48 protein-coding genes and 1 riboswitch (2 of these 49 cut by a window edge) are annotated in these 57,671 nt (G+C 43.0%); of the genes, 26 read left to right on the top strand and 22 right to left on the bottom strand.

Features of this window, described 5'->3' with window-relative positions:
• The 3 genes from K2F45_RS21390 to K2F45_RS21400 all read left to right on the top strand — a co-directional run.
• Nucleotides 1-412 carry the 3' portion of a YggS family pyridoxal phosphate-dependent enzyme gene (locus K2F45_RS21390; RefSeq protein ID WP_248932404.1) on the top strand. It extends 320 nt beyond the left edge of the window, so only the last 412 of its 732 coding nucleotides appear in the window; its start codon lies off the left edge, out of view; the stop codon is at nt 410-412.
• 11 nt (nt 413-423) lie between these two features.
• Nucleotides 424-1,155: a type 1 glutamine amidotransferase gene (locus K2F45_RS21395; protein WP_248932405.1), complete on the top strand. Its 732-nt coding sequence runs from the start codon at nt 424-426 to the stop codon at nt 1,153-1,155.
• 96 nt (nt 1,156-1,251) lie between these two features.
• Entirely contained in the window at nt 1,252-1,575 is a 324-nt protein-coding gene (locus K2F45_RS21400; RefSeq protein WP_075993833.1) for a hypothetical protein, read from the top strand.
• Between the two features lie 144 nt (nt 1,576-1,719).
• On the opposite strand, the gene K2F45_RS21405 is transcribed toward K2F45_RS21400, so the two are convergent.
• Both K2F45_RS21405 and K2F45_RS21410 read right to left on the bottom strand, forming a co-directional pair.
• Nucleotides 1,720-2,010 (bottom strand): putative quinol monooxygenase, encoded by a 291-nt coding sequence (locus tag K2F45_RS21405; RefSeq protein ID WP_075993834.1) that lies wholly within the window; start codon nt 2,008-2,010, stop codon nt 1,720-1,722.
• Nucleotides 2,011-2,091: 81 nt separating this feature from the next.
• On the bottom strand, nt 2,092-2,703 hold the full coding sequence (locus K2F45_RS21410; RefSeq protein ID WP_248932406.1) for an NAD(P)H-dependent oxidoreductase: 612 nt from the start codon (nt 2,701-2,703) through the stop codon (nt 2,092-2,094).
• A 97-nt stretch (nt 2,704-2,800) separates the two neighbouring features.
• Here K2F45_RS21410 and K2F45_RS21415 point away from each other — a divergent pair, with 97 nt between their 5' ends.
• A complete protein-coding gene (locus K2F45_RS21415; RefSeq protein ID WP_120336304.1) occupies nt 2,801-3,697 on the top strand; it encodes a LysR family transcriptional regulator in 897 nt (298 codons plus the stop codon).
• A 37-nt stretch (nt 3,698-3,734) separates the two neighbouring features.
• Here the strand turns inward: K2F45_RS21415 and K2F45_RS21420 are convergent, their stop codons facing one another.
• On the bottom strand, nt 3,735-4,304 hold the full coding sequence (locus K2F45_RS21420) for a Crp/Fnr family transcriptional regulator (RefSeq protein WP_153845230.1): 570 nt from the start codon (nt 4,302-4,304) through the stop codon (nt 3,735-3,737).
• Between the two features lie 149 nt (nt 4,305-4,453).
• Nucleotides 4,454-5,857, bottom strand: coding sequence for a dihydrolipoyl dehydrogenase (gene lpdA, locus K2F45_RS21425; RefSeq protein ID WP_248932407.1), 1,404 nt, complete (start codon nt 5,855-5,857; stop codon nt 4,454-4,456).
• 379 nt (nt 5,858-6,236) lie between these two features.
• Here lpdA and K2F45_RS21430 point away from each other — a divergent pair, with 379 nt between their 5' ends.
• A complete protein-coding gene (locus K2F45_RS21430) occupies nt 6,237-6,713 on the top strand; it encodes an OsmC family protein (protein ID WP_075993839.1) in 477 nt (158 codons plus the stop codon).
• 99 nt (nt 6,714-6,812) lie between these two features.
• Here K2F45_RS21430 and K2F45_RS21435 read toward each other — a convergent pair whose 3' ends face one another.
• Nucleotides 6,813-7,508, bottom strand: coding sequence for a LytR/AlgR family response regulator transcription factor (locus tag K2F45_RS21435; RefSeq protein ID WP_075993840.1), 696 nt, complete (start codon nt 7,506-7,508; stop codon nt 6,813-6,815).
• 3 nt (nt 7,509-7,511) lie between these two features.
• Nucleotides 7,512-8,522, bottom strand: coding sequence for a sensor histidine kinase (locus tag K2F45_RS21440; RefSeq protein ID WP_075993841.1), 1,011 nt, complete (start codon nt 8,520-8,522; stop codon nt 7,512-7,514).
• Nucleotides 8,523-8,692: 170 nt separating this feature from the next.
• On the opposite strand from K2F45_RS21440, the gene K2F45_RS21445 reads away from it, so the two are divergent.
• From K2F45_RS21445 to K2F45_RS21455, 3 genes are read left to right on the top strand one after another with little or no spacing between them, the layout of a single operon-like run.
• A complete protein-coding gene (locus tag K2F45_RS21445; RefSeq protein ID WP_248932408.1) occupies nt 8,693-10,081 on the top strand; it encodes a TolC family protein in 1,389 nt (462 codons plus the stop codon).
• A 10-nt stretch (nt 10,082-10,091) separates the two neighbouring features.
• Nucleotides 10,092-13,382 (top strand): efflux RND transporter permease subunit, encoded by a 3,291-nt coding sequence (locus K2F45_RS21450; protein WP_248932409.1) that lies wholly within the window; start codon nt 10,092-10,094, stop codon nt 13,380-13,382.
• Nucleotides 13,383-13,403: 21 nt separating this feature from the next.
• Nucleotides 13,404-14,501, top strand: coding sequence for an efflux RND transporter periplasmic adaptor subunit (locus tag K2F45_RS21455; protein WP_075993843.1), 1,098 nt, complete (start codon nt 13,404-13,406; stop codon nt 14,499-14,501).
• Nucleotides 14,502-14,729: 228 nt separating this feature from the next.
• Here the strand turns inward: K2F45_RS21455 and K2F45_RS21460 are convergent, their stop codons facing one another.
• On the bottom strand, nt 14,730-15,563 hold the full coding sequence (locus tag K2F45_RS21460) for a YgdI/YgdR family lipoprotein (RefSeq protein ID WP_248932410.1): 834 nt from the start codon (nt 15,561-15,563) through the stop codon (nt 14,730-14,732).
• A gap of 510 nt (nt 15,564-16,073) precedes the next feature.
• Here K2F45_RS21460 and K2F45_RS21465 point away from each other — a divergent pair.
• The 5 genes from K2F45_RS21465 (at nt 16,074) to K2F45_RS21485 (ending at nt 19,675) form a co-directional block, all read left to right on the top strand.
• A complete protein-coding gene (locus K2F45_RS21465; RefSeq protein ID WP_248932411.1) occupies nt 16,074-16,859 on the top strand; it encodes a class I SAM-dependent methyltransferase in 786 nt (261 codons plus the stop codon).
• Nucleotides 16,840-17,661 (top strand): alpha/beta fold hydrolase, encoded by an 822-nt coding sequence (locus K2F45_RS21470; protein WP_248932412.1) that lies wholly within the window; start codon nt 16,840-16,842, stop codon nt 17,659-17,661. The genes K2F45_RS21465 and K2F45_RS21470 overlap by 20 nt, the downstream gene beginning before the upstream one ends.
• 73 nt (nt 17,662-17,734) lie before the next feature.
• Nucleotides 17,735-18,658, top strand: a complete 924-nt coding sequence (locus tag K2F45_RS21475) for a Dyp-type peroxidase (protein ID WP_248932413.1) — start codon at nt 17,735-17,737, stop codon at nt 18,656-18,658.
• A 111-nt stretch (nt 18,659-18,769) separates the two neighbouring features.
• Nucleotides 18,770-19,132, top strand: a complete 363-nt coding sequence (locus tag K2F45_RS21480; RefSeq protein ID WP_248932414.1) for a DUF4180 domain-containing protein — start codon at nt 18,770-18,772, stop codon at nt 19,130-19,132.
• 3 nt (nt 19,133-19,135) lie between these two features.
• Nucleotides 19,136-19,675: a GNAT family N-acetyltransferase gene (locus K2F45_RS21485; protein WP_075993849.1), complete on the top strand. Its 540-nt coding sequence runs from the start codon at nt 19,136-19,138 to the stop codon at nt 19,673-19,675.
• Between the two features lie 16 nt (nt 19,676-19,691).
• On the opposite strand, the gene K2F45_RS21490 is transcribed toward K2F45_RS21485, so the two are convergent.
• From K2F45_RS21490 to K2F45_RS21500, 3 genes are read right to left on the bottom strand one after another with little or no spacing between them, the layout of a single operon-like run.
• A complete protein-coding gene (locus K2F45_RS21490) occupies nt 19,692-20,144 on the bottom strand; it encodes a VOC family protein (RefSeq protein WP_248932415.1) in 453 nt (150 codons plus the stop codon).
• Nucleotides 20,145-20,163: 19 nt separating this feature from the next.
• Nucleotides 20,164-20,331 carry a GNAT family protein gene (locus K2F45_RS21495; protein ID WP_248932416.1) on the bottom strand — a complete coding sequence of 56 codons (168 nt, stop codon included), beginning with the start codon at nt 20,329-20,331 and terminating at the stop codon, nt 20,164-20,166.
• Entirely contained in the window at nt 20,315-20,614 is a 300-nt protein-coding gene (locus tag K2F45_RS21500) for a GNAT family N-acetyltransferase (protein ID WP_248932417.1), read from the bottom strand. The genes K2F45_RS21495 and K2F45_RS21500 overlap by 17 nt, the downstream gene beginning before the upstream one ends.
• 217 nt (nt 20,615-20,831) lie before the next feature.
• On the opposite strand from K2F45_RS21500, the gene K2F45_RS21505 reads away from it, so the two are divergent.
• The 4 genes from K2F45_RS21505 to K2F45_RS21520 all read left to right on the top strand — a co-directional run bounded on the left by K2F45_RS21505 (nt 20,832) and on the right by K2F45_RS21520 (nt 25,291).
• Nucleotides 20,832-21,332: a GNAT family N-acetyltransferase gene (locus K2F45_RS21505; protein WP_075993852.1), complete on the top strand. Its 501-nt coding sequence runs from the start codon at nt 20,832-20,834 to the stop codon at nt 21,330-21,332.
• A 64-nt stretch (nt 21,333-21,396) separates the two neighbouring features.
• Nucleotides 21,397-22,293, top strand: coding sequence for a helix-turn-helix domain-containing protein (locus tag K2F45_RS21510; protein ID WP_070567170.1), 897 nt, complete (start codon nt 21,397-21,399; stop codon nt 22,291-22,293).
• A 96-nt stretch (nt 22,294-22,389) separates the two neighbouring features.
• The gene (locus K2F45_RS21515; protein ID WP_070567013.1) at nt 22,390-24,330 is read left to right on the top strand and encodes an oleate hydratase; all 1,941 of its coding nucleotides are present in this window, start codon (nt 22,390-22,392) and stop codon (nt 24,328-24,330) included.
• A gap of 64 nt (nt 24,331-24,394) precedes the next feature.
• Nucleotides 24,395-25,291 carry a 3-hydroxyacyl-CoA dehydrogenase gene (locus tag K2F45_RS21520; RefSeq protein WP_075993853.1) on the top strand — a complete coding sequence of 299 codons (897 nt, stop codon included), beginning with the start codon at nt 24,395-24,397 and terminating at the stop codon, nt 25,289-25,291.
• A gap of 81 nt (nt 25,292-25,372) precedes the next feature.
• Here K2F45_RS21520 and K2F45_RS21525 read toward each other — a convergent pair whose 3' ends face one another.
• A complete protein-coding gene (locus K2F45_RS21525) occupies nt 25,373-26,497 on the bottom strand; it encodes a serine hydrolase domain-containing protein (RefSeq protein WP_248932418.1) in 1,125 nt (374 codons plus the stop codon).
• Between the two features lie 244 nt (nt 26,498-26,741).
• On the opposite strand from K2F45_RS21525, the gene K2F45_RS21530 reads away from it, so the two are divergent.
• Nucleotides 26,742-27,491: a hypothetical protein gene (locus K2F45_RS21530; RefSeq protein WP_201667439.1), complete on the top strand. Its 750-nt coding sequence runs from the start codon at nt 26,742-26,744 to the stop codon at nt 27,489-27,491.
• A gap of 124 nt (nt 27,492-27,615) precedes the next feature.
• On the opposite strand, the gene K2F45_RS21535 is transcribed toward K2F45_RS21530, so the two are convergent.
• A complete protein-coding gene (locus tag K2F45_RS21535; protein ID WP_075993857.1) occupies nt 27,616-28,140 on the bottom strand; it encodes a hypothetical protein in 525 nt (174 codons plus the stop codon).
• A 167-nt stretch (nt 28,141-28,307) separates the two neighbouring features.
• Here K2F45_RS21535 and K2F45_RS21540 point away from each other — a divergent pair, with 167 nt between their 5' ends.
• The 7 genes from K2F45_RS21540 to K2F45_RS21570 all read left to right on the top strand — a co-directional run bounded on the left by K2F45_RS21540 (nt 28,308) and on the right by K2F45_RS21570 (nt 38,500).
• On the top strand, nt 28,308-28,982 hold the full coding sequence (locus tag K2F45_RS21540) for a response regulator transcription factor (protein WP_075993858.1): 675 nt from the start codon (nt 28,308-28,310) through the stop codon (nt 28,980-28,982).
• 9 nt (nt 28,983-28,991) lie between these two features.
• Nucleotides 28,992-30,278 carry a sensor histidine kinase gene (locus tag K2F45_RS21545; RefSeq protein ID WP_248932419.1) on the top strand — a complete coding sequence of 429 codons (1,287 nt, stop codon included), beginning with the start codon at nt 28,992-28,994 and terminating at the stop codon, nt 30,276-30,278.
• Between the two features lie 204 nt (nt 30,279-30,482).
• Nucleotides 30,483-31,163 carry a response regulator transcription factor gene (locus K2F45_RS21550; protein WP_075993860.1) on the top strand — a complete coding sequence of 227 codons (681 nt, stop codon included), beginning with the start codon at nt 30,483-30,485 and terminating at the stop codon, nt 31,161-31,163.
• On the top strand, nt 31,163-32,539 hold the full coding sequence (locus tag K2F45_RS21555) for a HAMP domain-containing sensor histidine kinase (protein ID WP_075993861.1): 1,377 nt from the start codon (nt 31,163-31,165) through the stop codon (nt 32,537-32,539). Before K2F45_RS21550 ends, K2F45_RS21555 begins: the two co-directional genes overlap by 1 nt.
• A gap of 113 nt (nt 32,540-32,652) precedes the next feature.
• Entirely contained in the window at nt 32,653-33,753 is a 1,101-nt protein-coding gene (locus tag K2F45_RS21560; RefSeq protein ID WP_248932420.1) for an efflux RND transporter periplasmic adaptor subunit, read from the top strand.
• Nucleotides 33,754-33,788: 35 nt separating this feature from the next.
• Nucleotides 33,789-36,887, top strand: coding sequence for an efflux RND transporter permease subunit (locus K2F45_RS21565; RefSeq protein WP_248932421.1), 3,099 nt, complete (start codon nt 33,789-33,791; stop codon nt 36,885-36,887).
• A 296-nt stretch (nt 36,888-37,183) separates the two neighbouring features.
• Nucleotides 37,184-38,500 carry a TolC family protein gene (locus K2F45_RS21570; protein WP_248932422.1) on the top strand — a complete coding sequence of 439 codons (1,317 nt, stop codon included), beginning with the start codon at nt 37,184-37,186 and terminating at the stop codon, nt 38,498-38,500.
• Here the strand turns inward: K2F45_RS21570 and K2F45_RS21575 are convergent.
• The 4 genes from K2F45_RS21575 to K2F45_RS21590 all read right to left on the bottom strand — a co-directional run bounded on the left by K2F45_RS21575 (nt 38,497) and on the right by K2F45_RS21590 (nt 43,447).
• On the bottom strand, nt 38,497-40,074 hold the full coding sequence (locus tag K2F45_RS21575) for an efflux MFS transporter permease (protein ID WP_248932423.1): 1,578 nt from the start codon (nt 40,072-40,074) through the stop codon (nt 38,497-38,499). The genes K2F45_RS21570 and K2F45_RS21575 overlap by 4 nt on opposite strands.
• Complete coding sequence (locus K2F45_RS21580; protein ID WP_248932424.1) at nt 40,074-41,135, bottom strand: HlyD family secretion protein; 1,062 nt, start codon at nt 41,133-41,135, stop codon at nt 40,074-40,076. The genes K2F45_RS21575 and K2F45_RS21580 overlap by 1 nt, the downstream gene beginning before the upstream one ends.
• Nucleotides 41,135-42,412, bottom strand: a complete 1,278-nt coding sequence (locus tag K2F45_RS21585; protein WP_248932425.1) for a TolC family protein — start codon at nt 42,410-42,412, stop codon at nt 41,135-41,137. The genes K2F45_RS21580 and K2F45_RS21585 overlap by 1 nt, the downstream gene beginning before the upstream one ends.
• A gap of 264 nt (nt 42,413-42,676) precedes the next feature.
• Nucleotides 42,677-43,447, bottom strand: a complete 771-nt coding sequence (locus tag K2F45_RS21590) for a DUF3050 domain-containing protein (protein WP_248932426.1) — start codon at nt 43,445-43,447, stop codon at nt 42,677-42,679.
• A gap of 210 nt (nt 43,448-43,657) precedes the next feature.
• A riboswitch (SAM-I-IV-variant riboswitch) is annotated at nt 43,658-43,751 on the top strand.
• A gap of 66 nt (nt 43,752-43,817) precedes the next feature.
• Between K2F45_RS21590 and K2F45_RS21595 the strand changes: the two genes are divergently transcribed.
• Nucleotides 43,818-44,081: a 5-oxoprolinase gene (locus tag K2F45_RS21595; protein ID WP_070567048.1), complete on the top strand. Its 264-nt coding sequence runs from the start codon at nt 43,818-43,820 to the stop codon at nt 44,079-44,081.
• A 98-nt stretch (nt 44,082-44,179) separates the two neighbouring features.
• On the opposite strand, the gene K2F45_RS21600 is transcribed toward K2F45_RS21595, so the two are convergent.
• The 6 genes from K2F45_RS21600 to K2F45_RS21625 form a co-directional block, all read right to left on the bottom strand.
• On the bottom strand, nt 44,180-45,697 hold the full coding sequence (locus K2F45_RS21600; RefSeq protein WP_248932427.1) for a RagB/SusD family nutrient uptake outer membrane protein: 1,518 nt from the start codon (nt 45,695-45,697) through the stop codon (nt 44,180-44,182).
• 5 nt (nt 45,698-45,702) lie between these two features.
• Complete coding sequence (locus K2F45_RS21605) at nt 45,703-48,879, bottom strand: SusC/RagA family TonB-linked outer membrane protein (RefSeq protein ID WP_248932428.1); 3,177 nt, start codon at nt 48,877-48,879, stop codon at nt 45,703-45,705.
• 111 nt (nt 48,880-48,990) lie between these two features.
• Nucleotides 48,991-51,342 carry a glycoside hydrolase family 95 protein gene (locus K2F45_RS21610; RefSeq protein WP_248932429.1) on the bottom strand — a complete coding sequence of 784 codons (2,352 nt, stop codon included), beginning with the start codon at nt 51,340-51,342 and terminating at the stop codon, nt 48,991-48,993.
• A gap of 6 nt (nt 51,343-51,348) precedes the next feature.
• Complete coding sequence (locus K2F45_RS21615) at nt 51,349-53,334, bottom strand: sialate O-acetylesterase (RefSeq protein ID WP_248932430.1); 1,986 nt, start codon at nt 53,332-53,334, stop codon at nt 51,349-51,351.
• Nucleotides 53,335-53,430: 96 nt separating this feature from the next.
• Nucleotides 53,431-55,629, bottom strand: coding sequence for an alpha-galactosidase (locus K2F45_RS21620; protein ID WP_248932431.1), 2,199 nt, complete (start codon nt 55,627-55,629; stop codon nt 53,431-53,433).
• A 12-nt stretch (nt 55,630-55,641) separates the two neighbouring features.
• Nucleotides 55,642-57,671 carry the 3' portion of a glycoside hydrolase family 95 protein gene (locus tag K2F45_RS21625; protein ID WP_248932432.1) on the bottom strand. 211 nt of this gene lie beyond the right edge of the window, so only the last 2,030 of its 2,241 coding nucleotides appear in the window; its start codon lies beyond the right edge, outside the window — the gene reads right to left on this strand; the stop codon is at nt 55,642-55,644.

Genomic DNA, 57,671 nt, shown 5'->3' on the forward strand with positions numbered 1-57,671 from the left:
CGCCGAAAAATTGCATCAGCGACTTTTAAAAGAAGACAAAACCATGGAAGTGCTCATCCAGGTAAATACTTCCTTCGAAGAGAGCAAGTACGGCGCTGCGCCAGGGGAGGTGATCGGCCTGGTTCAGCAAATAGCAACATTAAGCACACTAAAGATTAAAGGACTGATGACTATCGGTATATTGAGTGCCGAAGCCGAACAGGTACGTGCCTGTTTTAAATTGCTCAAACAAATTCAACAACAGATTATAGCCCTAGCTATTCCCCGTGTATCGATGCAAGAATTGTCGATGGGCATGAGCGGAGATCTAGAGATAGCGATAGCAGAGGGCGCTACGATTGTCAGGGTAGGCACGGCAATTTTTGGACAACGTCCTACACCAGATAGTTATTACTGGAATGAGAACCTATAACATAAAAACCAATGCGGATACATTTTATACAACACGAAGTTTTTGAAGCACCCGGGGCCTATTTAACCTGGGCGGAAAAACAACAGCATGAGCTCACCTTTTCCCAGGTCTATCAACAGGACCGTCTGCCGGAAGAAATCGATTCCATCGATATATTGATCGTTATGGGCGGACCTCAAAGTCCAGATTCATCCCCGTCAGAATACCCTTATTTTGACGCTAAGGCCGAAATCGCTTTTATCCGCCGATGTATTGATGCTGGCAAGGCGGTTGTTGGTATATGTCTGGGCGCACAATTGATTGGCGAAGCGCTGTCGGCAACGTACAGACATAGTCCGCAAAAAGAAATTGGAGTTTTCCCCATCACGCTCACAGAAGAAGGAATAAACGACAGCAAAATAGCACATTTTGGCAGCCCATTACCGGTCGGACATTGGCACAACGATATGCCTGGACTTACCCCGGAAAGTAAAATCTTAGCAAGCAGCGTCGGCTGCCCTCGACAAATTGTTCGCTATACAAATCTCGTCTACGGATTCCAATGCCATATGGAACTCACTCCTGAAGTCGTCCGGCTCTTAATAGATGCAGAAGAAGATCTCTTTCTTCAAAGCCAATCGCTCCAATTTGTGCAATCACCTGAAGAAATTAAGACTTTTGATTACCGCGAAATGAACAGCAAACTTCATACATTTTTAGATTTACTTGAATGTGCATACACGAGAAGTCTAATAAGTAAATGAAGGGTTTCTGTCTAAACAGGAGCGTAAAAATTTACAGCAGTAATTCATTCGTTGGATAAAAAATAGTAGATTTGGTGTAACACAAAAAAACTATTGATGAACCTAAGACGCAGTCAACTTTTAAAAATGGGCTATCTAGCCCTTCTGGCAATTTTCCTACACGCCTGTGTTTCCCAAAAAGAAAACAAAAATCTGACTTGGTATCAACATCAGGTTATCGAGCAGCTTGTTCCGGAAACTGATTCCAGTTATAGAGTTCAAATTGGTATTATGGCTGCGACCTTCTGGCTAGACAATCAGGATGGTCAACTGGCCAAAAAATTGAACCTCCTACAACAGAGCTACACGCAACGAAATAAAGTCGATGTCGCTGTTCAGCAAGGTACCAACAAAATCATTCGCGTCACTAAATCAGAATAAACAAGCTTATTCAAGGCAACACAAATGATTTTGGTACCCACCAATACTTCAATTATAGTTAATATCTTCCGCCTGTACACATCATCCACTACATGATATTCTTTGCTATCTTTTCAATACGGTCCTTACAGGCCACATTGTAAATTAAGCGATTTTATTCATTAATATAATTTGAGGCGCTTCCTGCAATTTTTCACCGGCAACTTTTCCGAATGCGACAATATAAGGTTGTTGATTATGCGCATCCAAGCCCGCCTGATCTTCCCAGATTTCATAAAAGATAAACTGGTTTTCATCACTATTTACCTGATGCAGATCATACTGTATACAGGCTGCTTCCTTTCTACTTGCTTCGACCATTTCTAACAATAATGCCAATACTTCTTCCCGATGTGCGGGAACTGCCTTTAAAATTGCGGTTAAATATACCTTCATGTTATTGATTTTTATTGTGGTAATTTACTCTTTTCATCGCAATAACGCCATGGATAAAGCGATTTATCGATCAATAAATTTTTAGTTTAACGTAGTTTCCAAATGGAATACCTCTTCCAAATATTGTTTATATTCCTTTTCGTAATTGTCGACACGTTCTTGAGACGCACCCTTCTCCATATCATGAAAATGGAAGCTTCCCAGATGTTCCAATCCTGCAAACTGATTCATCTTATGAAAACCGAATAAAACACCGGCATCAACGGAATGCTGATCAAAAAACTCATTTTCCATTGTAAAGGCTGTATCAGGAGCATTCCAGCTCGAAGTCACCATGTATTTTTTACCATGCATCAAACCTCCGGTACCATAATTAATAGCCGGATTCTTACGTGAACGACCATCATTTTTATAGATACCGTTGTTGTGACCCGCCGTAAAAACCTCATCGATATACAGCTTCAGACGGTTCGGAACCTGAAACCACCATACAGGAAAATGGTAAACGATAATGTCTGCCCATTTAAAATTTTCAACTTCAACCATTGGATCAAAATCATCGTTGATATTGGTTACCCTTGTTTCAAGTCCATTTTCAGCCAATGTTTCAACCGTCCAATTTGTTATTGTGGTATTGAAAGAACCACCCGAGTGTGCGAATTTCTGTCCGCCGTTGATAATAAATATTTTCATTTCTATAATTTTTCTTATTGATAACACAAATTTCTATCATATTTTTAAATCATACAAATAATTTAAATTGTATATTTGTATCATAAAAATAATAACTATGAAATGGAACTTAGAATGGCTTCGTACATTTAAGGCAATCTATGAAACCGGAACATTATCTGCAGCGGCACAGGAATTGTTTATTTCTCAACCTGGTGTCAGTCTACATCTGAATTCCCTGGAAGCCTTTACCGGGCACAAGCTTTTTGATCGATCTGCGCGAAGAATGGTGCCGACCGAAAAGGGGAAAATCTTGTACAACTATGTTATTGACCCACTTAAAAAACTAGAAACCGGCGAACAGCATTTTCACAAGCGTGCATTGGACGAACGTGTCACAATCAGTATCGGAATGTGTTTTGAGACCTTTCAATACACATTGGAAGAACATATTGCACAGCTCCCCTTTAATTTAATTATCAAATTTGGAGAATATCCTCAGATGCAGCAGGATCTTGATAATGGTTTATTGGATCTTATTATTACACCTCAAAAAGGAAACCAGCAGAATCTACAATACGAAGCTTTCTCAAAAGAGCGCATTGTCTTGATTGCAGGGTGTCAGACCGACACATCCACACTCGAGTCACTACTGAGCGACAATAAAATTAAGGAAGCAGCCCAGCTTCTAAAAAAACAATTGTGGTATAGCACGGCTGCCGATATGGATCATTTAAAAAACTATTGGTCAACACACTTTGGCGAACATCCGGACTTCAGCCCCAATTATATCGTTCCAAATATCAGTTCAATTATACGTTGCTTGAGCAACAATACTGGCTTTTCCATTGTTCCCGACTTCCTTTGTGCCGAAGCACTTGCATCCGGAAAAATAAAACTAATCTGGGAAGGGACTTCTCCCGTGGAGAATATACTTTACTTTGGAACGAGAAAGAAAACCATGTATCAGGAAGAAATTAGTCAATTGGAAACGCTGTTAAAAGAGAAATGGTAGATCACCGGGCAATTTCTTGCCGATAGCCCGATTTCCGCTACTGATGCAGCATTTTGCTTAAAAATTCGGGCGTAACGCCAATATATGCCGCAACTTGTTTCTGCGGAAGACAGTCGATCAATGTAGGATAACGTGTACAGAACTTTTCGTAACGTTCTTTGGCAGCTAGACGGAGATTCTCCATCGATCGACTTTGATAATAAACCAATGCATTTTCGGCGAGTATCCGAAAATAGACATTCAGTTTCGGAATCTCCTGATAGAGCCGATGCAGGTCTACTTTGGAAATCATCCATACCTCAGATTCAAATACCGCATCAATGTATAAGTTGCCCGGTTTTCCGGTTACCAAACTATACATATCGCCGATCCACCAGCCTTCGGGAGCAAACTGTTGAATATACTGAAAGCCGTTTTCATCCACGCAATAACTTCTTAGACAACCCGAAGCGACAAAAAGAGCATACCTGCTCAGATCGCCCTCCAACAGCAAATATTGTTTCTTCTTCACTTTTTTGGATTTCACAACAGCCAATAGGCGTACGATTTCATCTTCCGTGAGATCGATCTCTTTCTGAATACTGTCCAACAATAGCTGTTTGTCCATAAATTAAAGGATGATACAGAACAAACATAGATAAATTGATGTTTGTATCCAAAAAAATAGACAAGCAGCGCCTTTTCTACGAAGGGAATACGCTTAGCTCTTCTAAAAGAAATACGTTTTGTTCTTCGCCGAAAAGACGCATAGGATACTTATATATTTACGGATGGCCGTCCCGAAGCAATGGTATGCGCTTCCTTCAAGACCTCCGAATAAGTAGGATGTGCATAAGACACTCTTGACATACTATCGGCGGTGATTTCATATTCCAAGCCCAAAACACCTTGAGCGATCAGATCGGCGGCACGTGCTCCAATGATATGAACTCCCAATAGTTCGCCATATTTTGGATCGGCCAACACCTTTACAAAACCTTGCGTTTCCATCCCTGCGCGGGCACGGGCATTGGCGGAAAACGGGAATTTCCCAATCGTATACGCTATACCCTTTGCTTTGAGCTCCTCTTCTGTTGCGCCAACGGAAGCCACTTCGGGCCAGGTATAAACCACACTTGGGATCCGATCGTAATGTATCTTTGGTTTTTGGCCGTCCATATGTTCGACAACAAAGATTGCTTCCTCTTCAGCTTTATGAGCCAGCATTGCCCCACCGATCACATCGCCAATAGCATAAATGTGGGGAACGGCCGTCTGTAACTGCTCGTTAGTAACGATCATACCTCTGGTGTCTAGTTGAACAGCTGTATTCTCCAAACCAAGCCCCGCTGTAAATGCTTTCCGCCCGACAGCGACCAAAATATAATCCGCCTGTAACTGCTGCTCGTTACCAGCTCGATCTTTAAAGAAAACGTTTGCCGCAGCGCCTATATTTTCGGTTTTGTAAACAGCCTGTTCAAGCAAAATTTTAATGCCATCATGCAGCAGTATCTTTTTCAAGGCATCCCCCAATTCATGATCCATATTGGCAAGGAGACGATCGGCATATTCGATAATAGTGACCTCACAACCCAATCTATTGAATATGGATGCCATCTCTACCCCAATTACACCGCCACCGATAATAACGATTTTATCTGGCTTCTCTTGCAAAGACAACGCCTCTGTTGAGCTTATGATACGTTTTTTATCTATGGTTACTCCCGGAACTGTCGCTGGCTTGGAACCCGTAGCGATGATAAATTTCTTTGCTCCAAGGGACAGCCGCTCCCCCGCTGATGTAGCAATCTCCACCGTTGAATTATTGACAAAAGAGGCCTTTCCATGGATCACCGTAACCTTATTCTTTTTCATCAGGAAATTCAGCCCCTGCGTATTTTGCAACACCACTTTATCTTTACGCGCATACAACCGACCAAAGTCCACCGATAGTCCCCCTACCTGAATCCCGTGTGCAGCAAAATGATGCTGTGCTTCATGATAGTGATGTGTACTATCCAAAATTGCCTTTGTGGGAATACAGCCCACATTGGTGCAGGTACCACCCAATGTATCATATTTCTCTACAAGTGCGGTTTTATACCCCAATTGGGCACTGCGAATCGCCGCAACATAGCCGCCTGGGCCAGACCCAATGACAACCAAATCATATTGTTCCATATACGAACTATTTTTAGTTAACAGAATTATTCACGACCAAAAAAGGTCTTACAAGTATGCCCCGCATAGTTGCCATCCAAAAGGCTACGATAAAAATTTCAATATATACGCCAATCATAACACAAAATAAAATACCAAAAGGTATATTTAAAAACAGTAGAAAACACCGTATTATTCATAAATATTGGATTTAATTAAAATCAGTACAAACCTACAAATAAAATACCAATCAGTATATTATAAATAAAAAATTAGATCAAAAAAAATAATATGAAAGTCAATTCTACGCAGAAGAGATTGTGTTTATGTTTAGGATAAAGGCATATTTTTTTAACTTGCTTCCTGATTAGCACCAAAAGCGTCAAACGATTATTTTCAAATGAAACAGCATAATTACGTCGCCACAATTACGTGGACAGGAAATCGCGGCAGCGGAACCGATCATTATAAAAACTACGAAAGAAGCCATCGCATTAGCATTGACGGCAAAGCCGAGATTGAAGGTTCTTCGGATCCAGCGTTCCTGGGAGACCCCAGCAAACACAATCCCGAAGAACTATTACTTGCCTCCCTGTCCTCCTGCCATATGTTATGGTACCTGCATTTCTGCTCGGTCAATAAAATTATTGTAGAAGAATATATTGACCATGCAACAGCGATCATGCTTGAAGAAGAAAATGGAAAAGGCCGTTTTAAAGAAGTCACGCTAAATCCTTCGGTCCGGGTAAAAGATGCAACGATGATTGCACAAGCCATTGAATTACATAAAAAAGCAAGTGAATATTGTTTTATTGCCAATTCAGTAAACTTTCCGGTCTTGCACACCCCCAACGTCAGCATCAGCACATCCAGCTAAATGAGTGAACTTTTTTCTTCACATGATATGCTGCGACATAATATGCTGTGAATTGACAAGAACGGCGATACCTGATCGAATTACGGACATAGCTTAGCGCTATTTATTGGCTAGCCGCTCCTGTAACTCCCGACGGAAAGTAATACCGACCGGTAGGGACGTATTATTGATCTGTACCATACCATGCTCATATTTGATCACCTTATTGATCGAAGCAATGTAAGATTTGTGGATACGGATAAACTTTGAGGCCGGCACCTGTGTGAGAATTTGCTGGGTAGTGCTTGCGGTCAAAAATGTCTGACTAGGAGTGACAATTTTCACGTAATTGCCAAAGCTCTGGATAAAATCGATCTGCGATAATTTAACGTCAATAATACGGCCATCCATACGTATACTAATTGATTTGGGCTCTTCTTCCTGGGGCGACACAGCCGTGTTATAGGATAAAAAACGTTGAACAGCCTTAAAAAAACGGGGAAATGAAATAGGTTTTAATAAATAATCAACAACGCCGTAATCATAACTCTCCAATGCGTATTCGGAATATGCTGTTGTCAAAATCGTTTTGGGTGGGTTATCCAGCATCTTCAGAAACTCCATCCCATTAATTTCGGGCATTTCAATATCCAGGAAGATTAAATCTACTTTGTTCTCCCGAAGAAAATCCAATGCCTCAAAAGCATTATAACATTGAGCGACCAACTGCAGATCAGTACTTCTTTCAATATAATTTACCAGTACATAATGCGCCGCAGGTTCGTCATCAACCACAATACAGCTATTTTTATTCATTGTTTAAAGATTTATAACCAATGACACCTCATACTCCTCTTTTTTGGAATTTGTCGTTAATGTATATCGATTAGGATACAAAAGTTTTAATCGCGCCATTGTATTTTCCAGACCTATTTTCGCCGAAAAAACATTCCTTTTCTTGACGGGAACAGAATTCCGTACATGCAAATATAAGTTCCCTTTTTCAATCTTGATCGAAATATGTACAAAACAATCTTCAATACTGCAGGTTCCGTGTTTAAAAGCATTTTCTACGAAAGTAATCAATAGCATCGGCGCTATCTGATAATTGATATCTTCTTCTTTTTGATAATCAAATTCAATTTTTGTGCGATAGCCTAACCTTTCACGCTCCAGCTCGATATAACTTGAGATAAAATCGATCTCATCATCCATCGCAACAAATTCCCGATCGCTGCTCTCCATCTGATAACGGAGAAGCTGGGAAACTTTGATGATCAATTCGGAGGTACGTTCCGGGTACTTCAAATTAATACCATAAATGGTATTCAATGTATTGAATAAAAAATGTGGATTGAGCTGTTTTTTTAAATGGGACAATTGCGTCTGATTGGAAAGCAGTTCACGTCGGGTCTTCACACGCTGAAAGCGATAAAATTCAATAAATTGGATACTACCCAATATACAGATCAACGAACCCAATAATACACCAAATTGATAATGGAACGTTTTCTGAACAAGATTCTTGTAAAGAAAACAATTCTTGTAGATCACGTTATCCGTTAGCTCTTTTAATATGAGTGCAAAAACCAGTAGTGTTGCCACCGACGCCAAAATATACAACAGCGGTTTATTCTTCTTAAGTAGCAATGGCAACAGGAAAAAGCGATTCAATTGTGCATGCGCATAAAGGATCAAGAAATAGAACACGCCCATCAAAAATCCCTTCCAGCTCAGGATCAAAATCCAATCGTTCAAAGTAAAGAGGATAAACGAAAAGATCAATAGCACGATCTCCTGTATGATCTTGTTCTCAAAAACCTTTCTCATAATCCTTTTTTTGTTAAAAATCTGTTACAAAGTAAAAGTTTTAAGTTTATAACAGCAGAAAAATAAATGACGAATTAAATTGGTCACTTTTAAACGCTATAGATCATTTTAAAGGGACATCACAGTTCATCTCATCGTTATCTTCGTGTCCATAAAATGATAGATAACCTATGCTGAAATTGAATTTAGTGCTGTCATTGGCTGTATCACTTGCGACCTCCTCTTCCTTCGCTCAGAAGCTTACGCTCCGCGATGCCGTAGAACAGGGTATTGCAAATTATGGAAATATCAAGGCAAAGGAATATTATCTCCAGTCCTCCCTGCAGACCAATGAACAAGTCAAACGCGACTTTTGGCCCAATCTGAACATCGTAGCCCAACAGGACTTTGGAACAGTCAACGGACAAAATGGTCCACTGTATGGATTTGGTGGGCTGGGTGTAGCTTCTTCGGGAGCCGCTCTTCCAGAACAAAATTGGAATGCCGCATTTGGTGCGCTTTACTTAGCCAATGTCAATTGGGACATTTACACCTTTGGACGAAAAAAAGAACGTATCGAATTGGCCAAATCCGATACCAAACGACTACAGGCCGATCTCGGTCAGGAACAGTTCCAGCATAAAATCAAGATCGCTGCGGCTTACCTCAATTTATTGGCTAGTCAACGATTGGAAAAAAATCAACAGATGAATCTGGATCGCGCACTGGTATTTTTAAATATTGCTGCCACCAAAGTAAAAAACGGAATATTACCCGGAGTAGATTCTACGCTTGCTTCAGCGGAAGTATCGCGCGCAAAAATCAGCCTCAATCAGGCCCGTGAAAATGTTAAGGAGCAAAACAATAAGCTGACGGTATTGATGGGGATTCCAGCGAAAAATCTCGAAATAGATACTGTTCTGGTTCAGAAAACACCTATACAGCTAACTCCGCTTTCAGGCAACTTGATTGAAAGTAATCCTATTCTGCAATTTTATAAAAGTAAAATTGAACTTGGCGAACAACAATTGAAACTATCAACCAAAGAGTATCTTCCCACTGTAAGTGCCTTTGGGGTCTTTCAGACAAGGGGATCTGGTTTTAAGAGCGACTACATTACGGATTTACAAGCATATAGCACAAATTATTGGCAAGGGGTTCGTCCCAGTAGGCAAAATTATCTCTTGGGATTGGGCATAAACTGGAATCTGACTTCGATTGCGCGTATCAATAAAAAAATCAGTGCACAGCGCTTTACGAATGATGCCCTAAGAGAAGAATACCAAACTGCCGAAGCCCAATTGACAGCACAGCTGGATGCCGCTGATGTGAAAATCCAATTGGCCCTAAAAAGTGATCTAGAAGCTCCCCGACAAGTGTCGGCAGCTCAGCAAGCTTACAATCAAAAAATGACGATGTATAAAAACGGCCTAGCGACACTTGTCGACGTGACGCAGACCTTTTACACATTAAATAGAGCCGAAACCGATCGCGAGATCGTCCACATCGATCTTTGGCAGTCGCTTTTACTAAAAGCCGCAGCTGCGGGAGATTTTGATATTTTCAACAAAGAACTATAAATAACATTACATGAATTTAATACGTTTTGCCTTACGCAAGCCGATATCCATCCTCGTACTCGTATTGGGACTTATTGTCTTTGGCATAGGTGCCGTTCGATCGATCAAGGTGGATATCCTGCCAAAAATGAACCTTCCGGTTATTTATATTGCCCATCCATTTGGTGGCTATTCGCCGGATCAAATGGAATCTTATTTTGCCAAAAACTACGTCAATATCCTTCTTTTTGCCAATGGGGTCAAGTCTATTGAGACCAAGAATATTCAAGGTCTGACCTTAATGAAAGTATCGTATTACGAAGACACCAACATGGCCCAGGCTGCAGCCGAGCTAAGTGCCCTGGCCAATCGGATCCAAGCCTCCTTTCCTCCAGGCTCACAACCGCCGTTCATCATTCGCTTTGACGCCTCATCCCTCCCTGTAGGCCAACTGGTATTGAGCAGTAACAAGCGTTCTAACAACGAACTACAAGATCTAGCCAACGTCTATGTCCGGGCATCGTTTACGTCAATCCCCGGCCTATTGTCGCCACCTCCTTTTGGGGGAAGTCCACGTACAATTGAGGTCAACGTTGATCCCGATTTAATGCGGAGTCACAATATGACACCCGATCAGGTCGTAGAAGCGCTAAGACTAAACAATCAAACCGCTCCAGCAGGAAACGTACGTATTCAGGACAAAAACTACATTACACCAACGAACAACACCATCAAGGATGTCAAAGATTTTGAAAAAATCCCGCTATTTAAAGGTGGAGTACAAAATCTTTACCTTGGCGATATTGCTACCGTAAAAGATGGTGCCGACGTTACCGCAGGCTATGCTTTGGTCAACGGCAAACGTTCCGTATACGTCAGTATTGCCAAAGCCGGCGATGCTTCAACCTGGGAGGTTGTCCAAAACTTAAAAGCGGCCTTACCAAAAATTCAGGAAAATTTACCCGACGACGTCAAGTTATCTTATGAATTTGATCAATCCGTCTATGTCATCAATTCCGTAAAGAGTTTGATTACCGAAGGTGCAATCGGCGCTATCCTGACCGGACTAATGGTCCTCCTATTTTTAGGTGATCGAAGAGCTGCGTTGATCGTTATCCTAACCATTCCGATATCCGTGATCTCCGGCGTGCTCTTTCTGAAACTCTTCGGGCAGACCATCAACCTCATGTCCCTCAGTGGACTAGCCTTGGCTATTGGTATCCTGGTCGACGAAAGTACGGTAACGATAGAAAATATACACCAGCATCTGGATATGGGTAAACCCAAAGCCTTGGCTATCTGGGATGCCTGTAAGGAGATCGCCTTACCCAAATTATTGATCCTGCTCTGTATACTAGCCGTATTTGCGCCGGCATTTACCATGACAGGCATCCCGGGTTCGTTATTTCTTCCCTTGGCTTTGTCCATTGGATTTTCAATGATCATATCCTTTCTCCTTTCGCAGACATTTGTTCCTATCATGGCCAACTGGCTTATGAAAGACCATGCGCATAAAGCGCCACACGCGACCGAACCAGCGGGCTTAAATGCAGATGAAGCTCAATTCGCAGCAACTGGACTGAGTGTAGAATCTGAACAGGATACCCTAAATCAGAAGAAACTATTGGTGGAACGGGAAGACTTTAACAACGAAGGAAAGCTGAGTATTTTTGAACGGTTCAGAAACAGATTCATGAAAATGATCGACCGTTTGTTTAAAAGGAAGAAAACCATTACCGTAGTTTATCTGCTGGGAGCAATAAGTCTTGTTGTCATTTTACTTTCCACAATCGGACAGGATGTATTTCCGAAAGTTAACTCAAGTCAGTTCCAAATGCGCCTCCGTGCAGCTGAAGGTACACGTATCGAACGCACCGAAGAAAAAGCAAAACTAGCGCTGGCCGAACTGGAAAAACTGGTTGGGAAAGAACATATCAGCATATCTTCTGTCTATATCGGTCAACACCCCGGACAGTTTTCAGTATCACCGATCTATCTTTTCATGGCTGGTCCACATGAAGCTGTTTTCCAAATTGCACTGAAAGACTACCATCACGATATGGACAGTTTCCGTGATGAATACCGGAAACGCCTGAAAGCGGCAGTTCCCGATGTACAAGTATCCTTTGAACCGATCGAGCTTACAGATAAAGTTTTAAGTCAGGGATCGCCCACTCCCATTGAAGTTCGGATAGCAGGAAAAAACAAAAAGAACAACGAGAAGTACGCCGGTAAATTGATCGAGGAACTAAAAGCCATCCCTTATTTTAGAGATGTACAATTAGCGCAATCCATTAAATACCCTTCTTACGATATTAAGATAGACCGCATCAGGGCTGCACAACTGGGTATCGATCTCAGCGAAGTAACACGATCGCTGATCGCTTCCACCTCTTCTTCGCGTTATACCGAAAAAAACACCTGGATCGATGAAAAAGCTGGACTGTCATACAACGTCCAAGTTCAGGTTCCCATCGATAAAATGAAAGATGAGAAAGAAATCGGTGAAATCCCTTTATTGAAAAATTCAGCGCGACCAATACTGAGCGACGTTGCAACGATCACGCCGTCCTTCACCTATGGCGAAAACGACAATTTAGGTGCAATGCCTTATGTATCAGTTACAGCAAATATTGATCATACCGATTTAAAAACAGCTTCTAAGGATGTACAGCGTAGTATAAAAGCCCTTGGTGAACTTCCTCGTGGTTTATCGATGGAGCAAATAGGACTTGGAAAAGTATTGTCAGAAACCATGAGCAGCCTCGAATCGGGTTTGGCCGTAGCCATCATCGTCATATTTTTGATGCTATCGGCTAACTTTCAGTCGTTCAAAGTTTCTATGGTTGTGCTCACCACAGTGCCTGCGGTTGTGCTGGGCTCATTGATTCTGCTGTTGTTAACCGGATCTACCCTCAACTTACAATCCTACATGGGGATTATCATGTCGGTGGGTGTATCCATTGCGAACGCTGTTTTACTCATCACCAATGCTGAACATATCCGTCGACATAATGGCGATGCCCTAGCTGCAGCCCGTGAGGCAGCATCCTTACGGCTTCGGCCTATTATCATGACCAGTTTGGCCATGATTGTGGGTATGCTACCTATGGCCATTGGTCATGGTGAAGGTGGCGAACAGGTTTCACCACTCGGTAGAGCCGTAATTGGAGGATTACTATTTTCGACTTTTGCCGTACTCGTCATCTTACCGCTTATATTTGCTTGGGCACAAGAAAAAAGCAGTACACAATCGATCTCATTAGATCCTGAAGACAAAGAAAGTAAACACTATATTGCGGCATTAAAACCTTTATCGTAAAAGCAGTATAATCTATAAAACATGAAAAATAATTTGTTCAAAATATTAGCTATCGCCGGTCTGATCGCATCCTTAACAGGATGCCATTCGGCTGCCGAGGAAAATGCAAAAAAAGAAAGTCCGGAAGCTGCAGCTCCGGCAATGGAGACATTTGTACCCACCAAACAGAAATTAACAAATAAAATGCAGATCCCTGGAGAAATCACGGGATTCCAGCAGGTCGAGATTTACGCTAAGGTCAGCAGTTACGTCAAAAGTCTCAACGTGGACATCGGAAGTAAGGTGCATGCCGGTCAGCTATTGGCTGTATTGGAGGCTCCCGAATTGAGTTCGCAGCTTTCAGCAGCCAAATCGCGGCTCAAATCGCAAGAAGCGGTCTATATGGCTACAAAAAGCACTTACGACAGACTCTTTGAAACCAGCAAAGTAGAGGGAACGGTGGCTAGACTGGATCTTGAGGTTGCTGAGTCAAAAAAGAATGCTGATTTTGCGCAGTACCAAGCCGCTAAATCGGCCTACGCAGAGGTACAAAACCTGTTGAACTATTTGGAAATCAGAGCACCCTTCGACGGTGTAATCGCAACAAGAAATGTCAATCAGGGCGCCTATGTTGGTCCTGCTGGCCGTGGTTCAGAAATGCCCATCATGACCATTCAGCAACAACGCAAACTGAGGTTAGCCGTTGCTGTTCCTGAACAATATTCGGGTTTCCTGACCGAAAACCAGCCCTTACAATTTACTGTCAAATCATTGCCTGGGCAAACCTTCTCGGGTAAGATCGCACGTAAATCGGGTGCCCTGGACAGCCGATTAAGATCCGAACGGGTAGAAATTGACATTAACAATACCGACAACAAGTTATTGCCGGGCATGGTTGCAGAGGTCGAATTACCTTTAACATCGCAGGATAGTACTTTTGTTGTACCGAAATCAGCCGTATTTACTTCGGGCGAAGGAAGTTTTGTGATTGCTGTTATTTCGAACAAAACACAACGTATTCCTGTACAGAAAGGACGCAGCATCGATGGTCAGATCGAAATATTTGGTGACTTAAAACAAGACACCAAATTGGTCAGCAAAGCGGATGAAGAGATTATAGACGGAACATCAGTCAAATAGGACCTCTATTAAATTTTAAGCAAAGGAAGAAGCTGTCTAAAAAGTCTAGCCGAAACCCTTGAGAATGGAATCCCCGAAATGCTGCTGTGGAGGGGTAGGTATTATAAAATCGCATAAAAAAGGGCTTGTCCAATCTTTTTAGACAAGCCCTCTATAATTTAAATGCCCATAAATTTAAAGGGTTGGACAGCCTTTAACAGCGTATTTGAATTGCCTTTTTGACAAGCATTATTCAGCCGCTTTTGGGTCTATCGCTGCTGCCGCCGCAGTTAACGCCAAGGCACCTCCTACAAGCATTGCCCCCTGCCCCTTTTTTTCCTTAACAGCCAGCACGTCTCCGCGCTTATTATACAGTTCAATAATATTATTAAGGGCTACTGAACCGGTCTGCCAGAGCTGTGCCGCATAAAATTTTTGTTCCGTAGTTTTAACAATGGCTTTACCATCTTCTAAAATCGAATAACTTAAATAACTACGTAAACTGTAAGGCGAGTCAGCGCCTTCAAATCGAGCAAGTTTTACCGCAAAACTCTCGCCACTCATATCATACATATACACTTTTTCTTTTTGGGATGATCGTACAATGGATTTAACATCGTTTTTAAAATCAAAATAATGCCCATCTACATAGGCATGTGGTGGGATAAGTACCACATCTTTAGGCAAACTTACCGATCCTGTGATAGAACCGTTCACCCAAGTATCATTGAATATATTGGATTTACTAGCGTTTATATCGTAAACCGAAGCATTCATCTTTCCATTAAAAGCAGCTTGTTCAGCAGAATAACCTTGCGTTTTACCATTAATAACCATGGCCGAATTTTTAAGATCCCATAAGATCGGTTTATCGATTTTATTTTCTATTCGAAGGTAAATTCGACCATCTCTGTCGGCAAAGGAATAATCAATTTGTACTGTATCATTATTAAATGAAAACGTTCCCTTGTCTTCATCTTTTTTTACATTCTCCCCATTGAATGTCATGAGATAGTTGGAAGAACAGGCTGAAAGAAAAACAGCACAATACATTAGCGTGAGAACTTTGAATACTTTTCGCATAATATCAGGATATCTTAGTGTAATTGCAACGGCACGAGTGCTGTTGTACAACAATATAAAAAACTATTATTAAAAAAACAGCGAAACGACATAAAATAATTTCCTAATTAGGGTATTAATCGCAAAGTATCACTGTTTCTATCAAAATAGTACATGATCGTCATAAAGCAGTAAATGCCCCTCTTTTATCGTCCGATACAGCTTTGAAATTGCTTTACATCAGTTCCCATAATAACAGGGATATTACAGGGGGTTAACAGGGGGTTAACAGGGGGATAACAGGGGGTTAGCAGGGGTAAATCCCTAGTTAACCCCCTGTTAATACCTTGTAAAAAGATTATTATATCCCTCTTAATGGAGAATAGGATATTCGACTGATAGTAACCATAAACAAATCAAAGAATATACTCAACTGTTGGTCTGATTAGCGTAACAAAAACGGTTAAACGAATAGAAGTTTTTTTAACCGGAAAGCAAAAGCTATATTTACAGTCAACTAAACCCAATCCAATGAAAGAGAAATTTATCGACAGAAAAGACCAACAGGCCAATAAGATATTTGAAAGAAGAACATTATCCTCCGATTATAGAACGATTATTCCCTTACTGTCTCCTGGCATGGAAATCTTGGACGTAGGCTGTGGTACCGGAACGCTCACGAATGAGGTAGCAAGCTATATCGGCGACGGAACTATAACCGGGCTCGATAATACATCGTCTTTTATCGACAGTGGCAATGAGCTTTATGGTAGCACCCAAAATCTGAACCTGGTCTGCAGCAATATTTTTGATTATCAGCCTCCACATCCGTTCGACCTGATTATAACGGCGCGCACCATGCAATGGTTAAGTGATATTCCCAGGGCATTGGGCTTATTCAAATCCTGGTTAAAGCCCGGAGGACAAATTTCTATTTTAGACTACAATCACACCGCCATTGAATGGAACCCCGCCCCTCCGGAAAGTATGCTCACATTTTACCATACTTTCCTGAAGTGGAGAGCAGATGCAGGTATGAACAATCGCGTTGCTGATGAGGTCGCGGCACTGCTCCAGGAAGCAGGTTTCCATTCTGTTCAGGTTATCAATGCCGATCAGACCTACAAAAAAGGAGAAGCTAACTTTGATACCAATCTGGCCATCTGGAACAAAGTCGCCCAATCGCGACAAATGGTTACGGAAGGGTATATCTCCGACGAACTTCGCTTACAGGCTATCGCCGAATACAGCCAATGGATCGAGACAGAAGCGACAAGCATGACACTTAAAATGAACGATGTACGGGCTAAAGTATAATCTCCTTTTATCCGTTTTCCTCCTACTGATACTCCCCGGGCTGGCCGTAAAAGCACAGCTCAGGGATACCATGATCAATGTAGGCAACCATAGCCTTCATTTTACTTTAATGGAAGGAAAAGGTATCCCCATTGTCTTTGAATCTGGAGCGGGAAATGACGCTTCCGTTTGGAGAAAGTTATTGGAACCGCTATCGAGCAAATTAGGCGCACCTTTAATTACCTATGACAGGGCTGGCTTTGGGAAAAGTGAAATAGACACCGTTAACATTAGCTTGACAAATGAAGTAAAGGATCTTAAAACTGCTTTGCAGCAATTGGGCTATCGTGATCGGTACTTTTTTGTTGCCCATTCCTTCGGTGGTAACTATACGATGAAATTTATAACGACCAATCCCGGTCAGGTTGTTGGCACAGTAATGATCGATATTGTATCCCCTTATTTCATGACCATGGAGCGATCCAAATCATTGAAGAGCGAATATGCCAGTGAGCTCGATAACATCAAAAAAGAAAGCTTAGGGTTCTATCATCTCGTTTTAAACTACGAAGCATCAACGGCTGTTTTACATGAGGTTGCAGGAAAAATCAATGTTCCTATGACTGTCATTGGCTCAGGAAAATCACCTTTTGAAGAACCCGATCGCAGTTTATTTATTGCTGCCCTTAAAAAATTTGCAGATCAAAAAAACAATAGACGTTATCTTTTGGCTCAAAATGCGGAGCATCATGTCTTTTATGACGAACCGGATCTGGTCATTGATGAAATCGTCAAACTATATCAAAAAACCGCATTCGAGTAATCAAAAAGTCTATCCGTACAACCGATTTTATTTGTAGCTTAGCAAGGCTGTACAACACATAACAACTTATCTTATGGATCATCAGGCCCAAAATGTCATCGATACACCGAGCAACAATACGGTGTTTATGGTATGGAATTTCCACGAAAATGTGGTCATTAAGGATGTCTTCCAACGCTTATGTGCATTGGTTGTCAATCTCAACAATTCGGCACAGGTACGTTCAAATCTTGTGAAAGCAAGTGTGGTATTGGGCATAAGCCACCATGCCTGGAAAAAGCTTGAACTCAACGAACCTATGCCAAAGGAATTGGTTCCTTTCGAACCTATCATCGGTCAAAAACATATTGCTGTGGCTACCCCCGGAGATTTACATTTCCATATTCGTGCTTATGAAAAAAGCTATTGCATTGACATGGCGACCGAAATAGCAGCCTTATTAAGTCCCGTTGCCGATTGCAAGGAGGAAGTTCATGGGTTCAGATATTGGGACGGCCGAAGTATCTTGGGCTTTGTTGACGGAACAGAAAATCCCCTTGGTGAGGATCGTGCTTTCTTTGGTATCGTTGGTGATGAGGATGTAGCCTATACGGGTGGAAGCTATTTATTTGTACAAAAATATATTCACGACATGAACGCCTGGCGTTCTTTACCCGTCCCTGAACAGGAGAAGGTCATCGGCAGAAGCAAAGCAAACGATATTGAGATGGGCGACGATGAAAAACCGACTAATTCACATTCGGCCCTAGCCAATGTCGGTGACGATTTGAAAATTGTTCGCGACAATATGCCTTTTGGGCAAATCGCAACAAATGAAATGGGAACCTACTTTATCGCTTACGCCAGCACATTCAGTACCGTACAATTGATGCTGAACAGAATGTTTATTGGTGAACCCGAAGGGAATTACGATAGAATACTGGACTTTAGTACGGCGCATACCGGCTCCCTGTTCTTCTGTCCAACAATTAATATGCTGAAAGAATTTGCAGGTTAAAACCTGTTTATCCGCGAAGCAGATCATTTCCAACAGGATTTCCCAACGTAGAGCACTGGATCATGGAATATGGTCCCACAAATTTATTTTTAAAACTACACGACAAAAAAAATGGAAATCACTATTATTCAGCTAGCTGACGAAAACATTGCTGAAGTTAAAGGTTCAGGCGTCTTTATCCATAATCTCGATGATGGTCTACAGATTATGGTCGACTGTGGCGCGCAAGAAGCATACAAAGCAATTATTTATCAAGAGAACATCACAGACGATTTCTTCGAACTTAAAACAAAACTTGCCGGTGAAATTCTTCAAAAATATACGCAGTATGGCTTTGACATTGCCATCGTTGGCGATTTCTCCAGATACAACAGCAAAAGTCTAAACGATTTTATCTACGAAAGCAATAAATCAAAGAAAATCAATTTTGTAGGTACGCGTGAAGAAGCGATAGCCAGATTTTCAAATCGTTAAGTCATGCATATTGAATCAGAAAGATTAGCGATTCGCCCCATTATGGCGGAGGATAGTCAGGCCGTATTCGGTTACCGTTCGGATAAAGAAACCAATAAATACCAGGGCTGGATTCCAGACTCTTTGGCAGAAGTCGATGCATTTATTGCTAAAAATCCGGGCACATTCAATCTTCCAGAGTCCTGGTTTCAGCTCGTTATGACCGACAAAATAGCAAACGCAGTAATCGGCGATATTGGCGTTCATTTTTTTGGTACTGAACACCTGCAGGTGGAATTGGGCTGTACCATAAAAAAAGAATTCCAGCAACAGGGTTATGCCAAAGAAGGACTGAAAACAGTTATAGAGGCCCTGTTCCGTCAGTATCATAAACATCGGATCATGGCCTCGGTAGCTCCGGAAAACAAGGCATCCATGCAGCTTTTAACAAGTTTGGGATTCCGAAAGGAAGCTCATTTTGTAAAAAGCTATTTCCATAACGGTCAATGGGAAGATGACGTGGTCTTTGCAATCCTTGCCGAAGAATGGGATTCAACACAATAAGTCGTCTCTTCGCGACTTATTGTGTCGTACGATTGATCCAATCGGCATAAGATAGCACGCCCAGTTCGGGCCTACCCTCCCCTTCCAAAACTGCGATAAACTCCAATTGGTTGCCATCCGGATCATTAAAGTAAATGGCCAATGCCGGCATCCATGCAAAGACCATCGGTGCTTCGATCCCATCCTTTAAAAAATTATAAGGTGTCAGGTCACGTGTTTTCAGATAGTCCACGGCATAGTTCAAGATATCCTCTTTATCCGCTCTAAAAGCAAAATGTCTCGGTTGAAAGTTTGTTTCTTCCTGCCACAACCCCAACATATATTCTTTGCCGGTTCCAATCCATAAAAAAACAATAGGACGTGTCGGATCACGATGTGCCACACGCAATCCCAATACCTCCGTATAAAATGCGACCGATTTAGCTAAATCACGCACCTGAATATGCGTTTCGTATAAACCTTGTATCATAAGTTATTTCATTTTAAAATTATTTCAATCCATTGATAGCGCTCTCGTGATGTAAATGCAAGATCGGATAGGATTTGCCCATACCATCTACAGCTGAGCGTCCGATAAGCTGGTATCCTTTTTTCAGATAAAAATCAACAGCCTGCTGATTTTGCTCATTGACATCAACTTTATACACCTGGAGCATCCAGCACATACTGTAGTGCCACAGTCCCAATACCTTTTCCCCTGTAGGCTGAATCCACAAATAACATTTCCAGATTATCATCGGAGACAGCGAAAAAAGCAGTAGGCTGTCCATCGTCATCTATGACATATACCTTTAATTGTGGTAAATACTCGGTTGGAATCAGTCTCTTATATAACTGAAGATCCTCCTCTTTCAAAAAATCATGTGTTGCCCGAACCGAATTTTCCCAAATGCGCAGGATTGCCGCATAGTCGGCTTCACTTGCCGCTCTTATTTCCATAACGATTATCTCCCTCTAAAAATTCTTATTTACACCGTATCGCTACGGGATAGCATTCTTATAAAAGCTTCCCTTCCGCTTTACAGAAAGACAATGTAAGTTAAATTGGAGAACTAAAATCATGAAAAAGTTAAATAAGACAGAAAGATGATGATTTAGGTTCCGATAATTTGATTTCAGAGAAAACAACCTTATCTTGTAAATAAACGCATTAGCCATGTACAACACACTTCTATTCAAAAAATATCTCCCGGAAGATTTTGACGCTTTCCACGACTTGGTTAAAGGGGATGATGTCATGAAATACATTACCGGCAAAGGATTGTCCGAAGAGCAGGCCCGGAAAAAATTCGATTCTATTCTAGAAATCAACCAGGATCCTGATTTGGGCTATTTTAAAGTAATCGAAGCGGATACGCTAAAGCTTTTAGGCGACTGTAAGCTTGTTAACTACAAAAAAGATCCAAGTGTATTCGAAATTGGCTATTTGCTCCGCAAAGAACATTGGGGAAAGGGGCTGGGAACACAGATTTGCGAGTCGATGCTTGCCCTTGCCACAACATTAAATCCAGGCAAAGATGTGATTGGTATCATTGATCCCGATAACACCGCATCGAGACGACTACTGAGCAAATTCGGATTCAAAAGTTTCTTCGTCGGGATAGAAGACGATATTGCCACAGAAAAACTCATGCTCAAACGGACAGCATCCGAATAAACAAAGCCCATTCGAATATTTAAAACAATAGGAACTGTATATGCCCAAACCGAACAAAAAGTCAATGAAGTTTAAGGTAAAAACAACTTATCACACACACGAAAGTCTTCAAGATACCTTATCATTCTTTGGCGTAAATTGCCACCGCCCCTATTATATTTCTTCTGGAAATCCAATTTTTGAATACCCAAGCAATGCTTTTCGTATTGATTATTATGCCATCTGTATCTGTACGGCGGGCGATATCAATATTCAGGTAGACAATCAGGAATACCATATCTCGACAAATCACATCCTCGTATCCGCCCCAACAACAATTTTCCGGTTTTCGCAGGTCAGCCCCGACTTTAGAATGAAGCTGCTCTTTTTTGATAAAGCATTCCTGCTTAAACATATTGTCAATCCATTCTTTATCGAACAACTGGGGCTTTTTAAAAATTCAACCTTTACCATAGTCATTTCCCAAGACAAACAAATTGACAAGCTCTTAAAATTAATAGACTACCTCAAAGAAGTTACTTTAAGAACAACGCATTTTACAGCAGATATCATCCGCACGGTTATTTTCAATCTCCTGTTAGAAATCGCTGACGAACTGGCATCTAAAGACCAAGATACAATGGAGAGTGTACAGGAGACCAACAACTTGTTCTATAAGTTTATAGACCTGGTTCAGCGACATAGCAACCAATACAAAGAGGTACAATATTACGCCGACCAGTTATTTATTTCAAACAAATACCTCATTCAGGTTGTTAAAAGAGCATCAGGTAAAACGCCACATGAAATTATTGATGAGCATGTACTTAAAGAAGCCTATGTGCTACTCGGGAATCCCGAAAAGACAATCTCAGAAATTTCTTATGAAATCGGATTTAATTCCATCTCCGCATTTGGTCGTTTTTTCAAAAAATACGCCACCTTATCGCCTTCTGAATACAGAAAGCGACAAAATATGTAGATAGAGGAAATTCGGTAGAACAATAGCGAATTTGAGGGCACAAATGATTAAGGTGGTCTTAGTAACTTTACTCAAGAATTAAAAAACATAAGAATCATGAAAGAAATCACCTCAAAATTCGACAAAGTATTAAATGCATCTGCTGAATATGGAAATGTAAATCATGAACCTGATTCAAGCAAAGAACAACAACGTAACACACCGAAAAAATCGATGCCCTTTTCTGATCAGATCGGAAATTATCAACGCAATAAAGGTATTCCACCAAAATCATATAAAGACAGTAAAATCTACATCGTCGGAAGTGGTATAGCAGGGATGTCTGCCGCCTACTATTTTATACGTGATGGTCATGTTCCTGCTGAAAACATCACATTCCTTGAACAGCTCCATGTGGAAGGCGGCTCGTTAGATGGCGCCGGTAATGCAACCGACGGCTATGTCATCCGCGGTGGTAGGGAAATGGATATGACCTACGAAAATCTTTGGGATATGTTTCAGGACATTCCTGCATTGGAAATGCCTGCCCCCTACAGTGTTCTGGACGAGTACCGCTTGATCAATGACAACGACTCCAACTACTCCAAAGCAAGGCTTATTCATAAACTTGGTGAGATAAAAGATTTCAGCAAGTTTGGCTTGGGTAAATTGGATCAGCTGGCCATCATTCGATTGCTCCTCAAAAATAAAGAAGATCTAGATGACTTAACCATCGAAGACTACTTCAGCGAGTCATTTTTATCCAGCAATTTCTGGACCTTCTGGCGTACCATGTTCGCTTTCGAAAACTGGCATAGTTTACTTGAGCTGAAATTGTACATGCACCGCTTTTTACATGCGATAGACGGATTGAATGATCTTTCATCCCTTGTATTTCCGAAATACAATCAATACGACACCTTTGTAACCCCTTTGCGTAAAGTACTTCAAAGCAAAGGTGTAAACATTCGATTCAATGTATTGGTTAAAGACCTGGATATCCAAAGCAATACCGATGGAAAAGTTGTGGAGGCCCTGATTACCGAACAAGATGGCAAAGAAGTAAAAATTCCAATCGGAAAAGACGACTTCGTCATTGTGACAACCGGATCAATGACAGAAGATACCTTCTACGGGGACAACAAAAATGCACCGATCATCGCTATCGACAACAGCAGCAGCGGTCAAAGTGCAGGCTGGAAACTCTGGAAAAATCTGGCTGCCAAATCCGCCATCTTTGGTAAACCCGAAAAGTTCTGCAGTAACATCGAAAAATCAGCATGGGAGTCTGCGACCCTGACATGTAAACCTTCGGCTTTAGTCGAAAAATTAAAAGAATATTCCGTCAACGACCCTTATTCCGGCAAAACTGTTACTGGCGGTATTATTACCATTACCGATTCCAATTGGTTGATGAGTTTCACCTGTAATAGACAGCCACACTTCCCTGGCCAACCGGATGATGTTCTTGTGCTGTGGGTATATGCCTTATTTATGGATAAAGAAGGAAATTACATCAAAAAGCCAATGCCACAATGTACCGGAGATGAAATTCTAGCCGAACTATGTCACCATTTGGGCATTATCGACCAACTGGACGATGTCATCAAAAATACGATTGTGCGTACGACATTCATGCCTTACATCACCTCGATGTTTATGCCAAGAGCAAAAGGCGATCGTCCGAGAGTCGTACCTGAAGGATGTAAAAACCTGGGCTTGATCGGTCAGTTTGTCGAAACCAACAACGACGTTGTCTTTACCATGGAAAGCTCGGTACGTACCGCACGTATTGCGGTATATGAACTGCTGAACTTAAACAAGCAGGTTCCGGATATCAATCCCCTACAATACGACATCCGCCATCTTTTGAAAGCAGCCAAAACATTAAATGATGACAAACCATTTGTGGGCGAAGGCTTACTACGTAAAATGCTAAAAGGCACTTATTTTGAACATATCCTACCTATCGGTTCTGAGGAACAAGAAGACCATGAATCTTTCCTGACAGAGCAGATCACCAAATTCAAAGATTGGTTAAAAGGAATTAAAGGATAAGAATCACAGCCTGCGCCATGGTTCCGTGGCGCAGATTTTTACGAATTGAAAAAACAATAACATCATGGACTTTAAAAATATAACGATAGCTGGCAGTGGGGTTTTAGGCTATCAAATCGCTTTCCAAACAGCATTTCATGGCTATCATGTCACCGTATACGACATCAACGACGATGTATTAAAAAAAGCTGCAGCAAAATTCGATATTTTGGCGCAGGCATTCGAGAAAGATCTTCATGCGAGTAAAGAACAACTGGCTTCAACCTTTGACAGGCTCAGCTATAGTTCAGATCTTGCCGCGGCGGTAGCAAAAGCAGATCTTCTTATCGAAGCCGTTCCCGAAAACCCAGCCATTAAAATTGGTTTCTATCAGGAATTAGCGAAAGTAGCTCCGGAGAAAACCATTTTTGCCACAAACTCCTCAACCTTGCTGCCAAGTCAATTTGCCCAAGAAACCGGTCGTCCCGAGAAGTTCCTGGCGCTACATTTTGCCAATGAAATCTGGAAGCACAATACAGCAGAAATTATGGGCCATCCGGGTACAGACAAAGCGGTATTTGAGCAGGTTGTAAACTTTGCAAAATCCATTGGCATGGTTGCCCTACCGCTGCATAAGGAGCAGCCTGGCTATATTGTAAACTCCTTACTTGTACCATTACTTTCGGCGGCAACGGATCTTTTGGTCAACGAAGTGGCGGATGCCCAAACGATCGACAAAACCTGGATGGTTGCCACTGGAGCGCCAACAGGCCCCTTCGGCATACTCGATATCGTTGGCATCACAACAGCCTATAATATCAATAAAATGAGCGCCGAAGCAACAAATGACCCTTTAAAGATCAAAACAGTGGCCTATCTCAAAGAGCATTTTATAGACAAAAACAAATTGGGCGTCGCTACTGGGGAAGGGTTCTATACCTATCCCAATCCGGCCTATCAATCGCCCGACTTTTTAAAGTAGGTCTCTTCATAAACAATAAATCGTCGCAGGTGGAGCTGTGACGATTTGTTGTTTATGCTTATTTCAATCCGCGTCCCTCTTTCACTCATTCGCATATACTCCGTTCAACCATGCAAAAGTTGAGCGATGCTGTCCATTCAATACCGGTTTACTGATACCCATTGTTTTAAGGATGGCATCAAAGGCTTCACCGATCATAAAATCATCACGATTGCTAAAAAGTGAAACCACAAGGTCTTTCTGTACATCGATATATACGATATGATGAAACCCGGTAGATTCACCTGAATGAAACAATATTTTATGACCTGCATTTTTTTGAATAAACCAGCCGAAATGATACGCTATTCCATCCTTTACCGGGTAGGCCATTTGACCGAACAATTGCTCCAGTCCCGGCTGTATTAACCGATCTTTTACCAAAAAATTGGCCCATGTATGATATTCCTCGGCAGAGAGATAAACACCCCCATCCCCCTGTGTCGCACTCGTCACACTCTGATCGGCAAACAGGTAGGAACCTTCCGTCGGATGATAACCGTAGACTCGTTCATCAACCGTCGCGCCCGGTTCATAGACCATTCCCTTGCTAATGCCTAGGGGTTCAAACAATTGACTTTTGACAAATGAAGCAAAGGATTTTTTTGCCACTTGCTCGACAATCAGCGATAAAAGACAATAGCCTGTATTGCTATAGCGAAATTGACTTCCCGAAGGGAAATATAAACGATTGGTCTGCCGGATATACTTCAGCACATCCTTATCCGATACCTGATCTTTCCGCTCTTTCGGAATAAGCTCTTCATAGTCCCAGATTCCGGATGTATGTTGCAGAAGCTGCGCAACAGTAATATCCTTCAGCGCGACTGGCAGATCTTTAAAAAAAAGAGCCAATGGGTCCTCTAATTTTAAACGCTTTTGAATCACTAAGGTATATATCGCCTGTGCAGTCACCTGTTTGCTTACCGATGCCAGGCGAAAATGTGAGCTGGATGTGATTGCACGTTTTTCCTTCAAATCTGCAAGCCCAATTGCATAACGATAAATAAGACGACCATTTTGGCTAACTGCACAGCTAATCCCCGGAGCTGTCGGGTCCTTGTAATAGCCTGCAATGGTGCTATCCAATTTTGATTTATCCATTTTTTGCCCCATAACAACACTTGTTACACAGATCAAAATAAAACTCAGTTTTAGGTTTATCATATTTTATACAGCACATTTCGGTTTATATTGTCAGCCTCCTGAAAGGCACAGCGTATTAAATCAATTTGATCTTATTGCTTTTCAAAAATGTACCCTTCAAAAATCGAAATTTTCTTGCAATGCCCGGGTCTTTTTATGGATTTTTATTTATTTCTTTTAATTTTGCTTTTATGCTTCATTTCTCATGAAGTCGAACTGGTCGGAATCCTTCCCCCAGTTCTTTATTAAAAAATCACGACAGACTATGTTTTTTATTTTCAGTATCTACGACTTTGTATTAGCAGAAAAAACGGTAACAGCAACCTTAAAAAAAGAAAACGCGCCACGAAATTTCACCTTGCAGATTATTACACCGGCCCGTCGGTTTATAGGCCTACCTTTTGGCGGTGGATTTGTCAAACTTTCCAGACTTTACGACGAACAGGGAAAATTGATTCACGCACGGAATTACTCAGATGAATTAAAAGCAGAGATCAAAGCGTTCAAAAGTCAATATAGTATCCCCTATTTTCAGTTATGGAAAGGATTTCTTATTGTCACTGCGGCAATCCTTATCTGGGCAGTTATTTATGGCGTTAAGAATAAATTGGGAAATCAACAACAGGAAAAAGCAGTGGGTCAGATGATCGATAATTTGAAGCAACTAAAGGCAGGACAGCTTTATGGTGCTACTTTTTTTACCGATCAGGATGGTAACAGCATTGATGGACTTCCCGCAGGTTGGATAAAAATAGATAAAATCGTGGGTGACACTATTTTTATACATCGTTCAAAGCAGCTCGACACAAATTCCGCACTTTTTGACATGAAGAACATCGCTTCGTTCAAGCCTCAATCGACCGATGAATGGCAGGAAAAAACAGAAAAAATGGATTTAAATCTATTGAAAAAACAGCTCGAGGATGCTGCGACAAAAAAAGTCGATCTGCTCTATATCGGTAAAGACCACGAGAAATATTCAGGTGTTATATTGACGATAAAAGGTAGCGAGTAAACCTTATTTCTAGGTATAACCAACGTATTGACTTCTCAGCGCAGACAGATCATGCGACCAGGTCCATACTTAAAAAACTCAAGATCGGACGTTTTAAGCAGCGGCCGATCTTGAGTCTCTATTTTTAGTACTGGATTTTTTCGTCAATATCGTATTTCATGCCCGGATAGTGCAGCATCCTTCGCATCAAGGCAATCTGACCGGCCAGATAATCCTCCCGGCCGATACACATCCCTACGAAATTTAGCTTATCCTCTTCAATAAAAGGGATATTCATATTAATTTTAAATAGTTCAGCCAGCTGCGTATCGTCCACTTGCAGCAAAGCAGCATAGACTTTCGGTGATATCGATATAAAATTTTCTTTTAATTCCAGCACACTGGGATAGTGATAACTTTCATCGAGTGTCTTTCCCATAAAAAATAGCTCATGGTAAGGATCATTTTCCTGAAGCCCAAGAACATGGGCCATAGCATAACGCACATTTACAAAATTACCCGCCATCCATACGATATGGTTGGTCTGTCCATCAATTCGTTTTAATGCATCTTCTTCCGAAACGCCATCCAACGCATTTAGAAAAATTTGACTGTGCATGCGATAAGCAGGAATGATAATTTCTAATTTTAATGATTTCGGTTTATCCATTTCGTTTTGATTTTTTTTAAACACTAAATAACTGATTTATACTAAAATTACACGTTTCAATAGCGATTACACTTGTCGTAGGACAAGAAATAAAAATGAACAAAATTGATAGATCATTGCGAAATAAATTCTAAATTTCTACTAAATTGAAATTCTATCTTTACCACATGAAGATTTTGATCATAGAAGACGAATTGGAGCTGGCCAAAAGCATCGCAACATACCTTAGCGAGCAACAGTATTTATGCGAATTTGCGCCAACTTTACAGGATGCTCTAGACAAAATTCAGTTATATCAGTACGATTGTATCTTACTGGACATCGGTCTACCAGATGGAAATGGTCTAAAACTACTCGAAGAGTTGAAAACGCAGCGAAAGCAGGACGGTGTGATCATCATTTCTGCAAAAAATGCACTGGACGACAAAATTCATGGACTACAACTGGGGGCCGACGATTATCTAACGAAGCCTTTCCATTTATCTGAGCTCACAGCACGAATCTATTCCCTGATCCGTCGGAAACAATTCAACAGCTCAAATATTGTTGTGCAAAATGAAATACAGATTGATCTACTTGCAAAAACTGTTATTGTCAATGATCTTCCTATTGTATTGACCAAAAAAGAGTTCGATCTGCTGATGTTTTTTATCGGCAATAAAAATAAAGTGATTTCAAAAAGCACCTTAGCGGAACACTTGTCTGGCGACATTGCTGATATGCTCGATAACCATGACTTTGTCTATGCTCATGTCAAAAATTTAAAAAAGAAACTACAGGACGCCGGAAGTCAATCTTATATCAAAACAGTATACGGTACGGGCTACAAATGGGAAAATTAAAATAGTGAGATGAAACCCCTACTGAGCAAAATAACAACCCCATTTCTACTCTATGTATTGATCGTACTAGGTGTCAGTATTCCTGTTTATTATTTTGTAATCGACGGGATATGGAAAAGTGAATTAGACGAACATAACGAAATTATCGTCAAAAAAACGACCTACGAGCTGAACAGTTTAAAACTCTCCGAAGACAGCCTCCAAGCCAGCATCGCTTTATGGAATACCATACAACCTGAAACCAATATACATCGCGTAAAACCGGGCGATTTATTGCAAGATAGCGTGTATACCATCGAAAAACCGCAACGTTTTGTTGATCCAAAGACAATTGACCGATTTAGATGCCTATCATCTGTTATTCAGATCAATGGTGCGCCTTATCGTTTTACTGTACAAACAAATATTGAAGAATCCGTAGAGACTATTGCCGCCATTGCCGCAACAACACTGTTTTTCTTTGTTATCTTGGTCATTGGTTTACTTATTATCTCCAGAAAAATATCACTTAGGCTCTGGAAACCATTTCGAGATACCGTTGATAAATTGAAGGCATTTAATCTCAATAGTCAACAACAGGTTGACTTTCAGCAAACGGACACCATAGAGTTCCATGAGCTTAATCAATCCTTATCCAAACTTCTTGAAAAAAACCTGGCCGTATACCGATCACAAAAGGAATTCACTGAAAATGCTTCTCATGAATTGCAAACACCCTTGGCAATCCTAAAAAATAAGTTAGATATCTTATTGCAGTACCCTGATCTAAGTGATGAGCAGTACCAGCTCTTTGAAGATATGCATAAAGCGCTTTCACGTAGCACGCGAATCAACCGCAACCTGCTGCTGCTCGCCAAGATTGACAATAGTCAATTCGATCATTCCGAAAAAATCAGTATGGACTCGCTTGTTACACAAAGTATTGAAGTCATGCAAGAACATCTGGAGCTAAAACAGTTACAGCTGCAACAAGAGATCCAACCGTCGGTGCTGCTGACAGGAAACAGCAGTCTGACCGAAATCCTGATCAACAACCTACTCCTGAACGCCATACGTTACAGCAATGCCAACGATACACTTGCTGTACATCTCAATCAAACTTCTTTAACGGTATATAATCCCGGTTCAATGCCCTTAGATAAAATACTTTTATTCAAACGGTTTTCCAAACTTTCGAAAAACAGCCAAGGCAGTGGTTTAGGATTGGCAATTATTACCGAAATCGCCCGGTATCAAGGCTGGACTGTTGATTATCAATTTGAAAATAATCAACATATTTTTTCCATTCATTTTTAAAATTCCAAAAGTAGTCCTATTCTACGATCAATAACAGACATTAGGTAAATGATGTCATCGCAGGACCATGTAGAAAGTTTTATTTGCATATCCGTGTAAATTTAGCTTAGTTTGATACATTTGTAGGGACAATGCATGGATAGCCCATGATTTGGTATCATAGATAAACTTCGATGAATCGAAGTTTTTAACGTTTTTCTTTATATGAAGATTCTCCTAGTCGAAGATGACGTACGTGTCGCAGGATTGATCAAACGCGGACTTGATGAAAATGAATTTCAAACAGCTATTGCCTACGACGGCATATCTGGAAAGAAAATGGCCTTACAACACGACTTTGATCTTATCATAACCGATATCGTACTCCCCAAGATGGATGGATTGGATCTCTGCAAAGAAATTCGTCATCTCAAACCCGATGTCCCCATTATCATGTTAACAGCATTAGGAACTACAGACGATAAAATTGAGGGGTTTGACGCCGGAGCGGATGACTATCTGGTCAAACCTTTTGAAATGCGCGAACTCCTAGCCCGCATCAGAGTCCTGCTCAAAAGATATCAAAAACAAGATACACTCACGGGAACAATTTTGCGTTATGGAGACCTGGAAATGAACCTGCATACCAAAAGCGTCAAAAGGAATACTGTCGAAATCCATTTGACCCCCAAAGAGTTCAAGTTACTCCATTATTTATTGCAGAATCCCGAGCGTGTCCTTTCCAGAATGGAAATTGCTGAAAAAGTGTGGGAAACGCATTTCGACACCGGAACCAACTTCATTGATGTTTACATCAACTATCTACGTAAAAAAATCGACAAAGATTTTGCGACCAGATATATCCATACCAAATCCGGAATGGGCTTTATTCTAAAACAAGACTAATGCGAATCAGGACACGAATCTCCATATTGTTCACGCTGATTACAGCCACCATATTGCTGGTATTTGCCTGTACAGTATATTTTTCAGCGGTGGAGAATCGGGAAAGAGAATTTTACGCCCTATTGAAAAAAGAAGCTTACACCAAAGCAAACCTTTTTTTGAATGCAAAAGTCGACAAAAAGACCTTAGAAGATATCTACCACAACAACCGAAAAATCCTCAACGAAGTCGAGGTGGCAATTTACGACACCCGTTTTGACCTCTTGTATCATGATGCCGTAGATATCGACTTTGTCAAAGAGACACCAGCCATGCTGCAGGATATTCTCAAAAATAAAGAAATACGATTTTATCAGGAAAAATGGCAGGTCATCGGCATAACCTTTCCGTACAAAGACAAAACTTACATCATCACAGCCGCAGCTTATGATCAATACGGCTACAATAAACTGAATAGTCTATTATCTACCATTCTTTTGGTTTTCATTTTGTCTATATTTCTGATCTATGCAGCAGGAATATTCTTTTCCAAAAAGGTCTTTCAACCTATCCTGGAAATGACACAACGTGTAAAAACCATTTCTGCGACAAGTTTGGATGCCAGGCTTACGAGTAGCGGAAATAAAGACGAGCTTTCCGAATTGGCCAGCACATTCAATGCGATGCTTGACCGCCTCGAGAACTCCTTTGATGCCCAAAAGCATTTTGTCTCCAATATCTCGCATGAGCTAAGAACCCCCTTGGCCGCCATGATTGCAGAACTCGAGATTTCTGCCAATAAGGACCGTAGCATAGTGGAGTATAAAACTGTCATCGACAATACGCTCAATGATGCACAGAAACTGAAGAAGTTATTTAATAGCTTACTTGATTTTGCCAAAGCAAGTTACGACAGCTCAGAAATCGCGTTTAAAACCTTACGTATAGACGAACTACTAATTGATGCATGCCAGCAGGTTCTTCAGTCAAGTCCAAATTATAAACTCGACATTTTTGTCGATCCGGCGATTGAAGATGAAAAACTTCTATCCATCAATGCAAATGAGTATCTATTGCAGGTCGCCTTTGTCAACCTCATTGAAAATGCCTGTAAATTTTCACCCAATCAAAAATGCCTAATCGCTATCAAGGCGGATGAAAATAGGATTCAGCTGGAATTTAAAGATGACGGAATAGGCATTGACCCGGTCGATCTGCCCAATATATTCACGCCATTCTATCGTGGAAGCAACAAAGATTATAGCGAGGGAAATGGTATCGGTTTATCGCTTACCCGAAAAATCGTGCTTCTCCATCAAGGCGAGATCAGCGTCCGCTCGGCAAAAGGCGTTGGAAGTGTTTTTAGCATTGATATCCCCCATCGTTCATTATTCTAATAAAATTCTAATTTTTTTCTAAAGCCCCTCTAATCGGCTTATCGGGAGCAGGTGGATAGTTTTGCGGTATGATTAACCGTACAATCAACTATTCGATCCAATCCTTGAGGTACATGAATTGGATCCCTGTGCTGCTGTTGCTGCAAGCTTGCAACAGTCAGTCTCACGAAAGCCCCAACCAATCTCCGACCATCAGCGCAGTTGGAGACACCGTGACCGTCAGTGAAAACACGTCCCTGTTATCGAAACTCAAATTTGTTACGACCACCAATGCACAGCATGCGCTGAAACTAAATGCAGCTGCTACAGTGAAGATTATTCCCAGCAGCTATGTGGAGATTCCGGTACCTTTTGCCGGACGAATTGTCAAATCCCACGTGAAACTGGGCCAAAAAGTTGCCATCAACACGCCTTTATTTTCAATTAGTTCATCCGACTATTTTGAGGCACAAAGGGCTTACCTTGACGCCAAACAAGCATTTATGCTTGCCGAGAATATGTTAAAACGCCAAAAAGATCTCATCGCGCATGGTGTTGGCACTAAAAAAGAACTCGAAGAAGCAGAAACAAATTTTGCGACGAGCAATGCTGCGCTTGGAAATGCCACTGCCGCCTTAAAAATATTCGACAGCAACCCGACCCATAGCGTTCTCGGTGAGCCTCTCCTTGTTCGTTCACCTATTCAAGGCGAAATTTTAAGTAGTTCAATTGTACTGGGGCAGTACACGAAAGAAGACGCTCCGGCATTACTCCGCATTGCAGAATTGTCAAAAGTATGGGTTTCGGCCTACATCAAAGAAAAGGACTTGCCGGCAATCGATCAACTTGCGCGTGTTGAAGTGAGCGTAGATGCGCTCCCTACTAAAAAAATACCCGGAAAAATTGTCCATATCAACCAATTTGTCGACGAAGCAAGCCGGAATATTGAGGTCCTCATTGCCTGTGAAAATGCTGATCGTGCCTTAAAACCAGGGATGTATGTCAACGCCGAATTCGAACGGCAAACAACTCCGACACTTTTCATTCCGGCAAAAGCTGTATTTCAATTTAACGATAAGAGTTTTGTTTGGGTCAAAACATCGTCCAATACCTTCGTCAAACGCTATGTTACTACTGGCGTAACAGAAGGTGATGCAATCCAGATTTTAACGGGCCTGGTTCCGCAGGAACAGATTGTTGGTGAAGGTGCCTTTTATTTAACACCCGGCCTCTGATGGACTCAGGCTTTCAACTTTTAAAATAGAAACACATGAATATTAAACAATTGATTGGCCATATCATTGCAAAGAGATGGGTAATCGCCGCATCTTTTCTATTGATCGGTTTTTTCGGTTACTATGCCTGGCGACAACTTTCGGTTGAGGCATACCCTGATATCGCTGACGTATCGTCACAGGTCGTAACCCAGGTACCGGGACTCGCTGCCGAAGAAATGGAACAGCAGATCACCATCCCCATCGAACAGGCCATCAATGGATTGCCCGGGATGGAAGTGATGCGCAGTAAAACGACTTTTGGCCTATCCATGGTCACGATTGTCTTCAAAGATGGCATTGAGGATTATTGGGCGAGAGCCCGTATACAGGAGCGTCTAGCTGATTTATCCCTGCCCTATGGTGCCAGTCCGGGATTGGATCCACTGACTTCACCCACAGGTGAGATCTTCCGTTATATTCTTGAAAGTAAAACCCACGATTTACGACAGTTGACGGATCTTCAAAATTTTGTTATTATTCCTAAAATCAAACAGGTTTCGGGCGTTGCTGATGTAACCAATTTTGGGGGAATCACCACGCAGTTCCAAGTGGAACTGGATCCGAAAAAGCTTGACCAATATGAAATTTCGCTTGCCGAAGTTGTCGCCAAGATCGAAAGCAATAATGCCAATGCCGGCGGCAGTGTGATGAACCGTGGAGATCAGTCGTACGTCATCCGTGGCATCGGTCTGGTCAAGACATTGGATGATTTGGGCAACATCGTCGTAAAATCCACCAACGGAAACCGCATCTATATGCGTAACCTCGGTCAGATCAAACTTGGTAATTTAGCCCGCAAAGGGGCTTTAGGATATTCGGATAAACGCGGGGCCAATTATTCGGACAATATCGAAGGCATTGTGCTCCTATTAAAAAATGAGAATCCTTCTGATGTTTTGGCAGGTGTAAATGCAACGGTCCGCGAACTAAACGAAAAGATTCTTCCGGAAGACGTAAAAATACATGTCGTGCTCGATAGAACCAGTTTGGTCGACAATACCCTACATACCGTTTCCAAAACCCTTCTCGAAGGTATGATCTTGGTTATTTTTGTCCTTATTATTTTTCTGGGCAGCTGGCGTGGCGCACTCTTGGTGGCCATTACCATTCCATTGTCCTTGTTGATTGCCTTTATTCTGATGCATTTCACCCATATTCCCGCCAACTTGCTTTCCTTAGGGGCAATTGATTTTGGGATTATTGTAGACGGAGCCATCGTTATACTCGAAACCATTCTTAAAAAAAGGGAAGATGAACCAGAAGGTCTGCTACAGGAAAAAACGATTGCGCAGAAAATTGCTGAAGTCGCCAAACCCATATTCTTTGCGACACTGATCATTATTACAGCCTATCTTCCCCTGTTCGCATTTGAGCGCGTCGAGAAAAAACTTTTTACGCCGATGGCCTATACCGTAGGTTATGCCCTCTTCGGTGCCTTGGCTGTCGCTCTTGTGCTTATTCCCGGGTTGGCCTATTTGATCTATCGCAAACCCCAAAAAATCTTTCACAACAAATGGTTGGCAAAATTGACTGCGGCTTATCAGTCGGCGATAGAAAAGGTTATGCAGGCTCCCAAACAAGTTTTCATTCCATTGGCAATTGTATTGCTTGCCACAGGTTTGCTTACGGCCTCCGTTGGCAAGGACTTTCTTCCGTCGTTGGATGAAGGCTCGATCTGGCTTCAAGTGTCACTTCCCCCGGGCATCACAGTAGAAAAGTCAAAAGAAATGAGTGATACCCTACGTGCCCGCACACTTAAACACGATGAGATCTCCTATGTCATGGTTCAGGCCGGGCGTAACGACGATGGTACCGACGCCTGGACACCCTCCCATTTCGAAGTTAGTGTGGGATTAAAACCTTACAAAACATGGAAATGGGGAAAAACCAAGGATGACCTGATCAATGAGCTTGCTGCAGAATATGCGAAAATGCCGGGCTTCAATGTTGCTTTTTCCCAACCCATGATCGACGGGGTCATGGATAAAATCGCTGGCGCCCATAGTGAGCTCGTTGTCAAAATATTCGGCGATGATTTAAAAGAAACCCGACGGGTCGCCGAGGAACTGATCACAACACTCCAACAAGTGAAGGGAGCTGTCGATCTGGCCATTGATCAGGAGCCACCACTCCCCCAATTGCAGATTATCGCCGATCGCGATAAAATAGCGCAATACGGACTGAACATCGCTGACGTGACTGACCTGATCCAGATCGCTATCGGGGGAAAAGCCGTAGCACAGGTCTATCAGGGAATCAAAGTGTATGATATTACCTGTCAATATCAGGAGGAAAACAGGAATTCGCCCGAAAAAATCGGCAATTTAATGCTGTATCCCGAAAATGGAAACCGTATTCCATTAGCTCAGGTGGCCACTATTAAACTCAATACGGGAGAAAGTATGATTTCACGCGAGCGTAACAACCGACAGTTGACGGTCCGTCTAAATGTTCGCGGTCGCGATCTAGGAACATTCCTCACTGAAGCACAGCAGGCCATTGCCAAAAACATACCCTATGACCAACATAAAATTAGTTTAAAATGGGGTGGACAATTTGAAAATCAGCAACGTGCCTATACGCGTCTTGCCATTATCGTCCCATTGACATTAGCCATTATATTTATCCTATTGTACGGCACATTTGGTTCATTTAGGCAAGCCGGTCTATTAATGGGCATCGTACCCTTGGCACTTTTTGGCGGTATGCTCGCACTCCATGTTCGCGGGATGACGCTAAACGTTTCCTCGGCAGTCGGTTTTATTGCCTTATTTGGTGTTGCCATACAAAACGGTGTCTTGATGCTTTCACAGATGAATGTACTGCATAAAAATGGGCTTCCGCTACATAAAGCGGTAACACAGGGAGCCTTTAGTCGTTTTCGCCCCGTTTTGATGACCGCTACGGTAGCCATTCTTGGTTTGCTTCCGGCTTCACTAGCAACAGGGATTGGATCGGATGTGCAACGCCCTTTGGCAACGGTAATCGTTTATGGCTTACTATTTTCGACTATCCTAACACTATTTGTGCTTCCTCCACTCTATTATCTTTTAGAACGTAACAGCACCAAACAAAAAGCCCCTGTAGAATAAATACAAATTCATCCATTCGAAACAGCTTGCTTTCTGCTGTTTCGAGTGGATACAACCTGAACATGGAATGGATACAACCTGAACATGGAGTGGATACAACCTGAAAATTGAAAAGCCTTCAGCAAAACCTACACAGCAATCACATCCGCTGAAGGTTTGCTCAATCCAGGAAGCAGGGGATCCAAACGGAAGGCGCTTACGAATAGCCCGGGCGACTTATTTCATGTATCAAAGAGCGCCCTGGTACTTTTATAAAAGAATCACTAAAACATAACATTCAGAACAAGTCGATGATCATGAACAAACAACCCATTTTAACAAAGAAAAGCTTTACCTTTTTTCTTTTTATACTCGCGCTATACCATACAGCAATTGCTCAGGATAGGAATAGCAGCGTGTCAGAAGCGACAGGGCAGCAACTCGATTATTCAAAATTTATACATACAGTCGCTAAAAATAATCTGGGCTACGCCGCCGAAAAATTCAACCTCAGCATTGCTGAAGCCAATATCATTAGCGCCAGGGTATTTCCTGACCCTGAATTTAGTATGGGCATTTTTGATAATAGTGAGCGTACAAAACAACTGGGGCGGGGCTATAATGCGGGAATTGCATGGACACTGGAGCTGGGGGCTAAACGAAAAGCCCGGATAAACCTGGCCAAAGATGAAGCCGAGGTAACCCGTTTATTGCTAGCAGACTATTTCCGAAATTTACGTGCCGACGCTACTCTCGCATTTTTAACAGCAAAACAGCAGGCATTATTGGTAAAAATAAACCAAAATTCCTATCAGCAACTTAGGCAATTGGCCACATCGGATAGTATCCGTTATACATTGGGGAGCATCCCTGAAATAGATTTCCGCCAATCTAAATTAGAGGCCGCCAATATGCACAATACATTGCTGGCAACAGAAGCAACCTGGAAATCCGCCCTTGTAAACCTTTCCTTATTTATGGCAGACAACTCCCTTACGACAACGGGGGTACACCCAGGTGCTTTCGATCATTTGGACCGGGCATACCGCTTAGATGAACTGGTCCGAGTAGCCCAAAATGACCGCAGCGATCTAAAAGTTGTCCTGCAAAACAAACAACTTTCACAGCGCCTGTTCCAATTGGCTCAGGCCAACCGGGCGATAGACCTCGGACTTTCATTTGGCGTCACTCATAATGGAGAAGCACGAAATCAAACTGCCCCAACGCCTCAGTTTACGGCTATAAATGCAGGTATTTCAATTCCGCTAAAGTTCTCGAATTTTAAAACAGGCGATCTTAAAGCCGCAAAATTTAAGATCGATCAGGATGAGATTGCCTATCAGGACGTGCTCCTACGCATTCAGATCGAAGTTACGCAAGCGTTCCTCTCCTACCAGGCCGCTCAAAAACAGGTACAGCTATTTGACAGCGCTATGCTATCGGAAGCAAAAGCAATTTTGGAAGGAAAGGTTTACAGCTATAAAAGAGGAGAAACATCCCTACTGGAAGTTTTAAATGCCCAACGGACCTACAATGAAACACAGCTTAGCTATTATGAAGCCCGTTACAATTATGCGATCGCCTTGGTCGAACTCCAACGTACCGCCGGGATATGGGATATTCAGGAGATCTAAGCTGGAGAAATTCTGTTTTTTCCTAGTTTCTTATACATGCTTTTCAAGGAAGGCGAAATCAGTATCAGCAAAAGTACGCTGATACTGATCATGGACATGATCTCATAATAATCCATGGCATAGCGCACAAAGGATTGGATCTTGACCCGCTCAGCAACGAGCTTTAAGGCTGCCGTATGTTCCTTATACTGCAGTCCATGCTGCAAAATGCTGACAGATTCCTGCTGCAGGTACTCCCGAAATAAGGGATTGCCCACTTCCGTTTGGTCCCTAAAAACCTGTTGGTGCTGGGCATATTCAAACAACTTGAAAAAATTCTGTAAACCGATACTGCTCGTGTAGCCCAGGTATCGGATAGCAAGACAGACCGCAGCCGCGGAAGCCCCCAATTGAGGACTGACACTGGTAATGCAAAATAAGATGGTGGGTACCATAATAAGTCCTACTCCGAGTCCATGTAAAACTAAGGGTATCCAAAAATGCGCATCATTCCCCTGCCCCTCAAAGGAGAAAAACATCCATTGGTGAAACAGCAGCAAGCAACAATAGCCCGAAATCCAGATCCATTTTACGGGGCGTTGCCCAAGCATCCAATACAATGAGCCTAGAACACCAGCGACAATACCAGCAATATTAAACCACTGGATATAGGACAAATGAATAGGATCGAGTTGAATAACCTGTACGAGATATTGATTTGAGATGGTCAAGGAGAAGCGCTCGATATACATCATGTACAAAATCAATAAGCCCAAGAGAAAGTTCCTGTTTTTAAAAATCGCCAAATGAATATACACACGCCTGAGCACCATTTGCCGAACAATAAAAAGAATAAGCAACGCTAGACCTACCCCGAATATGATCAGCATGTGCCGATCGTTAAACCAATAAACTTCTTGTCCATACACCATTAAATAGCCAAAACTGACGATCACAAGACTATAGAAAATGCAGCTTGCCCAGTCTAATGAAAACAAAGGGTAAGGGCGTATATGCCGTATAGAGCGCATCGACAGCATAATCAACAATAAACCCGGTACAAATGATAAGGCAGCGTATAGATAGAGCTGATCAAAATTGAATGAATCGATAAATTCAGCCGTGACGAAAGTATTAAATGGGGAGCTGCAGAGTAACATACCAAAAAAGACAGCATAACTTACTTCCTTAGCCCGATCGCTTTTCAACCGTGAGAATATCATGGAGATCGATAAGTTTACGGCAGAAGCAAACAACATCCCTTGGAAAAAGCGCAGGCCATATACCCAGCTGATATCGGTGATGCTGTACATCAAAAAGCAATTCAATAGCTGTAGAAGATTAAAAATAATGTAGTACTGCTTGATGGGAAAGTATAAAAAAAAGCGTCGTTCTAAAACGTAGAATCCTACAAAACCAGCATAAAATAAAATGATCAGGAACTGGACATCACTGGGTTGGGCACCGTAAAATCCAGCGGTGACATTTGTATTTGCACCTGGCAGGAAAAATAAGACCATACTCGGCATCAAGCTGCTAAACAGGATAAGCTTGATCAACCACTCCGGTACCCATTCTTTAAAAATTCCTTTCACTATTTCTGCTTTTTTGATACCGACACATTCACATTCATTCCCGAAAGAAGCTGTTGCGCTCCCTTTTGCCTATCCAGCTCAATGCGCACAGGTACGCGTTGTACAATCTTCACAAAGTTGCCCGTTGCATTATCTGGCGGCAAAAGGGAGAATGCAGAACCTGTAGCTGGGGAGATGGAAATAATTTTTCCATAGAATTTTTGATCCGGATACGCGTCAGCAACCACCTCAACCCTATTGCCAAGATGCAAATAACGCAGTTGTGTTTCCTTAAAATTAGCGGTTACCCAGGTTGGGGTTTCTCTATTGACGATAAAGCCCAAAACTTCGCCAGCACTTATCATTTGACCTTTCTCAATCGTGCGTTTGCCAATCTGTCCATCGTAAGGTGCGCGAATAACGGTATAACCAACATCAAGCCTTTTACGGCCGACAGCTGCCGTTAAACGAACACGTTCGGCATCGACCACACCTTTTTTCATATCCACATCATGCACCCGTTCCTGTGAAGCCTGTAATTTATGCTTTAACGAAGCTAGCTCACTCTTATACACATCCAACGTCGCTTTTACATCCTCCAGCTGCTGAGCCGTTGCAGACTTTTCCTGAAACAAATAATTATATCGATCATATTCCAACTGTTGCTTGGTTACCCGAGCTTCCCCGGCAGCAATTGAGGTCCGTAAAGATTCATGTTCCGCCTGGAGAATTTCCTTTTGACTATGAAGAACATTGATCTCTGCAGCTTCCTTATTGACGGATGCAGCTACCTGATCAGCCTCATATTTATATTCCTTATTATCTATAAGCAACAAGGTATCACCCCGTTTAACCAATTGATGATCGTGATAATGCACAGAAACCACATATCCTCCTACCCGAGAAACAATGGGATTGATATACTGTGTTACCTGTGCATCATTTGTGTAGGTATACCGCAGTCGCATCCATAATGCTTGAGCGCCCCATAACAACAAGGCCAACAAGACAATTCCGGCCAACCAGTTGGTGATTCGAGTGAGTTGTGCCTCCACAACTGTTCTTCGTGATTTAGGTTTCATTAGATAGTACCCTTCAAAAATTCGATAAAATAATAATGTTTCTGTATCGCAATATGTGCGGTTTCAAGATCAAAAAGTGTTTTTAGGTATTGCATATCAGCATCCAAGAGATCTGTAATCAAAGCCGATGATTTAAAATACCTGTTTTTTATAATTCGTGCATTTTCCTGCGCCAACGCCTTATTGTTTTGACAGACCTCCTGCTGCTTAATAGCCAATTGATAATCCAACAAGGCCTGTAACAGCTGATTTTCCAGAATCTCCTCTTCATGATGGTGTTTTACCTCTTGTCGATCCAATGCGATCTGTGCTCCGCGCACCACGTTTTTATTGAGATAGATAGCCGAGATCGGTATGCTTAATTTGAGCCCTGTGATACTCAGATTATACCAGCTGGGATTATAGGGATACAAGAAAACCTGTGGATTGGCAAAGGTAAATGTACTGGTCAACCCCAACTCAGGAAGATAATTTGATCGCGCCTGTTTGACCGACAATTTCTTCAAAACAACTTCCTGTTCGGATTTTAGAAGGGAAAAAGCATGACTTCGCGCTTCGGCAACAAGCGCTTCATAGCTGGGGCTTTCCACTTTAAAAGGCTCAGTTAAGGGGATAATCTCTGCTGTAATACCGCCAATTAGCTGCAGCTTCTGATTTGCAGCCTGAATATCATGACCGATCTGCACGAGCAACAGTTCCCGCTTCGAAAGCTCCAACGAAATACGCAAGACGTCACTGTGTAATACCACGCCCGCCTTATACAGATGCTCAATCTCCTTGAGCTGTACCCGTTGATCAGCAATATCCTGCTCGATTAAAGATCGGTTACTATACGACAGTTCCAAATCCAAAAAAAGATTGCAAACCTCCAATTTCGTCTGCGCGGCGGCATTCTTCCAATCGATTCCGGCCAGCTCATTTTCCAGTTTTTTGGACTCAATTTTCATCAGGTCCCGATGCCCATTGTAGAGGTTCAGATAAAAATCCAGGCCGCTATCGTACAAGTAATGAATGATATCATGCTGGGAAGGTTTATTTAAAAGCCCCTGGTCATACACAGGCATATTACTTGCATAACTAGCAGAAGCTCTGGCGGAAATCTTAGGGAGCAACTCCATGCGTTGCTGCTGTACTGCCACCTCAGTTTCTTTGAGCTGCAAATAGGACTGCTCGATGTATTTACTGTTCTGTAGTGCTTTGTCGATCATGTCTTTCAGGGACATGCGCAAAGAATCGAGGGCGAAGGTGTCCGAAATAGCGCATACTAACAATCCCATGGTTAGTATGCCTTTTGCCCAATAGGGAGGAAAAAAGTTCACGTGTGCTATGTAATTTTTTTGCGTTGCAAACTTAGACACTTATTGGAACTTGGATTTCTTCACAAACGCCAATATGTTATGGAAAAAAGACATTTTTTCATCAATTCAAACAAAAAGACCAATATCTGCCAAGAAGTCCTTACAATATCCTTTTTTACAGCACATAAAAAAGGCCTTTCAAATCGTGATTTGAAAGGCCTTTCTCGATGGTATAATAATAGATTATCCGTATAAGGAATCTTCTATTGCATTCCACAGCTGGATTCTTTTTTGTAGCGCAATTTTACTGATCTCTTTCATTTCCGTCCATTTAACCTCATCGTCCTTCCCAAGATCTGTGATCATCTGCATCGCCAACGGTCCATGCTCGTCGCCGTCAAGATCAATATGGCGTTGAAAATAATAAATAAAGCTATCCAGATTGGCTGTAGGAAAGTTTGTTTTAATTTCTTCCAAAATAGAAGTAAACATTCCCGGAATAAGGTCTTCACGTCCAAATGTAAATGCTGCGGCAATTTTATGCACCTCGCCCTCAGCAATCACTTCGAATGTAAAATTCAAAAAGTCTTTGATCCGCTTGTCCAATGTGGTCGTTGCAATGACATCGAATATGTTGTTCGATTTTTTGGCTTGAGCAATAAATTTGTTGACCAGATGAAGGTCGGCACCCATGGCATCCATGGCGTCCAGATACATCTCAAAGTGGCTCAAACGGCGGCCATCAATGTATTCATCCGACTCCTCAGCCAAGACAATTTCGTTGATTAGATAGCGTGTTGATGGATGCTCACTCGCAAACCAAGGTAAAGTCGTACAGGTCAATTTAATCTGTAAAGCTTTTAGTAAAGACATAAAATCCCATACAGCGTACACATGCCCTTCTGTAAAAGAACGTAGATTCTTGATCGTTTTGATCTTACGATATAAAGGGTGTTGCAATAATACCTCGCGTTCGGTAGCAATGTATTCGTTAATTTCCGCAATTCTATTCATGGCGCAAAAGTATTGTCTTATCTCTATTTTTAAAAGTATTTTCGATGAGATTACAGTAACATGATAAATTTTTCGCCCTGCTATCCGCTTCATAACCAAATCACAGCCAACAACGCGCCTCGCTTTTGACCTCCCTATTCCGGTTGCTAACGCTCCTTTACCCTTAAAAACAAAAATATTTTTAATTATAAAAAATAATCTACTATATTTGTAGAGTATTCAGAATTGCATGATGCAATACCAACCGAGTGCAGGCACCGCGGTGGTAAATTAATACGGGTTTCGACCAAAATAAACGTCGCAGAACGATTATTTTCCCAACAAGATCTGGATACAGTTTATGGTTTAATCCTTTAAATTTTTAAATTGTATGGCTACTACAACAAATCTTTACCAACACTTACTGGAAAAATTCAGTTATTACTCAACAGATGAACTGATCCAGCTCAACAATGACACCATCTTAGGACAAGGCTGGGGTTCAGCCAAGGCAACCTTTAGAACAGCTTTGATCAGTACGTTCTCCAAAAGAGGACTGGATCTTTCCAACATCATTTCCAAGGAAGACGGTTTTACCTCGGTGAAGCATGTCCCTGTACGCTTGGAACAGAATGTCCTGATTCCTTTACAGTAATCGTTATCGACAAAAAAAAGCGCGCATCGAAAGGACTTCGTGCGCGCTGCTGTGGTTGGTTTAGGAAATTGCCGATTTAAAAGAAGGCGATAATCTTATTATTTATAGTTTGGATTCTGAATTAACACACCTGCGCTTTTCTCAATTTCTGTTTGTGGTAATGGCCAGCGGTAAAATTTGTCCTCAAAATGATAGGGCACTTTACTGTCTTTGACCGCATTGAGTACTTCGCCTGCGATATGCCAACGAATCAGGTCGTAATGCCGTAGTCCTTCGAAAGCAAGTTCAACCCTTCTTTCGTGGCGGATACGGTCGCGCATTTTTTCCTTGTTATAACCGGCAGGAAACCCGGGCATCTGAACGCGGCTCCTCAGGGTATTCATAGCATCGTAAACCGATTGATCTGGCCCGGCGATTTCATTTTGTGCTTCGGCATACATCAATAACACCTCTCCAAACCGCAGTACAACCGCATCCTGTTGGCTCAATGTTGAAAAGCCAAAAGGTAAGTTGGCCGGATCCAAAAATTTCAATACCCCATAACCTGTAGGCCGCGGATTGGACGGTGTATGGATCTTACCGCCGCCAAAGTCGGGATGATCCACGAAAATTGTTTTGCTCAAGCGCGGATCCCTATCTTTGAAGGGATTGGCTCGGTCAGTCAAGGGTGATTCACCATAAGGCAGACCATCTTTGCATTCATAGGTATCCACCAGGTTTTGTAAAGGTGAAGCAGCGATCCAGTCGCCTAGGTACATGTCCCAGGGGGCTGTATTATTCGGTGCCAGAAAATTGACCGAAAAGATAATCTCGGTATTGTTCTTCTGTGTTGCATCGCGAAAGACATTTTCAAAAGCCGTACTCAGGGTATACTCTTTCATGACATCGGTGCATAAGTCTTTTACCTCTTTCAAGATTGCTAAATCGGGCACCCCTTTGTCACCATAAGCCGCAAACAGTAAAACCCGTGCTTTCAAGGCTTTTGCTGAACTTGCGGTCGCATGCCCCCCATTATTGAAATAAGGTTTAGCCGCTAAGTTAGCGATCCCAAAATCCAGATCAGCGCGAATCTGTTTTAGGATATTCTCCGCACTTTCCTTTGGCTGACGTTGATTCTCCAGACTAAGGGAAGTCAGCACAAGCGGCACCTCACCATAAATACTGTACAATTGGAAATAAACAAAAGCACGGATAAAGCGGGCTTCGGCTTCCATATTTTTCTTCTCTGCATCGTTCATATCGGAGCCGTTATAGCCCTGAAGCTTCTCGATCAGGCGATTGGCACGTCCTATTCCCACATAAGCATCGTTATAAATTCCGGTTTCATACCCCCCTGTGGTCGGATTTAAATTCCCACCTACGATTTCATTGACGCTACCTGAGTTGAACTGATTGTAGCCATTGTCGGTCAGACAGTCCCGGAAAGGCATCCCATAGGAGAACGTCTCACTCTGCAATGACGCGTATACACCGGCCAATGCATTATCAAAATCCGATTTTTTGCTAAAATAGTTGTCCGAAGCAATCTGATCCAAAGGATTGAGGTCCAAGGCACTGTTACAGGAACCCAAAAATAGTCCGGATAGCATCAACGCTGTTATAAATTTCTTTTTCATAGCACTTAAAAGTTAACTTGTACACCAAATGAATAAATCTTGTTTTGTGGATACTGTACCAGATCACCATTTCCATAACGTTCAGGGTCCAAGCCCTTAAATTTGGTCGCAGTAAGGAGGTTATCACCCGAAAAATAAACCCTTAGGCGGTCAATTTTATATTTTTTCAACAGCCCTTCAGGTAAAGTGTATCCGAACACAAGATTTTTCAACCTGAAGTATGAAGCATCCTGTATAAAATAACTGGAAGCACGGCTGAATTTCTCCGGAGCACTCCAACCCCAATAAATACGGGGCATCGTTGTCGAAGGGTTTTCAGGTGTCCAACGGTCTAACCAATCTTTTGTCGGCGGGCTACCCTGTACAAATGGCGTTACGCCCCAGCCAGAAACATAGGATTTGACGCCATATACTCCTTGTAAAAGAGCCGAAAAGTCAAAGCCCTTAAAACTTGCACTTAGATTAAAGCTATAGTTCAGTTTTGGATCTACACCGGAAATAATTGTTCTGTCGTTCGCATCTATTTTTCCGTCCCCGTTGACATCCCGATACTTAAGATCTCCTGGCAGTGTATTATCATTAAACTGCTTAGGCGAACCTGCTACTTCTGCTTCTGACTGGAATATGCCAATGACTTCGTAGGTATAAAAGCTGTCCATTGCATAGCCATTTTTTTTGATCGTATAGCCGCCGATTTCAGGCTCGCCAAATTTGACCAGCTTGTTTTTGAAACGATCGAGGTTTGCACCTAGCTGATAGCGTAACCCTTCCAATGCTCCCGTAGTAATCTGATTACGATAGGTAATTCCCAACTCAACACCTTTATTCTCGACAATCCCATCATTTACATAAGGTGCTCCCAAACCAACGATTGCAGTAATCTGTGACTGTCTTAGAATATCGGTCGTTCTCTTTTTATACCAGTCAAAGGTGATATCTAAATTTTTAAACAGACTCAGGTCCAATCCCACATCGGTCATCGTTGTTGTTTCCCATTTGATAATCGGGTTGTTTAATCCCTGTTGAGCAACACCTGAATTTAGCGTACTATTGTCAAAAGAATAATTTCCGGTCAGTCCCAATACGGGTTGATACGGATAGTTGCCGGTATTCTGATTTCCGAGTTGGCCCCAGGATCCACGGATCTTCAAATTATCCAACCAACCGGAAGCGAATTCCTTGACAAAAGACTCTTCCGATACACGCCAGCCTGCAGAGAAAGAAGGAAACGCTGCCCAACGGTTTTTACCGTAAAACTTGGAACTACCATCGTAGCGCATATTGGCTTCCAAGAGGTATTTCCCTTGATAATCATAGTTCAATCGGCCGAAATAAGAGATCAGCGCCCATTGGTTGGCGGTTCCGTTTGCCCGTTGAATATCCGATCCCCCCGCATTTAATTCCGTTAGCGTATCGTCGACAAAATTCTGTCTGAAGCCCTGAAGGTAGGTATACTTACTTTTTTCAATGCTATATCCGGCCTGAGCTTTGAGGTGGTGTGCCCCAAACGCGCGATCATAGTTCAGGTAAGTAAATAAATTGGTGTATATTGTTTGCTGATCCTGATCCGTAAGGCCCTTTCCAAGATCCAGTGTTGTTCCGAGCGTGCCCGTATGGTAGTAATATTCATCCAACGTTGATTTATAATCCTTGTACTTGTCCATATTGAAATTATAGGCACCTTTGGTATACCAGGAAAGACCTTTAAACAACTGTACCTCCATCCAAGCCTGTAAATTGGCTGCATAGTCATCGGTATTGTACGTGAATTTCCGATCCAATACGGCCATAGGGTTTTTATTGTTGTACTCCCAGTCGTAAGCTTTGTACGTGTACCGTCCGCTACCATCCGGCAAAAATGGGCCATAGGTTGGTGCCTGCGACATGGCCGACAGGAAGAGGTCTTTGGATCCCCCTGGAATAGATTCGGTATGCCCAGTTTTGAGCAAGATATTTGTTCCGAATTTAATACCTTCCGAGATTTTGGTCGTCAGGTTTAGGCGGGCGGAATAACGGTCGTAGTTAAAACCTTTGATCATTCCATCCTGATTGACGTAACCCAAGCCAACATTAAAGGTTGTCTTCTCGTTTCCGCCCTGGATACCAAGATTATGGGTATAAGTGGGTTTCGTTTGGAAAATAAGCCCCAGCCAGTCCGTATTTGGATATTTTATAGGATCGTTGCTATTGCGATAGGCAGCAATCACATCGGCGGGATATAGGCCATCGTTGAGATTGGAATTCTTACGTGCTTCGTTGTATAATTCCATATACTGCGCCGAATTGGTGATCAGATCAAACATTTTCGTGGGCTTATAGATACCCACATTTCCGTCATACTGGACGGTTGTTTTTCCCGATTTCCCTTGTTTCGTCGTGATCAGAATAACGCCATTGGCTGCACGCGAGCCGTAGATTGCTGCGGAGGCTGCATCTTTCAGCACACTGACATTTTCAATATCATTGGGATTGACGTCGGAGAATTTGCCCTGTACACCATCAATCAGCACCAGAGGATCCGATCCCGCGCCGCTAAAGGTGCCCTTACCACGAATGCGGATGGATACACCTTCATTGCCCGGTTCTCCCGACCCTTGATTGATTTGTACGCCCGGGATTGCCCCCTGCAGCATGGAAGCCGTATTGACAACGGGTCGTTTGATCATATCTTTGCCACTCACTGTAGCCACGGCACCGGTTAGGTTTACTTTCTTTTGCGTACCGTAACCGACCACAACAACCTCTTCCAAACTCGATGAAGCGTCGTTCAGCTGCACATTCACGGTTCCCTCATTGGCAGCAACAGCCATTTCCCTGGTTTCAAATCCCAGTGAAGAGAACGTCAGTACGGCAGTTCCACCCGTCAGGCTGAGCTCGAATTGTCCCTGCTGATCCGTCTGCGTTTCCAGCGTTGCATTTTTGACCCGTACTGTCACACCGGGTAGCGGGCGCCCTGTATTGTCCAGCACTTTTCCTTTTATTGTACGCTGTTGACTTATCCTATCAAGGATGGTGGAAGGGGCTTTTTCTGTTGGGGCAAAACGACGGTCTGTCGTCCTTAGTGATGCTGCTGAGCCCGTGTAGGGTACAGCTATCGAAAGACAGAGTGCCATTATACTGGCCTCAGGACCGAAGGACAGGCCCTTGATCAAAGGCCATTGTCTTGTCTTTTCTGTTTTCATATTTACTTTTTTTGTTTATAAGGTGCTTTTATCTTGAAATTTTTGACACAAAGCATCCCCTATCATGCAAAAAATTGCATGATCCAATTCGGTTGAGGACGCTATGTTTTGTTATTTTTCTTTTGTACGATAGGCGATCCAGTTATGATCTATACATACGTTAAGTTGTTGTGATTTGGGTGAATAAATCTGATAGTTCAGTATCTTACCATCTTTCCATTCCATATCTAGTGAGTGATTTCCCTTGATGCGCATGCCCCTCACCCGGCCTTCTTTTTTCCAGGCCTGAGGCACCGCCGGTAGAAGATACACCGTATCCTGATGAGACTGCACCAGCATCTCGGCAATGCCAGCTGCTCCACCAAAATTACCATCGATCTGAAATGGAGGGCCTGCTGTTAGCAAATTGGCGTAAACACCACCACCGGCGCCATAATTGATATGTGTATCGACACGTGGGGTCATGAGTTGCCGAAATAATTTATAAGCCCGTTCGCCTTCATGCAATCTGGTCCAAAAGAGTAGTTTATGAGCAATGGCCCAACTCGGTCCGTCATCCCCCCGCACATCTAAGCTTTTTTTAGCGGCAAGCTGCCAGTCTGGATGTTCATCATAACGAATCAGATAGCCCGGATACAAACCGTACAGATGCGAGATATGCCGATGCTGCGGATCCACTTCTTCATAATCTTCGATCCATTCCATGATGCGACCATCTTTGGCGAGCTGCACAGCTGGTGCTAAGCGTTTCAGTTGCGCCGCAACCTGCGTTAAAAAAGGATCCGATTGTTTGCCCAATAATCCCGCTGCATGGATGATATTTTCAAATAATTCCCGTACGATCTGATTATCTATCGTTGGTCCCATCGTGACATTTGCCTGCTGCCCATTGGGGAGCTTGAAGGAATTTTCGGGAGATACCGAGGGCGAAGTCAACAGCCAGCCCTTGGTTGGATGTTCGGTCAGGGCACTGGAGTAAAACTGTGCTGCCCCATAGAGAATCGGGTATATCCGCCGTAGATAGTCGATATCTTCGGTATAGAGGTAATGTTCCCAGAGGTTATTGCAGAGCCAGCCCGAGCCCGCATTGGCAATTCCCCAGGAAGCAGACTCTCCGGGTTCGGTATAGCCCCATACATTGGTGATCACATGGGCTACCCAGCCCGGTGCGTTATAATACGCTTTCGCGGTTTTTGCTCCCGGAGCCATAAGGCCTTCCACAAGCCCCACCAAGGGTTCATTGAGCTCGCCCAAATTGGCCGCACCGAGGTGCCAATGGTTCATCTGCACATTGATATCCAGGTGGTAGTCCCCATTCCAGGGGGTCTGAATCTGATTTGCCCATAAGCCCTGTAAGTTTGGTGGTAGCAAGCCTAAGCGCGTACTGCTGATACTAAGGTAGCGACCATACTGATAGAATAGCGCTGCTAATCCTGGATCCTGATCCGGTTCTTTACCGAAGGCCACCAAACGCTCATCGGTCGGTAAGTCATCTTTCGACTGCCCCAATCGGAGCGACAAACGGTTGAACTTTGCCAAGTAGTTTCGTAGATGTTCGGCATACTGCTGGCTATAGGATTTTTTCAACGCCTTTGTTAGCGTTTCAGCTGTCGCACGCTCAAAATCCTTACCTTTAAAATCAGTATCTGTTGCCACGTAAATCAGCACTTCGTCAGCCTGTTGAATAACAATAGATTGTCCTTTTACCAGCTGTTTCCCTCCTTTTATCTGCGCGCGGACACGTGTTTTAAACTGCATTCCTTTACCGTCCACACCATTGTCCAATTGCCCGAATAAAATAAGCTCGCCATTCTCGGTCTTGGCAGTTGCCCTTTCGGGGCGGTCAATCTTGATTTCCAGGCTTAGCTGTCCTTTTTTGCTACTCTGTAAACGAATAACGCCCAGGTCATCAGCAAAGCTTGTCCAATATTCGCGGCTATACCTGACGCCTTTGAGCTCATAGCTTGTTTTTGCCATCGCCTTATCGAGGTCCAATTCCCGGCGATAGTTCTGCACTGCGTTGAGATCCGTTTGTCCGTCAAAGGCAAGCATCAGATTGCCGAGCACTTGATAACAGCCCCATTGCTTACCGCCCGATCCGGGGCCCTTGCAGATAAAATGCTGGTCTATCAGACGCTGAGCAAGGTCGTTTTTTCCGCTTTTGATCAGATTTCGAATACTATCCAAATACCTGCTGGCCTCATAATTATTGGCATCCTGAGGGCTTCCCGACCATAGGGTGATATCATTGAGCACAATATGGTCATTCTTCAATCCACCATCGGGCATCATGCCAATTTTTCCATTGCCCAAGGGTAAGGTCTCCTCCCATTGTTTTGCCGGCTGCCGATACCAAAGTTTGCCGCCCTGCACCTGCCCAAATAAGTTGCCCGAAAAAAAGAAAACCACAAGCGTGCATAGTAACAGACCTTTCCGAAGATTTATTTTTGATGATCTATTCATGTGGTTTTAGTTTTTTGTCCAGTCATCAGTTCGGAAGGGAGATCCGGGTATCCCGGCTTCGTTGTATAAAGTCAGGTCCGGGTTATCGGCCCAGCCGTAGCGCACTGCGACGGGCGATGGTACTTCCTTGGCAGATACGATCAGCTTATTTCCGATCTGTTTGACTTCTGCAGGATAAAAAACCTGATCGGCACCAGCAATTGTGAAACTACCGTTGCGGTTATCCGCTCCTTTCAGCACAAGCTTTTTGCCCATGAGGTTAAAACTAAGTTCCATTTCCGCAGCTTTTGTCGTCCAATGCTCAAGAACAGGTCCCGAATAAGGGATCTTTTTCCCATAAAGCTGCGCTGTTGCAATCCAGCCAAGCCTTCTACCGACATCCTGCTTATTTTTCGGATGGATATCCTGTGCATCGCCGATATCCGTTATAACAGCCATACCTGTATAAGGCAATTTGAGTGTTTGGCGCTGCGCTTCCCGTAATCTCGCCCAGGAAGAAGGCTGCGGTGTTACACTTTTCGCCTTAAAGTTGGCCAGTTGAACAAAATAAAAAGGCATCTTTTCATTGTTCCACTGCTGGCGCCAGTCCTGAATCAGTGCGGGCAGCAGTTGCTGATAAGGAGCGTCTTTTGAATCTGCGTTACTTTCACCCTGGTACCAAATGGCGCCTTTTATTTTAAAATCCACAAAAGGTTTAACCATGGCATTGTAGAGCACAGTCGGTCTGTTGGGCCCCTCCATCGCATTAGGTTTTGCCGGCAGCTTCGCCAGATCATAACCTACTTTGCATTTCCAGTCTCCAACGAGAGACAGCTGTTCGCCATTTGGCCCTTCCAGTCGCGGTTGTTCTGTTCCGCCATATATTCCACCATCGCCGGCTCCATCAAATACGCGAACAGCGATATGCAATAGGCTGCCGTTGTTGGCCGCTGCAGGAACAGTATACTTCCGAATCTGGTCGTAACCGACAGTTTCACCCACTTTTGTACCATTGACATAAGTGATGTCATTGTCATCAATCGCTCCCAAAATCAACTTGAGGGGTTTACCTTGCCAATGTGCCGGTAGTTCAACGTCTTTGCCAAAATAAACGACACCATCCATTCCCGGAAACAGGTTCTTGTCAAAAAAGCTCGGAATAGTAATCGTCGACCAGCTGCTTTTATCCAATTGTGGGGCAAACCACTCGCCCTGCGTTGCTGTCTTCACCTGATCCTGCTGCTCGGCGACGCGATTCCATTCGGCCAGATCTTTCGCATAGATTTCCTGTGCATCCGGACGTTGAATTTTTTCAATGGCCGCCGTATAGGTTGAAAAAGGTGAAAGTGCCTCCCTGCTCATCCAGGCTTCAATAATTGTTCCGCCCCAGGAGGAATGGATCAGGCCAATGGGAATGCCTGTTTTCTCGTAGATCTCGCGTGCAAAAAAATAGGCTGTCGCCGAAAACTCCGGAATACTTTGTGGCGTCACTGGATTCCATCCACCGGACTCCACCTTCACTGCGGTGGTAGGTTGATTGGCGGTTGCTTTTGGAATCTGCAAAATACGAATATTGGGAAAGTTGGCTGCTTTGATTTCCTGCTCAAAGTTATTGATCTTACCCCAGCCCGCCAGGGGCATTTCCATATTTGACTGTCCTGAACAAAACCAGACTTCACCGATCAGAATATTTTTTAGGATCAATTGATCACCATCGTTGATGGTAATTTGGTAGGGTCCGCCGTATTTCGGTGTCTCCAGATAGACTTGCCAGCCTCCCTGCTGATCGACCTCAACCTGATAGTTCTTGTTGTTCCAGCTGCTGTTTACGCTAAGTTCCTTGCCGACTGCGGTACTGGTTCCCCAGATCTTGACCTTTTCTTTCTGCTGCAGCACCATATTGTCGCCAATAAAAGCTGGCAGCTGTACTTTGGCCTGTAGGGTAGAAAACCCACTGGCAACGCTGAGTAGCAGGGCCAACAAAGTCCGTTTATACTGTTTAGGTTTTATCATGATTTTTGAGTTTGTTGCTCAATTGGGTTTATACATTTGGCACATCCAAAGTCCCGGCTGTTGGAGTCGGAGCTTCAGATGTACCACCGTTATTTTTTAAAGTGCCGATATTTTTAGTAAAACACTGGGACGGTTGCTATTCAGGTCTGGATTTACGCCAACTTTCATCAGGTAGTCGCCCGAATAAGTTTGTCCCTGACCTAAGCTCGACTTGGTTCCCGGATACAGGTTGATCTCCTCCACCCGGTATTGCTTTTGGGCATCCAGTCCTTTTAAACGGACAGGATCGGTTGTTCCGATACCATAGCGGTTATTGACCAGGTAGTTGAAGATGACAGCCTCGGTTTTTTGGCTATTCACGTAGCTGAGGGCGGCAAAGTCACCTTCACGTGGATCGGCCAAACGATATTGCTCCCCATGCCAGATTGTTCCTTTAAGCGCGTCATAATTCTTTACCGCCTGCTGGCAGAATAACAGATCCTCTTCTTTCAGGTGGCTCACCACAATATCAAAACCCAGTTTACCCATCATCGCTACATCCGTACGGAATTTGAGGGACTGTTTTCCCCAGTCGGTCACATGGTTTGAGGTGCTGATTGCCGGGAAAAAGTACGAATACTCGTACTGCATAAAAATACGTTCCAAAGGGTCTGTATTGTCCGAAGGCCAAAATTCGGTAAAGTACCGTAGTGCCGCATAGTCCACGCGACCACCACCGCCCGAACATAACATCATCGGCACTTTCGGATACTTCGAACGAATGCGCTCCAACACTTTATAAAGGCCTTCCACATAAGAAACATAGAAAGCACCCTGGTCTTTTAGAAATGCGGAATGCGCATTGTAAATGACCGCATTACAGTCCCATTTGATATAGGCCAATGCCGGGTTTTTGGTAAACAGGTCGTCCAGAATCTGGAAAACAAAATCCTGCACCTTGGGATTTGTCAGATCCAGGATCAACTGATTACGGAAGTAATGTTCTTCCCGCTGCGGCTGTTTGACGACCCAATCCGGATGTTGCTCGTAGAGTTCGGATTTTGGGCTAACCATTTCGGGTTCTACCCAGATCCCAAATTTAACGCCCTGCTTGGTCGCTTCTTCCACAAGTGTCGCGATACCATTGGGTAGTTTTGTCCGGTTCGGTTGCCAATCTCCTAGACTGGAGTGATCGCTGTTACGCGGATATTTATTTCCAAACCAGCCATCATCCAATAAAAATAGATCTACGCCTAGTTTCTTGGTATCCTGGAGCAAACCTTTTAATTTTTGTTCATTAAAATCAAAGTAGGTCGCCTCCCAATTGTTGAGTAAAGTCAGCCGTTCGCCATTTCCATCCAGCAGTTGATATTTACGGGCCCAATTGTGCAGATTTCGGGAGGCGGTGCCTTTTCCCTTCGTCGACAAGGTATAGATCAATTTGGGTGTTGTAAACTCCTGGTTGCTGGCTAATTTTACATTGGAAGCATAGTTATTTATGCCGGCAATGATACGCAGGTTATTGAGGTAATCCACTTCAAAATCCACCTTAAAATTTCCACTATACCCAAGGCTTGCCATCAGTACTGTTCCTTCATCTTCGGATGCCGCCTTGCCCAGTGACACCATAAAGGAAGGTGGCTGGAATAAATTCGCGCGCGTTCCGAGCTTACTGTCCAGCACTTTAATGCCATGTGTTAACGGAGCCTCGTCCACCTGCATTTCTTTTGCCCAGTCGCCATGGTACTGCCGTAGCCAATACGCGTTGGAGCGCAGGGTCAGATTGGCCGAAGCAAATTTTTCCAGCGTGACGACTTTCTTTTCCTTATTCTGGATCGTTGCCCACTGTTCAATGATATCTTCATTCAAAAACGATTTATAGTGTAAAACGACATAAATATCGTATACCGGATCTTTTAGGGTGATATCAAGCTGTTTGACATTGGTATCCAGGTTTTTCACCGCATGCTTTTCATAGCGCAGGTCCAGGGAACGGTTACCATCGGCATGAACGACACTGATGGCTGGTTCCAGTAGGTTTTTCGAACCTGAGGGGGTATACGCCGCATTGGAGAGGCCACTATAATCTGTCAATTGCTTATAACCACTTGCAATGGTCGAGTACTCTTTAGAATCACTCAATTTTTCACCGTAATAGAGCATTTTCAGTGTTTTCGTGGAATCGTACTCCAACACTAAGGCATTCGATCGGGTTTCAATAGGAATCTGTTTGGACTGCGCCTGTGCCTCCAGATGGACAAGCCCCTGGGTCATCAAAAGCCCGAGTACAACATGTTTAAAATGATGGGTTGGCATATATAAATAGATTTAGGATTTGTTAACGAACTTGACTATTTTGTTTGCTTTCAATTGAATCTTATAAAGGTATTTACCATTGATTTCCTGTCGTGGACTTAGACCTGCTAATGGGGAAGGACTTAACACCTGAATCGTTTGATCTTGCGGCGATGAAAGAATAAGCTGTCTAATGCTGCTGTTGCTCCATTCCATCTTTTCGATGTGTACATTGCCACGGGCTTTGAGTCCTTTCACTGTTCCGGCCGACCAGCGATCAGGCAACGCAGGAAGTAATTCCAGTACATCCGTCTGCGACTGCAGCAACATTTCACTCACCGCAGCCACATAACCGAGGTTGCCATCAATCTGAAAGGGTGGATGCGCGCAGAGCAAGTTGGCGTAAACGCCACCGCCATTGTTGTAATCAATACCATCGCCGCCAACGAGGTTAATGAAATTAGTCAGGATTTTATAGGCATGATTCCCATCCTGCAAGCGGGCCCAAAAAGCCACCTTCCAGGCCATGGACCAACCGGTGGATTCGTCGCCACGCGCGGTGAGGGTAACTCGTGCAGCTTTGGCCAGTTCCGGTGTTTTTAAAACAGAGAATTGGTTACCGGGGTACAAACCAAACAGATGCGAGACATGGCGGTGCTTGTCCTGTGGATCATCACGATCCGTTTCCCACTCCTGCAACTGTCCCCATTTACCGATTTTGGGTTTGAGTAGCGCATCGCGAAGTGCCATGATATGTTTACGGTAATCGGCGTCCAACTTCAAAATTGTACTCGCCTGGATGTAGTTGCTAAAGAGATCGTAAATAATCTGATGGTCATAACTCACGGCATCCTCTGTGGGTCCGTGTTCCGGCGACCAGCCCTTTGGCGCCACCACAGTTCCGTCCGGTCTTCGAACCAGACGATCATCCCAAAACTCACTTATTTCTTTTAAAATCGGATACGCAAATTCGCGCAGATATTTCTCATCCTTGTTAAAGGCATAATGCTCCCACAGCGCCTGCGCATACCAGGCACTTCCAGGGGTATTCCAAAGGAAGCTCTCCCCACCGAAGATATTATTTTCGGTCTTTACGGTCCAGCCCCTTACGCCCGGAAATTCCTTTTGTGTATTTATTTTTTTCACCTCACGCATGCTATTGATATAATCGAGGTAAGGCCAGGCCGATTCACCCAGATTAGCGACTTCCGCAGGCCAATAGTTCATCTGCACATTGATATTGGAATGGTAATCTGAGCGCCATGGTGGATTGTTACTGTTGTTCCAAAGCCCTTGCAGATTTGCAGGCAAACCACCTTTCCGTGAGGAACTGATCAGCAGGTAACGTCCATATTGGTATACCAATGCTTCCAAAGCCGGGATCGGCTGTTTTTTATACGCCTCCAACAGCGCTTTTGTTGTTTGCTTGGCGTCCAGCTGGCTATGGTCGAGATCAAGCTCCACGCGGTTGAACAGCGCTGTATAATCTGCAACGTGCCGTGCCAGGAGTTTATTTACGCCATATTTTTCCGCTTGCTGCAGATAACGTTCATTGACCTTCATCGGTTCTTCGGCCGACTTCCATTTGGTCGCCCGTGTATTGGCGTAGTCTGTTGCGGCACTCAGCAGCAGAACAATTCGATCGGCAGATTTTACGTTAAGGACAGCCTGTCCTTTTTCATCTGTCGTTTTGGAAAGTGAACCGCCTACGACCTGCACGCGTACCTGTGCGGCATACCGCATGCCATTATCGAGCGTTCCCTGAAACCACAGGTGACCATCTTCTGCCTGTACCGCCTGCCCATGTGCATCCTGAAGTGCGATCTGGGCATTGAGTTTCCCTTTTTTACTGTTCGCATACTCAAATACCATGACCTGATCGGGCTGACTCGCAAAATACCGTCGGTTGATTTGCTGTCCATCCTGCTGATAGGCTATTTCATGCAGACCTTTATCCAAATTCAATTTCCGGCTATAAGCGGTAAAGGATTTATTAATATCGGAGTCAAAACGAACAAAAAGATCACCAAAAGCCTGATAGGCACCTGTTTCCTGTTCATCAC

Source organism: Sphingobacterium siyangense (assembly GCF_023277505.1).
Classification (GTDB): Bacteria; Bacteroidota; Bacteroidia; order Sphingobacteriales; family Sphingobacteriaceae; genus Sphingobacterium; species Sphingobacterium siyangense.

Bases quoted from the DNA above. Each gene is read 5' to 3' on its own strand.
- K2F45_RS21460 (WP_248932410.1), bottom strand. From the start codon at position 15,563: ATGCGAAAAGTATTCAAAGTTCTCACGCTAATGTATTGTGCTGTTTTT.
- K2F45_RS21610 (WP_248932429.1), bottom strand. From the start codon at position 51,342: ATGAATAGATCATCAAAAATAAATCTTCGGAAAGGTCTGTTACTATGC.
- K2F45_RS21595 (WP_070567048.1), top strand. From the start codon at position 43,818: ATGGCTACTACAACAAATCTTTACCAACACTTACTGGAAAAATTCAGT.
- K2F45_RS21540 (WP_075993858.1), top strand. From the start codon at position 28,308: ATGAAGATTTTGATCATAGAAGACGAATTGGAGCTGGCCAAAAGCATC.
- K2F45_RS21430 (WP_075993839.1), top strand. From the start codon at position 6,237: ATGAAACAGCATAATTACGTCGCCACAATTACGTGGACAGGAAATCGC.
- K2F45_RS21615 (WP_248932430.1), bottom strand. From the start codon at position 53,334: ATGATAAAACCTAAACAGTATAAACGGACTTTGTTGGCCCTGCTACTC.
- K2F45_RS21450 (WP_248932409.1), top strand. From the start codon at position 10,092: ATGAATTTAATACGTTTTGCCTTACGCAAGCCGATATCCATCCTCGTA.
- K2F45_RS21455 (WP_075993843.1), top strand. From the start codon at position 13,404: ATGAAAAATAATTTGTTCAAAATATTAGCTATCGCCGGTCTGATCGCA.
- K2F45_RS21505 (WP_075993852.1), top strand. From the start codon at position 20,832: ATGTACAACACACTTCTATTCAAAAAATATCTCCCGGAAGATTTTGAC.
- K2F45_RS21585 (WP_248932425.1), bottom strand. From the start codon at position 42,412: ATGGGATTGTTAGTATGCGCTATTTCGGACACCTTCGCCCTCGATTCT.
- K2F45_RS21565 (WP_248932421.1), top strand. From the start codon at position 33,789: ATGAATATTAAACAATTGATTGGCCATATCATTGCAAAGAGATGGGTA.
- K2F45_RS21435 (WP_075993840.1), bottom strand. From the start codon at position 7,508: ATGAATAAAAATAGCTGTATTGTGGTTGATGACGAACCTGCGGCGCAT.
- K2F45_RS21415 (WP_120336304.1), top strand. From the start codon at position 2,801: ATGAAATGGAACTTAGAATGGCTTCGTACATTTAAGGCAATCTATGAA.
- K2F45_RS21525 (WP_248932418.1), bottom strand. From the start codon at position 26,497: ATGATAAACCTAAAACTGAGTTTTATTTTGATCTGTGTAACAAGTGTT.
- K2F45_RS21395 (WP_248932405.1), top strand. From the start codon at position 424: ATGCGGATACATTTTATACAACACGAAGTTTTTGAAGCACCCGGGGCC.
- lpdA (WP_248932407.1), bottom strand. From the start codon at position 5,857: ATGGAACAATATGATTTGGTTGTCATTGGGTCTGGCCCAGGCGGCTAT.
- K2F45_RS21550 (WP_075993860.1), top strand. From the start codon at position 30,483: ATGAAGATTCTCCTAGTCGAAGATGACGTACGTGTCGCAGGATTGATC.
- K2F45_RS21600 (WP_248932427.1), bottom strand. From the start codon at position 45,697: ATGAAAAAGAAATTTATAACAGCGTTGATGCTATCCGGACTATTTTTG.
- K2F45_RS21420 (WP_153845230.1), bottom strand. From the start codon at position 4,304: ATGGACAAACAGCTATTGTTGGACAGTATTCAGAAAGAGATCGATCTC.
- K2F45_RS21535 (WP_075993857.1), bottom strand. From the start codon at position 28,140: ATGGATAAACCGAAATCATTAAAATTAGAAATTATCATTCCTGCTTAT.
- K2F45_RS21580 (WP_248932424.1), bottom strand. From the start codon at position 41,135: ATGAAACCTAAATCACGAAGAACAGTTGTGGAGGCACAACTCACTCGA.
- K2F45_RS21400 (WP_075993833.1), top strand. From the start codon at position 1,252: ATGAACCTAAGACGCAGTCAACTTTTAAAAATGGGCTATCTAGCCCTT.
- K2F45_RS21590 (WP_248932426.1), bottom strand. From the start codon at position 43,447: ATGAATAGAATTGCGGAAATTAACGAATACATTGCTACCGAACGCGAG.
- K2F45_RS21495 (WP_248932416.1), bottom strand. From the start codon at position 20,331: ATGCTCCAGGTGTATAAAGTTGATGTCAATGAGCAAAATCAGCAGGCT.
- K2F45_RS21490 (WP_248932415.1), bottom strand. From the start codon at position 20,144: ATGATACAAGGTTTATACGAAACGCATATTCAGGTGCGTGATTTAGCT.
- K2F45_RS21620 (WP_248932431.1), bottom strand. From the start codon at position 55,629: ATGCCAACCCATCATTTTAAACATGTTGTACTCGGGCTTTTGATGACC.
- K2F45_RS21560 (WP_248932420.1), top strand. From the start codon at position 32,653: ATGAATTGGATCCCTGTGCTGCTGTTGCTGCAAGCTTGCAACAGTCAG.
- K2F45_RS21485 (WP_075993849.1), top strand. From the start codon at position 19,136: ATGCATATTGAATCAGAAAGATTAGCGATTCGCCCCATTATGGCGGAG.
- K2F45_RS21545 (WP_248932419.1), top strand. From the start codon at position 28,992: ATGAAACCCCTACTGAGCAAAATAACAACCCCATTTCTACTCTATGTA.
- K2F45_RS21445 (WP_248932408.1), top strand. From the start codon at position 8,693: ATGCTGAAATTGAATTTAGTGCTGTCATTGGCTGTATCACTTGCGACC.
- K2F45_RS21405 (WP_075993834.1), bottom strand. From the start codon at position 2,010: ATGAAGGTATATTTAACCGCAATTTTAAAGGCAGTTCCCGCACATCGG.
- K2F45_RS21470 (WP_248932412.1), top strand. From the start codon at position 16,840: ATGTACGGGCTAAAGTATAATCTCCTTTTATCCGTTTTCCTCCTACTG.
- K2F45_RS21530 (WP_201667439.1), top strand. From the start codon at position 26,742: ATGTTTTTTATTTTCAGTATCTACGACTTTGTATTAGCAGAAAAAACG.
- K2F45_RS21475 (WP_248932413.1), top strand. From the start codon at position 17,735: ATGGATCATCAGGCCCAAAATGTCATCGATACACCGAGCAACAATACG.
- K2F45_RS21410 (WP_248932406.1), bottom strand. From the start codon at position 2,703: ATGAAAATATTTATTATCAACGGCGGACAGAAATTCGCACACTCGGGT.
- K2F45_RS21510 (WP_070567170.1), top strand. From the start codon at position 21,397: ATGAAGTTTAAGGTAAAAACAACTTATCACACACACGAAAGTCTTCAA.
- K2F45_RS21570 (WP_248932422.1), top strand. From the start codon at position 37,184: ATGAACAAACAACCCATTTTAACAAAGAAAAGCTTTACCTTTTTTCTT.
- K2F45_RS21440 (WP_075993841.1), bottom strand. From the start codon at position 8,522: ATGAGAAAGGTTTTTGAGAACAAGATCATACAGGAGATCGTGCTATTG.
- K2F45_RS21480 (WP_248932414.1), top strand. From the start codon at position 18,770: ATGGAAATCACTATTATTCAGCTAGCTGACGAAAACATTGCTGAAGTT.
- K2F45_RS21605 (WP_248932428.1), bottom strand. From the start codon at position 48,879: ATGAAAACAGAAAAGACAAGACAATGGCCTTTGATCAAGGGCCTGTCC.
- K2F45_RS21465 (WP_248932411.1), top strand. From the start codon at position 16,074: ATGAAAGAGAAATTTATCGACAGAAAAGACCAACAGGCCAATAAGATA.
- K2F45_RS21515 (WP_070567013.1), top strand. From the start codon at position 22,390: ATGAAAGAAATCACCTCAAAATTCGACAAAGTATTAAATGCATCTGCT.
- K2F45_RS21555 (WP_075993861.1), top strand. From the start codon at position 31,163: ATGCGAATCAGGACACGAATCTCCATATTGTTCACGCTGATTACAGCC.
- K2F45_RS21520 (WP_075993853.1), top strand. From the start codon at position 24,395: ATGGACTTTAAAAATATAACGATAGCTGGCAGTGGGGTTTTAGGCTAT.
- K2F45_RS21500 (WP_248932417.1), bottom strand. From the start codon at position 20,614: ATGGAAATAAGAGCGGCAAGTGAAGCCGACTATGCGGCAATCCTGCGC.